The following is a 57,671-nucleotide window of genomic DNA, read 5'->3' as shown; positions in this document are numbered from 1 at the left end:
ACGTCACATGACGAGATTGGGGACGCAAACCCCGCGACCGGCCGGTCACACCAAGTAAAGGTAAAATATTTCGGGGCCGCCGGGTGTGCTGAGTCACACATCCCTCCGGCCCCGTCCCAGAGCACGATCCGGCGCCTACAGGGTCACCGGGAGCCAGCTCCTGCGGTTCTGCTCGAACGCCCCGATCTCCTCCGTGTGACGCAGCGTCAGGGCGATGTCGTCCAGCCCCTCCATCAACCGCCACCGGGTGTAGTCGTCCAGTTCGAAGGACTCCCGGACACCGGGGGCGCGGACCTCGCGGTTGACCAGGTCGACGGTCACCTCGGTGGTGGGATCGGCCTCGACGGTCTCCCACAGCCTCTCGATGACCTCCTGGGGCAGCAGGACGGTCAGCAGCCCGCCCTTGAGCGAGTTGCCCCGGAAGATGTCCGCGAAGCGCGACGACAGCACCGCGCGGAAGCCGTAGTCCTTCAGGGCCCACACGGCGTGCTCACGCGAGGAGCCGGTGCCGAAGTCCGGCCCCGCCACCAGCACGGACGCGCCGGAGTACTCCGGGCGGTTCAGGACGAAGTCCTCGTCCTGGCGCCACTCGGCGAACAGGCCGTCCTCGAAGCCGGTCCGGCTCACGCGCTTGAGGTAGACGGCGGGGATGATCTGGTCGGTGTCGACGTTGCTGGCGCGCAGCGGGACGGCCCGACCGGTGTGGACGTCGATCTTCTCCATGACAGGTCTCTCCTAGCTGGTCGGGGTCCTACAGGGACACCAGGTCGGCGGGCGAGGACAGCGTTCCGCGCACCGCCGTGGCCGCGGCCACCTGGGGCGACACCAGGTGGGTGCGGCCGCCGCGGCCCTGACGGCCCTCGAAGTTGCGGTTGGACGTGGAGGCGCTGCGCTCACCCGGCTTGAGCTGGTCCGGGTTCATGCCCAGGCACATCGAGCACCCGGCCTCGCGCCACTCGGCGCCGGCCTCCTCGAAGACCCTGCCGAGCCCCTCCTCGTTGGCCTGCTCCTTGACCCGCATGGAGCCCGGAACGACCAGCATGCGGACGCCCTCGGCGACCTTGCGGCCGCGCATGATCTCGGCCGCGGCGCGCAGGTCCTCGATGCGGCCGTTGGTGCACGAGCCCAGGAAGACGGTGTCGACGCGCACCTCGCGCATCGGCGTGCCGGGGGCCAGGTCCATGTAGGCCAGGGCCTTCTCGGCGGCGGCGCGCGCGCTGGGGTCCTCGAAGGAGGCGGGGTCGGGCACGGAGGCGTCCAGCGGCACGCCCTGACCGGGGTTGGTGCCCCAGGTGACGAACGGGCTCAGCTCGTCGGCGTCCAGGACCACCTCGGCGTCGAAGACGGCGCCCTCGTCGGTGCGCAGGCTCTTCCAGTGCTCGACGGCCGCGTCGAAGTCCTCGCCCTTCGGGGCGTGGGCCCGGCCCCGGATGTAGTCGAACGTGGTCTGGTCGGGGGCGATCATCCCCGCCCGGGCGCCCGCCTCGATGGACATGTTGCACACCGTCATGCGGGCCTCCATCGACAGCGACTCGATGGCCTCGCCGCGGTACTCGATGACGTAGCCCTGACCGCCGCCGGTGCCGATCTTGGCGATGACCGCGAGGATGATGTCCTTGGCCGACACTCCGGGCTTGAGCTGGCCGTTGACCGTGACGGCCATGGTCTTGAACGGGGCCAGGGGCAGCGTCTGGGTGGCCAGCACGTGCTCGACCTGGCTGGTGCCGATGCCGAAGGCCAGCGCGCCGAACGCGCCGTGGGTGCTGGTGTGGCTGTCACCGCAGACGATGGTCATGCCGGGCTGGGTCAGCCCCAGCTGGGGGCCGACGACGTGCACGACGCCCTGCTCGATGTCGCCCATGGGGTGCAGGCGCACCCCGAAGTCCGAGCAGTTCTTGCGCAGGGTCTCGACCTGCTTGCGGGAGACGGGGTCGGCGATCGGGGCGAGCAGGTTCTGGGTGGGGACGTTGTGGTCCTCGGTCGCGATGGTCAGGTCGGGACGCCGCACGCTACGGCCGGCCAGACGCAGCCCCTCGAAGGCCTGCGGGCTGGTCACCTCGTGGACCAGGTGGAGGTCGATGTAGAGCAGGTCCGGCTCGCCGTCGGCACGTCGGACGACGTGCTCCTCCCAGACCTTCTCGGCCATCGTGCGTGCCATGGGCGATCGCCTCTCTCGTTCTTCGTCTCGGGCCCGTGTCGTGGCGGACCCAGCGCGGACGTGCGGGCTGACTTGCATTCCATATTTCGAGACGGCAATATCAAGTCATGGACAACTCTAGCTCATCCAGCGGCGTCGGTGTGCTGGACAAGACGATGTCCGTCCTCGACGCGTTGGAGTCGGGTCCGGCATCCCTCGCCCAACTGGTACAGATCACCGGTCTGGCGCGACCCACCGCGCACCGCCTGGCCGTCGCCCTGGAGCGGCACCGCATGGTCGCCCGCGACAGCCAGGGGCGGTTCGTGCTGGGCCCGCGCCTGGGCGAGCTCTCCATCGCCACCGGCGAGGACCGGCTCCTGGCCGTGGCCGCGCCCGTGCTCGTCCAGTTGCGCGACCTGACGGGGGAGAGCGCCCAGCTCTACCGTCGCCAGGGCGACCTGCGGGTCTGCGTGGCCGCCTCCGAGCGCACCAGCGGCCTGCGCGACACGGTGCCCGTCGGCAGCGAACTGCCGATGAACGCCGGCTCCGCCGCCCAGGTGCTGCTCGCCTGGGAGGACCCGGACCGTATCCGCCGCTCCCTGGTGGGCGCCCGCTTCACGGCGGCCAGCCTGGCCCAGGTGCGCCGCCGCCGCTGGGCCCAGAGCGTGGCCGAACGCGAGCAGGGCGTCGCCTCGGTGTCGGCCCCGGTGTCCGGACCGGGCGGACGCGTGATCGCCGCCGTCTCGGTATCCGGACCGATAGAACGCCTGACCCGCTCACCCGGACGGATGCACTCCCAGGCGGTGCTGTCGGCCGCCGAGAAGATCAGCGAGTCGCTGCACACCTACGAGGGGCGCTAGAGAACGCTCAAGACCGCTCCGCGGCGCGGCCCTCTCCACAGCCACCACCAGCCACAACCGACACCCGCCGCCCCGTAGTCCCGTAGTCCCCGCGACGCACCAGCCACCACCGACCCACAGCGCACCGAACGACGACCGCGCCCGCCGCACCCCGGCGGGCGCGGTCGTTTCCGTACGCGCGAAGGCCGCCCCGACCGTGGACACTTATTGACATGATGTCTAACATGACAGAATGTCTCACACGAAAGTGACCGGGGACACGCCCCCTCAGGCCGAGCTCGACGCCTTCCGCGAGCTCCAACAGCTCGCCTACCGGGCCGCCAGCGACGTGGCGGCGACCCTCGAACCCGGCGTCACCGAACGCGAGGCGGCCCGCCGCGTCCGCGAGCACCTCGAAGGGCACGGGGTCCAGGACTGGTTCCACACCCCCTTCGCCTGGTTCGGCGACCGCACCGCCTTCCGCGGCTTCAGGGTTCCCCTCCAGTTCTTCCCGTCCCGGCGCAGGCTGGAGGAGGGGATGCCGTTCATCCTCGACTGCGCCCCCGTCCGCGACGGGTACGTCGCCGACATCGGCTACTCCGGCTACCTCGGAGAGAACCCCCTGCACGACCGCCTCATGGACGACCTGCGCGCCCACCGGGACCTCATCGTCGAGCGGGTCCGCGCGGGCGACACCCTCCAGAGCGTCTACCGCGCCGTCGACGCCCTCATCCGCGACCAGGGCTACGACAACCGCCACCAGGTGTATCCGGGCCGCGTCATCGCCCACCAGGTCGGGAAGGTCCGTTCGAGACTGCCCCGGGCGGTCGTCGCGGGCTTCGGCGTCCGCTCCCTCCAGACCCTCGTCGGCGACCTCGTCGTCGAGCGCATGCACCACCGCTCCCCCCTGTGGGCGGACGGCGACATCTCCGCCCACCCCGCCACCCCCGGCATGTGGGCCGTCGAACCCCACATCGGCTTCCGCGACATCGGCGTGAAGTTCGAGGAGATCCTCGTCGTCACCGAGGACGACGCCCACTGGCTCGACGACGACCTGCCGCACGTGCGCCGCTGGGACTCCCGCACCCGCGGCGGAGAGCCTCCGGCTCCGGCTCCCCCCGTCTCGTCGCCCTCCCCCACCACCGAGGTGACCCGATGAACTCCCCGTTGCACCCCCACGGCCACGTCACCGCCTCCGACGGCCAACGCCTGGCCGTCCACACCGCCGGGGACCCCGCGCGCCCCACCCTCCTGCTCGTCCACGGCTACCCCGACAACGCCTCGGTCTGGGCCGCCCTCGCCGCGGACCTCGCCGCCGACCACCACGTCGTCGCCTACGACGTGCGCGGCGCCGGACGCTCCACCGCCCCCGACGACCGCTCCGGCTACCGGATGGACCAGCTCGCCCGGGACGTGGTCACCGTCGCCGACGCGGTCAGCCCCGACGCGCCCGTCCACCTCGTCGGCCACGACTGGGGCGCCATCCAGTCCTGGCACGCGGTCACCGAACCCGCCCACGCGCACCGGTTCGCCTCCTACACCGCGGTCTCCGGACCCAACCTCGACCACGCGGGCCACTGGTTGCGCCGCCGTCCCGACGGCCTGCGCCACGTACTGCGCCAGTCCGTGCGCTCGGGCTACATCGGCTTCTTCCACCTGCCCGGCGTCCCCGAGGCCGCCTGGCTGACCGGTGTCGGCGGCCTCGCCCTGTCCGCGCTCGAACGGATCGGCGGCGGACCGCACACCCCCGCCCGGCGCGCCACCCGCGACTACCTCAACGGACTCGCGCTCTACCGGGCCAACATGCTCCCCCGCCTCACCCGCCCCGCCGAACGCCGCACCGACGTGCCCGTCCAGGTTCTGGCACCCACCCGGGACGCGTTCATGGTCGACCAGGTCCAGTCCAACGCCGCCCGCTGGGTCGAGGACCTGCGCTTCCACCGCTTCCAGGGCGGCCACTGGACCCTGCGCTCACGCCCGGCCGCCGTCGCCAGGCGCGTGCGCTCCCTCGTCGCCGAGATCGAGTCGGGGGCGCCCCGGCCGCGCCGCGTCCGCACCGCGCAGCAGGCCCGGCGCCACGGCGGAGCCTTCACCGGCCAGGTCGCCGTGGTCACCGGAGCGGGCAGCGGCATCGGCCGCTCGCTGTGCTTCGAACTCGCCGAGCGCGGCGCCCGGATCGTCGCCGTCGACGTCAACGGCCCCGCCGCCGAGCGCACCGCCGAACTGTCCGCCCTGCTCACCCCCGGCGCCGGCGCCCAGCGCGTGGACGTCACCGACGCCGCCGCCGTGGCCAAGCTCGCCGAGTGGGTCCGCGACGAGTACGGCGTCCCCGACCTCGTGGTCAACAACGCGGGGATCGGCGTGGCCGGACCGTTCCTGGACACCACCTCCGAGGACTGGGAACGGGTCGTGGACGTCAACCTGTGGGGTGTGATCCACGGCTGCCGCGCCTTCGCCCCGATGATGGTCGGGGCCGGAGGCGGCGGCCGCATCGTCAACACCGCCTCGGCCGCCTCCTACCTGCCCTCCCGCGTCTACGGCGCCTACGCCGCCACCAAGGCCGCCGTCCTCATGCTCAGCCGGAGCCTGCGCGGTGAGCTCGCCGACAGCGGCGTCACCGTCACCGCGGTCTGCCCCGGCCTGATCGACACCGGGATCATCTCCAACGCCCGGCTGTCGGGCATGGGCGAGCGCTCCGCCGCCAAGGACCGCCTCAACCGGCTCTACCGGCTGCGCGGCTACACCCCCGAGAAGGCGGCCCGGCGCATCGCAGACGCCCTCGACCGCGACCCGGAGATCATCCCCGTCACCGGCGAGGCCCACGCGGGCCTGCTGCTGTCCCGGCTCAGCCCCGGGGCGCTGCGCGCCGCCGCCCGCCTCTCCCCGCCGGTCTGAGCCGGTCCTCCCCCATCCCAGCACCGCACCGGAGACACCCATGACCACCGAACCCGTGACCGCCGGAGCCGTCGAGCGCGGCGCCGGACCCGACGTCCGCCAGGACGAACCCGAACACCTGGTCCTGCACGCCCGTGACGTCCAGTTCGACTGGAGCCGCCTGGACCTGCACTGGATCCCCGGCGAACCGTTCGCCACCCACGTCATCAACGTGCTGCACCTGCTGCTGCCCGAGGGCGAACGGTGGTTCGTCGAGGTCTTCAAGCAGGCCGTCCCGTACATCACCGACGACCGGCTCCGCGAGCAGGTCCTCGGGTTCATCGGCCAGGAGGCCGTGCACGCCGAGGCGCACGCGGGCGTCCTCGACCACATGCACGCCCACGGTCTGGACCCGACACCGTACGTGGAACAGATCGCCTGGCTCTTCCGGATCGTGCTCGGCGACCGCGACCTCACCGGACGGCGCGCCGAGTCCTGGCTGCGCACCCGGCTGGGGATCATCGCCGGGATCGAGCACTACACCGCCGTCCTCGGCCAGTGGGTGCTCGACGCCGAGGAGCTCGACCGGGCGGGCGCCGACGAGACCATGCTCGACCTGCTGCGGTGGCACGGCGCGGAGGAGGTCGAGCACCGCTCCGTCGCCTTCGACCTGTACATGCACGTGGACGGGGGCTACCTCCGCCGGGCCCTGACCATGGGCATCTCGGCGACCGCGCTCGCCGCCCTGTGGGTGCGCGGTGTGGCCTTCCTCGTCCGCGCCGACCCCTACCTGCGGGGCCGCGTCGACGGGCGCGTACCGCGCGCCTCCTGGGCGCTGCGCGACGGCAGGCGCGGCCTGATCCCGCACGTGAGCCGCCTGGTCCGCGCCGTGCCCGAGTACCTGCGCCGGAAGTACCACCCCTCCCAGCACGGGTCCACGAGTCAGGCCGTCGCCTACCTGGCCGTCTCCCCCGCCGCCCGCGCGGCCGAGGCCGCCGAGCAGGGGGTGTCCCGGTGACCGGCGCCGACCGCGCGGACCACGGCGCCCCGGGGGTCAGGCACAGCGCGGAGTACTACGCCCGCCCCGGGCCACCGCGGAGCCTGTTCGGGGGCGCGGGCCCCGACCGCTTCCTCCGGCGGCTCGCCTGGCTGGCCGACGTGGTGGAGCCGGTCACCGCGAGGCTGCCGCCGGGGCACCCGCCCCCGGCGCCCACCGGTGACCTGCCGGTCCGGGTGGCGCGGGTGGAGCGCCCGGCACCGGACGTCGCCGCGCTCACCCTCGTCCACGAGAGGCCGGGGACACCGCTGCCCGCCTGGCAGCCCGGGCACCACGTGGACGTGCTCCTGGGCAGCGGCGTCGTCCGCCAGTACTCGCTCAACGGCGACCCCCGCGACCGCTCCTCCTACCGGATCGCCGTCCGCCGGATCCCGGACGGCACCGGATCGGGGCTCGTGCACGCGCTGGAGGAGGGCGACGCCCTGGGGCTGCGCGGTCCGCGCAACGCCTTCCCCTTCGCCCGCGCCGACCGGTACCTGTTCGTCGCGGGTGGGATCGGTGTCACCCCGATCCTGCCGATGGCGCGCGAGGCGCACCGTTCGGGGACCCCGTTCCGGATGGTGTACACCGGCCGGTCGCGGGAGAGCATGCCGTTCACCGACGAACTGCCCGACGGCGCGGAGGTGTTCGTGCGCCCCGACGACGAGTACGGCGCTCCCGACGCCGAGGAGCTCCTGGCCGGGCTCACCCCGGGGACGGCGGTGTACGTGTGCGGCCCGGCGCCGCTGATCAACGCCGTGCGCGCCCGGGTGCCGGCCGGGACCCCGTTCTTCTCCGAACGGTTCGCGCCCGCGCCGGTCGTCGACGGGGAACCGTTCGAGCTGCGGCTCGGCCGCGACGGACCGGTGGTGTCCGTCCCGGCCGACGAGACGGCGCTGGACGTGGTCCGCGGGGTGCGTCCCGAGACGCCGTACTCCTGCCGGCAGGGCTTCTGCGGCACCTGCCGGGTCCCCCTCCTGGCCGGTGTCCCCGACCACCGGGACCGCCCCACCGGCGGCTCACCGCGCGGCGAGGAGTTCGCGCTGTGCGTCTCCCGGGCCCGAAGGGGCGAGCGACTGGTCGTCGACGTCTGAGGTCCCGGCCGCGGACGGCGGACTCCACGGCCGGGAGGTAGGTTCGGGGAAAGGCGTACGACGTTCTCAGGAGGTCACGACGACCGTGGTGTCCCACAGCACCGACCGTCACCAGGCGCGGGTGACCACACGGTCGGAGGCCCCGGCGGCCGCGCCGGGGACCAGGCGGCGGCCCCGCCGCATGGCGCCACAGGAACGCCGGGAGGACCTGATCCGGACGGCGCTGCACGTGTTCGCGCGGCGGCCGCCCGGTGAGGTCACCCCGGAGGAGATCGCGGAGGAGGCGGACGTGTCCCGGGCACTGGTCTACCGCTACTTCCCCAACATGGCCGAGCTGCGCCGGGAGGCGCTGGCGAAGGCGATGGACGAACTCATCACGCGGCTGGTCCCCCCGCCGGACCTGCCGTTGCTGGACCAGCTGCGGTTCGGCCTGCGCTCGTTCATCGCCTTCGCCGACTCCTACGCCCCGGCGTACGCGGCGCTGCTCAACGGCGGGTCGATGGTCGCCACCGAGGAGACCGAGGCCGAGATAGACCGTGTGCGCGACGCGACGGTGCTGCTGGTCCTGGAGCGGGTCGGGGTCACCGCCCCCTCCCCCAGGCTGGTCCTGGCACTGCGGTGCTGGAACTCGGTCGTGGAGACCGCGGTGATGCACTGGCTCAGGGAGCGGGGGATGACCGCCGACGCCCTGGCCGACTGGCTGCTCGACCAGCTCGTCGCGATGATGGCCGCGTCGGGCGGGCCGGAGGAGGAGCTGGCGCGGATGTCCGCCCTGGTCGCCCCCCGTGGGGGCTGAGGGACACCGGACACGGCGGGCCCCGGGCGGGCCGCGTCGGTCCTCGCGCGGGAGCCACCCGACCCGCCACACGGGGTTCCCCCGCACGACTCCCCGTGGCCACCCGGCGACCCTACGGTGCGGAGCGCCCGTCTCCCCACGGGAGACATCCGCTCCTCCCACCGAAGAGAGGCATCATGGCCCATGCGACCCGACGGGGCTTTCTGACCACCGTCACCGGAACGGCCCTGGCCGCGACCGGGACGGCCTTCCTCCCGGCCGCCGAGGCGCTCGCCCGCCCCAGGGGGCGGGTCAGCGCCACCCTGGACGTGATCTCCGACGTCCAGGGTGATCTGCGGGACTTCTCCATGACCCTGAACAGGCTCAACGCCCTGGGCGCCGCCGACGCCCTGGTGGTCAACGGCGACCTGGTCAGCCAGGGACACGCCTTCCAGTACGAGGACTACTACGGGGTGCTCGACTCCCACCCCCACCCCGAGCTGGTGCTGAGCACCCTCGGCAACCACGAGCAGTACACCGACGAGCCGTTCGACACCCAGGTCTCCCGCTTCCTCGACTACACGGGCATGTCCGACGTGTACACCAGAACCGTCGTCGGCGGGGTCCCGCTGCTGACCATCGGTACGACCCGGCCGCGGCGGTCGGGCGGCGACGGGAGCCTGTTCGTGACCCTGGGCCGGGAACAGCTGTCCTGGCTGGACGCGCACCTGTCCCGCTACCGGCGCTCCGGGCGGCCGGTGCTCGTCTTCAGCCACCACGTGCTTCCGGAGAGCGTCTCCGGCTCCGTGGGGGAGGACCGCGCCGACTTCTACGAGCAGGACTTCGTCGACGAGGCCGAACTGCTGGAGATCCTGGGCGACCACCCCAACGTGGTGTTCTTCTCCGGGCACACGCACTGGTCCCTGGAGCGCGACGACTGGGCCGCCCGCAAGGTCGTGGCCGGAGGACACCCCGACGGGTTCACCTGCGTCAACACGGGGTTCGTCCAGACCATGTACGGACCCGACGGCAGGGGCGGTGAGACGCCCGTCGACGGTGCGGCGGCGCAGGGCCTGCGGGTGGAGGTCACCGCCGAGGGTGAGGTGACCGTGCACGCCCGCGACTTCCGGAACGACCGGCTCATCAGGTCGCTGGTGATCCCGTCGGCCACGGCGCACGGCCGGGGTCGCGGGAACTGACCCCCGTACACGGCGAAGGCCCCGCTCTCCCGGAGCGGGGCCTTCGGTGACGTGTACCCCCGAGCGGATTCGAACCGCCGTTACCGCCTTGAGAGGGCGGCGTCCTAGGCCACTAGACGACGGGGGCCGGACGATCCGAGCGCGACCGTGAGGACCACGATACCCGCTCGAACCAGACATCAGCGACACGCGCTGACCAGAAGAAAAGCTCCCACGGTGTGGGAGCCTCTCCCTGTGGTACCCCCGAGCGGATTCGAACCGCCGTTACCGCCTTGAGAGGGCGGCGTCCTAGGCCACTAGACGACGGGGGCGCACGTCGGGTCGACGACCCGTGCGGCTCACGGCGAACCGTGAGACCGGAGCTGGGGTACCAGGACTCGAACCTAGACTAACTGAACCAGAATCAGTCGTGCTGCCGATTACACCATACCCCAGTGCTTTCGGAAGGACCTGGCCGCTTTCGCTTCCCTGTCCCCCTCGGCGACGTCGTTAACTCTAGCGGACATTCGGAGTACTCGCGAACCGGAATCGGGGTGGCCGGGCTGTGGCCCCGACCACCCCCACCCCCTCACACCTGCGCGGCGTCCTTCTCCTGGGACCGGAGCCGCTCCAGCGCGGCGCCGATCCGGGCCAGGACGCGGTCACGGCCGAGCACCTCCAGCGACTCGAACAGCGGCAGGCCGACCGTGCGCCCGGTCACCGCGACGCGCACGGGCGCCTGCGCCTTGCCGAGCTTGAGCCCGAGCGAGGCACCGGCCTCCTCCGTGGCGGTCTTCAGCGCGTCGGCGGTCCATTCCTGGGCCGGGTCGGCGAAACGGGCCTGGGCGGCCTCCAGCATCTCCCGGCCCACGCCCGGCTTCATCGCCTTGTTCCAGCTCTTCTCGTCCTCCACGGGCTCCCTGAGGAACAGGAAGTCCACGTTGGGCACGATCTCGCTGAGCACGGCCACACGGCTCTGCACGAGCGGGGCGACCGCACGGAACACGGCGGGGTCGTAGTCGGCCGGGTCCCAGGGGGCGGCGTCACCGGACAGCCAGGGCTGGCAGCGGTGGATGAAGTCGTCCAGTTCCAGGGCGCGGATGTACTCGCCGTTGAAGGCGCGCAGCTTCTTCTCGTCGAAGAAGGCGCTGGAGCTGTTGACGTCCGCCACGTCGAACAGCGGCCGCATCTCCTCCCACGGCATGATCTCGCGGTCGTCGCCCGGCGCCCAGCCCAGCAGCATGAGGTAGTTGACCATCGCCTCGGCCAGGTAGCCCTCCTCCTGGTAGGACTCCAGGGCGACCTTGTCACGGCGCTTGGACAGCTTCTTGCGCTGCTCGTTGACGATCACGGGCAGGTGCGCCCACACCGGCGGGGTCAGGCCCAGCGCCTCCCACAAAAGCTGCTGCTTGGGGGTGTTGGACAGGTGCTCCTCACCTCGGATGACGTGGGTGATGCGCATCTCGACGTCGTCGACCACGTTGGCCAGGACGAAGAGCGGGGAGCCGTCGGCGCGGGCGATCACGAAGTCCTCGATGGCGGCGTGGTCGAACTCCACCAGCCCGCGGATCTGGTCCTCGACGACCGTCGGCCCGCCGTCGGGGACGCGGAAGCGCAGGGCGCGTCCCGGACCCGGCTCCAGCCCGCGGTCGCGGCAGAAGCCGTCGTAGCCCAGGTTCGGGTTGTCGCGGCGCTCCTGCACCTGCTCGCGGGTGCAGTCGCAGAAGTAGGCGCGGCCCTCCGCGTACAGGCGCTGGGCGGTCTCGCGGTGCTGCTCGGCGTAGGACGACTGGAAGTAGGGTCCCTCGAAGTGCGGGTCGGCGTCGCTGATCCCCAGCCAGGCCAGCGCGCGGATGATGCCGTCGGTCCACTCCGGGCGGTTGCGGGCCGCGTCGGTGTCCTCGATGCGGAGCACCATGCGCCCCTCGGGGCTCTGCTGCGCCAGGGCCCAGTTGAAGAGCGCGGAACGGGCGCCACCCACGTGGAACATGCCCGTGGGGGACGGGGCGAATCGGGTACGAATAGGAGTCTCAGTCACGGCCACCAGGGTATCGGGGGTGGACGTGCGCTTCCGGGACATCGCTGACGGGCGGCGGTCGGGCCGGGACCGCGAAGGGGCGGCCGCCCCGGGTCAGGTCGCGGTGGACAGGGGCCGGGGGTAGGCGGGGCCCATGCCGAACCGGGCCGAGAGGACGTCGGCGAAGGCCGCGGCGATCTTGACCTCACCGTCGGCGTTGGGGTGGGTGCCGTCGTAGGCGTGCACCGTCGGGTCCCAGCCGCCCATTCCGGCCACGTCCACGCTGACCACGGGCGAGGTGTCCGTGGACAGGTCGGCGGCCACCTCGCGGACGATCTGGTTGTAGGCGTACACGCGCAACGCGAAGCCCTCGTCGGTCTGGGTGAGGGCGATGGGAGGCACCTCGGCGACCACCACGCGCAGGTTCGGGTTGCCCCGCCGGGCGGCCTCCACGTAGTCGCGCAGGCGCCGCTCCATCTCCTCGGTCTCCACCGGCCACAGCAGGTCGTTGACGCCGATCATGACGCACAGCACGTCCGGCTGGTGGACCCGGACCTCCTCCTCGATGGAGCCGAGCGCGTCGAGCAGGGTGCGCCCCCACAGGGCGTTGTGGTCCTGGTCGAAGCCGGGGTCACGGTACTCGACGGTGCCGGGGTCCCCGTCGTCACCGGGCCACCCGGTCGCGGACGGGTCGGTCGGCTCTCCCGGGGCGTCCGTCCCGCCGTCCCCCTCGGTCGGCACCGGAAACATCATGTCCCGTGTCGCGGGGTCGGTGTAGGGGCCGACGAAGTCCAGGTCGTCGACGTGCGGGGCGAGGTGGTTCCACAGGCGGTAGCGCCAGGTCCAGTCGCCGTTGGCGCCCTGGGTCATGGAGTCGCCCGCGATCATGACACGGCTGGGTTCGCGCACGGGGGCCTCCTGCGCGGGGTCGCGGTCAACGGGTCCGAACCGGGTGAGGGCCCACAGACCCGCGCCCAGCGCGACGAGCACGAGGGCCAGCGCTCCGGCGATGACGAGCGGCACTGGACGTCGGCGCTTGGGCACGGGGGTCCTCCCATTTCCCGGGGTCGGCGGTACGGCCGAGCGTACCGCCGACCCCGGCCGCGCCGGGGTTCGGGGCGCGCGGTGTGGAACCGCGACCCACCCCTGGTGGCGCGGGGTGGAGCCCCGATCACCCCGGGTCGATTCGGGGCGCGCGAAAGTCAGTCCCGGGCGACCACGCGGTTGCGGATGGTACCGATCCGCTCGACGGTCACCGCGACCTCCTGGCCGACCCGCACCCGACCCACACCCGCCGGGGTGCCCGTGAGGACCACGTCGCCCGGGAGCAGGGTCATGAACGAGGTGACGTACTCGATGACGGCCGGGATGTCGTGGATGAACCGGGACGTGTGCCCGTCCTGGCGGACCTCACCGTCGACCGTCGTGGTCAGGGCCAGGTTCTGGGCCTCCTCGATGGACAGCCCGGTGGTGATCCAGGGCCCCAGGGGGCAGAAGGAGTCGAACCCCTTCGCCCGCGTCCACTGCTTGTCGCGCTTCTGGAGGTCGCGGGCGGTGACGTCGTTGGCCACGGTGTACCCGAAGACGACGTCCTTGGCGCGCTCGCGGGGCACCTCGCGGCACGGCCGGGAGATGACGAGGGCGAGCTCACCCTCGAAGTGGACCTCCTCGGACGCCGCGGGGTGGAAGATCGGGTCCTGGGGACCGGTCACGGCCGTGGAGGGCTTGAGGAAGACCACGGGCTCGTCAGTGGGCTCACCCGTCACCTCGCGCATCTCCTCGACGTGGTCGGCGTAGTTCTTGCCGACGCACACCACCTTGGTGGGCAGGACGGGCGACAGGAGCCGGACGTCGGAGAGCTTGGCACGCTCGCCGGTCGGAGTGATGTCACCGAGCAGGGGGTGCCCGGTGAGCCGGGCGACGAACTCCTCCCCGCTGTCGGTGTCGGCCTCCACCAGGCCGAACCCGACCTCATCCCCGGACGCGAAACGCGCGATACGCACCTGATGCCTCCCAGCACCCCCGTCGACTCACTTGCGGTTGAAGGGTAACCGCGCCCGGAGACGCGAGCACACGCCGCCGTGCCGAACGGCGGACATCCCGCCACCCACCGGGCTTCCTGGGTCACACCTTGGCACGATTTCGGGTCCGGCTCTGGCATGCTGGAACGGACGTCCGTTGTCGAGAGGTTGCTGCCCGTGCCCACGTCCGCTCCGCGCAGGCGATCCCGCGCCCGGCACCGTCGCCGCCGCCGGTACCCGATGGGCCTGGCGCTCGGCCTGTGCCTGGTCTCCGGGGCCTCCGCCGTGCTCATGGTCGCCGTTCCCGAACCCCGGACCAGCATCGGCGCCCCCGCGGAGACCGGGGCCTCCGCCCTGGTGGAGAACGGGGCGGACGCCGGGCGCGGTTCCGTGCCCGAGGGGTCCGTCAACGCCACCGCCACCCTCCCCGCGACCGAGGACGCCGGTCCACGGGAGAGCGCGCCGGAGGAGGCCGAGAAGGAGGTCCCGGTCCTGCTCCGCTCCGTGGAGGAGGAGGTGGACACCGCCGACGGCGAGATGCGCACCGTGGAGGGTGAGAGCGAGGTCATGGGCGAGGGCCCGCTGCTGACCTTCGCCGTCGAGGTGGAGAAGGGTCTGCCCGGCGACGAGGGGGACTTCGCCGCCGCCGTGGAGAAGATCCTCGGCGACCCCCGCAGCTGGGGCAACGACGGCGAACGGTCGGTCCAGCGGGTGGACGGGGACGACGCCGACGTCCGGGTGATCCTGGCCGCCCCGGACAGCGTCGACCGGCTGTGCGCCCCGCTGCGCACCAACGGGTTCGTCTCGTGCGCCAACGGCAACCGCGCCATCATCAACCAGAACCGGTGGGTGTCGGGTGTGGAGCACTTCGACGGCGACCTGGAGACCTACCGGATCTACCTGATCAACCACGAGGTGGGCCACACCCTCGGCCACGGCCACGTGTTCTGCCCGGGCGAGGGCGAGCTTGCACCGGTGATGCAGCAGCAGACCCTGGACCTCCAGGGCTGCGAGCCCAACGGGTGGGTGTACCCGGACAACGGGTGAGCCCGTGGCCTGCGGGCCTCCGCCCGAGCCCTCAACCCTGCGGATAGCCCTGCCTGAGCAGGCCGTAGGTGACGGCCTGCTCGAGCGCCACCCACGACGCGTCGATGACGTTCGGGCCCACGCCGACCGTGGTCCACTCCCCCGCGCCGTCGCCGAAGGTGATGAGGATCCGCGTGATGGCGTTGGTGCCGGAGGTGCCCTCCAGGATCCTGACCTTGTAGTCGGTCAGTTCCAGACCGGCCAGGGCCGTGTACACGCCCTCCAGCGCGCTGCGCAGCGCGCGGTCCAACGCGTTGACCGGGCCGTTGCCCTCGGCCGTGGCGATCACGCGCTCCCCCTTGACCATGAGCTTCACCGTGGCCTCGGTCAGGCTCTCGTACCCGTCGTCCAGGGGGCTGGCGCCGCTGATGGGACGCCGCTCGGTGATGACCCGCCAGGACTCGGTGTCGAAGTAGCGCACCGGTTCGCCGAGCTCCTCGCGCAGGAGCAGCTCCAGGGACGCGTCGGCCGCCTCGAAGCTGTACCCGGACAGTTCCAGGCCCTTGACCCGGTCCACGACGCGGCCGGAGAGCTCGCGGTCACCGCCCAGGTCCAGGCCCAGTTCGCGGGCCTTGAGTTCGATCGACGCCCGACCGGCCATGTCGGACACGAGCATCCGCATGCGGTTGCCGACGAGGGCGGGATCGGTGTGCTGGTACAGGTCGGGGTCGACCTTGATCGCGGAGGCGTGCAGCCCGGCCTTGTGCGCGAACGCCGACACCCCCACGTAGGGCTGGTGGGTGTCCGGGGTGAGGTTGACGATCTCCGCGATGGCGGTCGCCACCCGGGTCATCTCGGCCAGGCAGCCCTCGGGCAGGACGTCGCGCCCCTGCTTGAGGGCGAGCGCGCCGACGACGGAGAACAGGTTGGCGTTGCCGACCCGCTCGCCGTAGCCGTTGGCCGTGCACTGGACGTGCGTGGCCCCGGCCTCGACGGCGGCGAGGGTGTTGGCGACGGCGCAGCCGGTGTCGTCCTGGGCGTGGATGCCCAGGCGCACCCCGGTGGCCTCGCGGACCTCGGCGACCACCCGGGTCACGTCGGAGGGCAGCATGCCGCCGTTGGTGTCACACAGCACGACCACGTCCGCCCCGGCCTCGGCCGCGGTGCGGACGACGTCGAGGGCGTGTGTGGGGTCGTGGTGGTAGCCGTCGAAGAAGTGCTCACAGTCCACGAACACCCGCTGTCCGTGTTCACGCAGGTGGGACACGGTGTCGGCGATCATGGCGAGGTTCTCGGACAGGGTCGTGCGCAGTGCCCGTTCGACGTGCCGGCCGTCACTCTTGGCGACAAGGGTGACGACCGGTGCGCCGCTGTCGCGCAGAGCGGCCACCTGTGGGTCGTCGGCGGCCCGCACCCCGGCCCGGCGGGTCGCGCCGAACGCGGTGAGTTGCGCGTGCTTCAGCGTGAGCTCTCGTGAAGCCCGCTGGAAGAACTCGGTGTCCTTGGGGTTGGCCCCCGGCCACCCTCCCTCGATGAACGCCACCCCGAAGTCGTCGAGCAGCTGCGCGATGGCCAGCTTGTCGGAGACCCGCAGATTGATCCCCTCGCGCTGGGCACCGTCGCGCAGCGTGGTGTCGAAGACGTGGAAACCGTCATCCCTCATGGGTGGTACTCCCGAAGGTGGACGCCGGGGCAGCGGCCCGGCCAACAAAAAAGACCCCTCGTGGACACGAGAGGTCAGCGCGCTGGCAGGGTCCGTGGGACTGTCCCGGCGTGGATGGGCAGTCGGTCAGCCAGCGCGCCTCACGATAATGAGAACCTGAGACGGCATGAGGCCAGTGTGCCACACGGGAGCGGAGTCTTCGGTGTTCACCGGCGGATTGTCTCACTATCCGAGACGTTGATTTCTCTTTTCGGACTTCTCGCCCCGGGTACGCGCACGTCGGACCGGCACGGCGGAGGGCCGCCCGGAGATCCCGGACGGCCCGCCGTGTTCGCTGTGGACCTCCGCTCGGCTTCGGTCCGTGTTCGGACGCCCCGTAACGGCGCCCCTCGGGTGACCGTTGCACGGACGGAACCCGGAGAGAAAGACCCTAGAAGCGGGTGATCCACCCGTACTTGTCGGCGCGCTGCCCGGTCTGGAGGCCCACGAGCTCCTCGCGCAGGCGCATCGTGACGGGGCCCGGGGTCCCGTCACCGATCCGGAACCCGCCGTCGTCGCTCCTGACGAAACCGACGGGGGTGATCACGGCGGCCGTACCGCAGGCGAAGACCTCGGAGATCTCACCGGACTCGGCGGCCTCGCGCCACTCCTCGACGGACAGCGGCTTCTCCTCGGCCTCGTAGCCGAGGTCGGGCGCCATCCGCAGCAGGGACTCGCGGGTGATGCCCGGCAGGAGGGTGCCGGTGAGCGGCGGCGTGCGCAGGCGCGCGTTCTCGCCGGTGCCGAACACGAACCACAGGTTCATGCCGCCCATCTCCTCGACCCACCGGTGCTCCCGGGCGTCGAGCCAGACCACCTGGTCACAGCCCTTCTCGACCGCCTGCGCCTGGGCGAGGAAGCTGGCCGCGTAGTTGCCCGCGAACTTGGCGGCGCCGGTCCCGCCCGGGGCGGCCCGCGTGTAGTCCTTGGACAGCCAGACGGTCACCGGCTTGACGCCGCCGGAGAAGTAGGAGCCGACCGGCGACGCGATGAGGAGGTAGACGTAGCTGCGGGAGGGGTTGTTCACCCCCAGGCCGACGTCCGTGGCGATCATGAAGGGTCGCAGGTACAGGCTGAAGTCGGGCTTGCTCGGGACCCAGTCACCGTCGTGTTCGAGGAGGAGCTGGATCGACCGGAGGAAGAGGTCCTCGGGGAGCTCCGGCATCGCCATGCGGGCGGCGCTCCTGTTGAACCGCGCCGCGTTGGCCTCCGGACGGAAGGAGGCGAGGGAACCGTCCGGGTGGCGGTAGGCCTTGAGGCCCTCGAAGATCTCCTGCGCGTAGTGCAGGGCGGCCGTGGCCGGGTCCAGGCTCAGCGGACCGTACGGCTCGAGCCTGGCGTCGTGCCAGCCCTTGCCCTCGGTGTAGCGAATGGTCACCATGTGGTCGGTGAACACCTGGCCGAACCCGGGATTCTCCAGCAGTTCCTCTCGTTCCCGCGGGGTCTTCCGCTGGTCGGAGAGCTGGATGTCGAACGTCAACCCGCTTGTGGTGGTGTCGTTGTTCATGTCGTCGATGGTCCTCTCGGGTGCAACAGGTCGGCAGCACCGCCGACCTGGGATCTAGTCTGTCGGAAGAGCGCACCCGGTGCCAGACCGCAGGCGGGCGTGCGACGGGCGCGCTCGGTGGTACCGGGCGCGCCCGTCGGCGTGTGTCTGTGGTGTGGCCGTCGGCCGCGCCCGAGGGAGGGGCAGGGCCGACGGCGTGACGTCAGCCCTGCTCGCCTACTCGCGCGGCGAGGTCGTCACCGATCTGGGAGGTGGAGCGCACCGCGCCGCCCTGGGCACGGGTCTTCAGGTCCGCGGCGACCGCGTCCTCGATCCCGCGGGCGGCCTCGGGCACGCCGAGGTGGTCCAGCATGGTGGCGACCGACAGCACCGTGGCGGTGGGGTCGGCCTTGCCCTGGCCCGCGATGTCGGGGGCGGAGCCGTGCACCGGCTCGAACATGCTGGGGAAGGTGTTGTCCGGGTTGACGTTGCCGCTGGCGGCCAGTCCGATGCCACCGGTGACGGCGGCGCCGATGTCGGTGATGATGTCGCCGAACAGGTTGTCGGTGACCACCACGTCGAAGCGGGCGGGCTGGTTGACGAAGAACATGGCGGCCGCGTCGACGTGGCAGTAGTCGACGGTGACCTGGGGGTACTCGGCGCCGACCTCGCGCACGACCCGCTGCCAGAGATCGCCCGCGAAGGTCAGGACGTTGTCCTTGTGGACCAGGGTGAGCTTCCTGCGCGGCCGGGCGGCGGCCTTGGCGAAGGCGTAGCGGACGACGCGCTCGACTCCGAAGCGGGTGTTGACGCTGTCCTGGGTGGCGATCTCGTGCGGGGTGCCCTTGCGCAGCACGCCCCCGGCGCCCGCGTAGGGGCCCTCGGTGCCCTCGCGCACGACCAGCATGTCGATGTCCTCGGGGGACACGCCCGCCAGGGGGCTGTCGACGCCGGGGAAGAGGCGCACGGGACGCAGGTTGACGTAGTGGTCGAAGTCGAAGCGCAGGCGCAGCAGCAGGCCGCGCTCCAGGACGCCGCTGGGAACGCTCGGATCGCCGACGGCGCCCAGGAGGATCGCCTCGTGCTCGCGGAGTTCGGCCTCGACGGAGTCGGGCAGGGTCTCGCCGGTCCGGTGCCAGAGCTTGGCGCCCAGCTCGTACTCGGTGGTCTCGATGGCGAGGTCGTGCCGGGGGGCGACGGCCTCCAGGACCTTGAGCCCCTCACCGACCACCTCGGGCCCGATCCCGTCACCCGGGATGACGGCCAGTTTCACCGTGCGCGCTGCCATACGGACTGCCTCTAACTCGAACGCGACCCAACCACGCGTGTCTCACATGGCGAGATCAGAATGAACAGTGGATGAGACAAGACTAGGGCATGTCCAGCGGGCTCCCGCCGTCCCTGCGCTCCAGGGCGCCCTGGAGCGCGCGGCGGACCTCGTCCTCGGAGTCGGGCGTGGACGGGTACTCGACCATGTCGTACATGTGATCCTCCGAATGCGACGCGTGACGCCCGCCGGAAAGGCGGCGTCGGCTGCGGATGCGTGCGCTGGGGCCACGCGGAACGGGGCGCGGCGGCCAGGAGTTCCGGGCGCGGAGCGCCTCGGACGTGGGCGGCGATGGCCACGGAAGAAGGAGCGGATCGCCCCGGCGGGATCGACTGCCGGATGTCGCCGCCGCGGGCCCGGTTCGGGCGGGCGGGGCGATGGGCGGCGGCGCCGGGCGGTCGGGCCCGGACCACTGACTCCTAGGACGACAGAATATCGGATGTCCAAGTATTTGACCAGGACGTCTCAACATACGAGACGATCGCGTGTCGACGCTGGTCAGAGGGGTCGCACTCTGACCTCAACACGGCGCGGGGCCGTGCCACGGTCATGGCACGGCCCCGCGCGGGCCGGAAGGTCGGGCACACAGCCCACTCCCGACCTTCCCCTCCGGCAAACCCCGGGCCCGGGGAGGATCACACCTGTGGACGCCCCGGCCCGGAGGGGTCCTCAGTCCTCCAGGTCGATCTGGCGGGTGATGTCCGCCTCGATCTCCGAGGAGATCGAGGCCAGGACCTCGTCCGGCACCGCGGAGTCCACGGTCAGGGCGATGAGCGCCTTGCCGCCCTCCTGGTCCCGGATGACCTGCATGCCCGCGATGTTGACCTGGGCGTCGCCCAGCAGCGCGCCGACCTTGCCCACGATGCCCGGGCGGTCCTCGTAGGAGAGGAACACCATGTGGTCGCTGAGGCTGATCTCCATGCCGTAGTTGTTGATCTCCACCAGCTTCTCGACCTGGCGGGGACCGGTCAGGGTGCCCGAGACCGACACCCGCTGACCGTCGGCCAGCACACCGCGCACGGAGATGAGGTTGCGCCAGTCGCTGTGGTCGTCGCTGGTCACGAGGTTGACCTCGACACCGCGCTCCTTGGCCAGCAGCGGGGCGTTGACGAAGGTCACCGTGTCCTCGACCACGTCGGCGAACACACCCTTGAGCGCGGCGAGCTCCAGCACCTTCACGTCGTGGGCGGCGATCTCCCCGCGCACCTCGACGTCGATCCGGCTGGCGATCGTGCCCGCCAGGGAGGTGAACACCCGGCCCAGCTTCTCCGTGAGCGGCAGCCCCGGCTTGATCTCCTCGGCCACCCCGGTGCCCTGCACGTTCACCGCGTCCGGCACGAACTCGCCGGACAGGGCGAGCTTGACCGAACGGGCGACCTGCGTGCCCGCCTTCTCCTGGGCCTCGGTGGTGCTGGCGCCCAGGTGCGGCGCCACGACGACGTTCTCGAACTCGAACAGCGGGCTGTCGGTGCACGGCTCCTTGGCGAACACGTCGATCCCGGCACCGGCCACCCGGCCGTCCTTGAGCGCGCGGTACAGCGCGTCCTCGTCCAGGATCCCGCCGCGCGCGGCGTTGATGATCCGCACGTTCGGCTTGACCTTGCTCAGCGCCTCGTCACCGATCAGCCCCAGCGTGTCCTTGTTCTTGGGCAGGTGGATGGTGATGAAGTCGCTGCGCTGGAGCAGGTCGTCCAGCGTGGTCATCTCCACACCGATCTGCGCCGCCCGCGCGGGCTGCACGAACGGGTCGTAGGCGATGACCTTGGTGCCGAAGGCCGACAGCCGCTGCGCGACCAGGGCGCCGATCCGGCCCAGGCCGACCACGCCGACGACCTTCTCGTACAGCTCCACACCGGTGTACTTCGAGCGCTTCCACTCCCCGTTGACGAGCGCGTTGTGCGCCGGAGCGGTGTTGCGCGCGCTGGCCAGGAGCAGGTTGATCGCCTGCTCGGCCGCGCTGATGATGTTGGAGGTCGGGGCGTTGACCACCAGGACGCCCGCCTTGGTGGCGGCGTCCACGTCCACGTTGTCCAGACCGACACCGGCTCGGGCCACCACCTGGAGGCGGGAGGCCGCGGCCAGGGCCTCGGCGTCGATCTGCGTCGCGCTGCGCACGATGACGGCGTCCACGTCCGCGAGGGCGGGGAGCAGCTGGGAGCGGTCGGCCCCGTCGACGTGGCGCACCTCGAAGTCCTCTTCGAGCAGCGCGATTCCGGCGGGCGAGAGTTTTTCCGCGACGAGTACGGCGGGTTTGGGCACAGCGATTCCTTTTCGGGTGGTGCTACCGAACGGGTGGAGGGAGCAGCCCGCATCGGGTGTGACGGCCGGTCCAAAGTCTACTGCCGAGGTAGGGAAGCCCGCTGGCCGGTCGGGACCACGGGGCGCGTCCGCTCACCGACCGGGCGTCCCCACCCTCGCGTACGTCTCCGGGGCGGGTGTGCGCACCCGCCCCGGAGACGTCGGACCGGTCAGGCCTTGAGCCAGCTCATGAGCGGGCGCAGCTGGGCGCCCACCTTCTCGATCGGCTCGTTCTGCTCGGCCTCCCGGCGCTTGGTGAAGGTCGGCTGGCCCGCGTCGAACTCGTCCATGAGCTCCTTGGCGTAGCTGCCGTCCTGGATCTCGCGCAGGATCTTGCGCATCTCCTCGCGGGTCTGCTCGGTGATGACGCGCGGGCCGCGGGTGTAGCCGCCGTACTCGGCGTTGTCCGACACCGACCAGTTCATCTTGGAGATGCCGCCCTCGTACATGAGGTCGACGATCAGCTTGAGCTCGTGCAGGCACTCGAAGTAGGCGATCTCCGGCTGGTAGCCCGCCTCGACCAGGGTGGCGAAACCGGCCTTGACCAGCTCCTCGGTGCCGCCGCACAGCACGGCCTGCTCACCGAACAGGTCGGTCTCGGTCTCCTCGGTGAACGTCGTCTTGATGACGCCCGCCTTGGTGCCGCCGATGCCCTTGGCCCAGGACAGCGCCAGGTCCCATGCCTGCCCGCTGGCGTCCTTCTCGACCGCGACCAGGCAGGGCACGCCGCGCCCGGCCTCGTACTGGCGGCGGACCAGGTGGCCCGGGCCCTTGGGGGCGACCATGGCCACGTCGACGCCCTCGGGCGGGGTGATGAGGCCGTAGCGGATGCTGAAGCCGTGGCCGAAGAAGAGCGCGTTGCCCGCCTCCAGGTTGGGCGCGATCTCCTTGGCGTACAGGTCCCGGTGGATGTGGTCGGGGACCAGGATCATGATGACGTCGGCCTCACGGGCGGCCTCGGCGGGGGTGAGGACGCGCAGGCCCTCCTCCTCGGCCTTGGCGCGGCTCTTGGAGCCCTCGGCCAGACCGATCCGCACGTCGACGCCCGAGTCCCGCAGCGACAGCGCGTGCGCGTGCCCCTGGCTGCCGTAGCCGATCACGGCGACCTTCTTGCTCTGGATGAGCGCCAGGTCCGCGGCGTCGTCGTAGTACATCTGTGCTGCCACTTGGGGTTTCTCCTTGATTCTTAACGTTCGTGTCTCGGGCTCGGCACGAGCGTCCGGATGCCCGCGCGGACTCTCAGGCGCTGCGGTCGACCGCGCGCAGGGAGCGATCGGTGATCGACCGGGGCCCACGGCCCAAGGCGACCAGGCCGGACTTGACGAGCTCCCTGATACCGAACGGCTCCAGGTTCTTGACCAGGGCATCGAGCTTCTCGGGATCACCGGTGGCCTCGATGACGACGACGTCCGGGCTGACGTCCACGACGTGCGCGCGGAACAGCTCGGCCGTCTGAAGCACATGGGTGCGGCTGGACGCGTCGGCCTTGACCTTGACGAGCAGGAGCTCGCGCTGGACCGACGCGGTGGTGTCCATCTCCACGATCTTGACGACGTTCACCAGCTTGTTGAGCTGTTTGGTCACCTGCTCCAAGGGGTGGAGGTCGCAGTTGACCACGATCGTCATCCGGGACAGGCCCGCGTACTCGGTGGTGCTGACACTGAGCGAGTCGATGTTGAACCCGCGGCGGGAGAAGAGAGAGGAGGCACGTGCGAGGATACCCGGGGTGTCCTCCACCAGAACGGAAAGCGTGTGACTGCTCATGGTGGTTCGGGCCTCTCCTAGTCCTCGTGTTCCCAGTTCGGCGCCATGTCGCGCGCGTACTGGATGTTGTCGTTGCTGACACCGGGGCCGACCATCGGCCAGACCATGGCGTCGTGGTTGACCGTGAAGTCCACGACGACCGGGGCGTCGTCGATCGACATGGCCTTCTCGATGGTGGCGTCGATGTCCTCGGGGCGCTCGCAACGCAGGCCGACACAACCGTACGCCTCCGCCAGGCGGACGAAGTCGGGGATCCGCACCTTCTCGTCCTTGGGGGCGGTCTGGAGGTTGGTGTTGGAGTAGCGCCCCTCGTAGAACAGGGTCTGCCACTGGCGGACCATGCCCAGGTTGCCGTTGTTGACGACGGCGACCTTGATCGGGATACCCTCGACCGCGCAGGTCGCCAGCTCCTGGTTGGTCATCTGGAAGCAGCCGTCCCCGTCGACCGACCACACCACGCGGTCCGGGTCGCCGACCTTGGCGCCGAGCGCGGCCGGAACGGAGAAGCCCATGGTGCCGAGCCCGCCGGAGTTGACGAAGGCGCCGGGGCGCTCGTAGTCGATGAACTGGGCGGCCCACATCTGGTGCTGGCCGACACCGGCGACGTAGGTGGCCTCCGGACCGGCGATCTTGCCCAGGCGCTGGATGACGGCCTGCGGGGACAGGCTGCCGTCGGTGGCCTCCTCGAACCCCTTCGGGTACGTGGTGCGCAGCCGGTTGAGCTGGTTCCACCAGGCGGCGTAGTCGCCCTCCCGGCCCTTCTCCTGGTCGGCGCGGACCGCGACCACCAGATCGGCGAGCACCTCGCGGCAGTCGCCGACGATGGGCACGTCCGCGTGGCGGTTCTTGGAGATCTCCGCGGGGTCGATGTCGGCGTGGACGATCTTGGCGTCCGGGGCGAAGCTGTCCAGACGGCCGGTGACGCGGTCGTCGAAGCGTGCGCCCAGGGCGACGATGAGGTCGGCCTTCTGGAGGGCGCCGACCGCGGCGACGTCGCCGTGCATGCCGGGCATGCCCACGAACAGGGGGTGGCTGTCGGGGAAGACGCCCCGGGCCATCAGGGTGGTCACGACGGGAACGCCGGTGAGCTCGGCCAGGATCCGCAGCTCGGCCGAGGCCCCGGCCCGCAGGACTCCGCCGCCCACGTACAGGACGGGGCGCCTGGCCTCGCTGATCATCCGGGCGGCCTCACGGACCTGCTTGCCGTGCGGCTTGGTGACCGGACGGTAGCCGGGCAGGTCGAGGCGTTCGGGCCAGGCGAAGTCCGTCGACGCCTGCAGGGCGTCCTTGGCGATGTCGACCAGAACCGGGCCGGGTCGGCCGGTCGAGGCGATGTGGAAGGCCTCCGCGACCGTGCGCGGGATGTCGCGGACGTCGTTGACCAGGAAGTTGTGCTTGGTGATGGGCATCGTGATGCCACAGATGTCGGCTTCCTGGAAGGCGTCGGTGCCGATCATCGGGGAGGCCACCTGGCCGGTGATCGCGACCAGGGGAACCGAGTCCATGTGCGCGTCGGCGAGGGGGGTCACCAGGTTGGTGGCTCCGGGGCCGCTGGTCGCCATGCACACCCCGGGTCGGCCCGTGGCGTAGGCGTATCCCTCAGCCGCGTGGCCCGCTCCCTGCTCGTGGCGCATCAGGATGTGGCGCACCTTGGCCGAGTCGTAGAGGGGGTCGTAGGCGGGGAGGATGGCGCCACCGGGAATCCCGAAGACAGTGTCAACGCCGGCGTGCTCCAGCGACCTGATCAGCGATTGGGCGCCGGTCATCTGCTCGGTCATCTCAAGATCCTTCAGCGAGGGTCCAGAGCGGTACAGCGGCTCTGGCTTGGTGGGTCTGACTCAAGGCCTGGTCAGGCAATAAAAAAACCCCCACCGCGGTGCGGTTGAGGGGTGGCGCGCAGCAGAACCAGGTCAGCTGGCTGCGGCGCGCCGACCAAGTACGAGAATCAGGGAGTTGCTCTGCACGGTCACAACAGTGGCCGAAGGAATGGCCGCGCGTCAACAAGATCGACGTATTGTCTCACTATGCGAGACACCTATGTCAGCATCCGACCATGCGGCGTGACACGCTGCGGCGTTGAACAGGGCAAACCCGACCAAGCGCCCACGCGGATGTAACGCAGAACACGCCGGAGGCGTGCCCGGCCGGGCAGGGCCCGTCCGACCCGTGGACGGAGCCCCGTCGCGGTCGGCGGACGCGGGTTGGAGGCAGGAGGCAGGGGGACGCTCACCCACCACGACGTCGTCCGAGTCGTCGAATGGGGGAACGCCGGGATCGGCGCTTCGGTCGCGTCGCAGCGCGCGTCCGCGCGTGCCCGGACGGCGGCCTCCCGGAGCAGCTTCACCGCGAAGCCCGAGTCGTTCCGCAACAGATCGAGGGGACCCGCGTCGGAATGAGGGCGTGTCGGCAGCGTGGTCAGCACGTCGGCATCCGCGCGGGCGAACGCCGTAACGTCCGGCCATGTCACTGGCTCACGGACACGCGGACACGGACCGACACCCCCACCCCGCTGGCAGGAATAAGCACGATCAGGCGCACATCACGCCCGACCAGGCGGAGGACGAACGCCTGGGACACCGAGATCCGGGGGACTCCCCTTCTCCGACACACCCGATCCGGTCGAACCTGTGGGGTTCCCGGGGGTCGGGGGACAGCGGACCGGACCCCGGTGAGCACCACTCAACTCACTCGGCGCCCCGCCCATCGGCCTCCTCCTGAAGCTTTTCGCGGAGCCAGTCGGGGATGTGCTCCTCGTCCCGCGGGAAGTACTTCAGGTCAACGGTGTACCCCATAGGGGTGGGGAAGGTGAGCCCGGGGTCCTCGTCGTAGTTGAAGTCGACGTTGAACTTTCCGGGCGGAGTGATCACGTACTTCATGGAGAACCACGTGCCCTTGCCCTCCTGATACATCCCCGCCCGAAGGTCGTCGAGCATGAGGCCGAGTCCCACCGGGGACTCCCTGGAGGTTGAACCGTCTTCGTACTCCACCTCCAGGAGAGCGGTGGAATGCTCGATAACCGACTCTCGGAAGTAGGTGATACGGCTCCATCCATCCGGTACGCGATCCAGAACCTTAACCCCGAATTGGGTGAGGATCTCCTGCTGCTGCACCGAGTCGAGATGACCCCGCTTGAAATAATGAGTCGTCATTTTCTTCCCTCTTTCACAGATCACACAAGAGGAGGCAGGTTACTGTATTCCTGAACTCTCATGCGCACTCCATTGAGCCACCATTCAACTTCGACCTTGCTCGGCGGCGCAGGGATCATGATCCTACCATCCTCATCCACGAAGTGCGGAGCCTTGAGGTCATAATCAGCCGGAGCTACAACCGGCTTCAGGTTGGGATCGTAGCTGTTGGTGATCTTTACATCAATTCGCGGGTTTTCAGGATTGCGCGCCAGGGCGTCTTCCCATGTCCCGTCATTGAACTTGGAATTTTCGAAGCCATGCCACTCCCCCTTGTCCCGCATGATTCCACGCCAGGACCGTTCGACATTCCGATAGCTTCCGTCGATGCCGCCACGGGCCTCCTCGGGGATGTCGGAGAGTGCGGTGTCGGTGCGGTTCTGGTTGACGTCGAACCGCATGGGAACCTGGTTCAGGCGCTCACCGATGCCGAAGAATTCGGCGTACCCGATCAGATGGCCGCCGTTCCACTGTATGTCCTGGTACTCCGGAACCTCTCCGGGCTCGGGCGGACGCTGCTCAGTCTCCTCGAACTCCTTCCGGAGCTGTTCGTTCAGCTGTTGGAAGTATGTCCTTCCCTGGGCGTTGACCACGCCCTGCTCTTCCCCGTTCCGGACATTGTGCCCCTTGACGAGCGTACCTTCGACTGATTCGGTCCTGCCGAGGGAGTCGGTGCGATACGTGTAGCGGTCATCGACCACGTACGTCATGTCCGGGCGGGGGCTCTTGAACTCGGGGTGGTTGGCGTTCCAACCATCGGAGTTGGCTCGGATCTCCCGGATCTTCCCGTCACCATCGGTGATGTACTCGGTGCGCCGGACACCGTCGGCCTCGATGACCTCGTAGCGACTGTTCGGGGCGAGATCGAGGCCATCCCCGAACCTCTGTCCCCTACCCGGGATGAATTCCCGGTTCTCGGAGTCGCCGAGGTCGATGGGACGATGCGTGAGGGGCGTCCCCGTGCCGTCGCCTCCACCGCCGCCGCCAGGGGAAAGGCTGCCGCCGATGCTCCTCGAACCGCTTCCACCAGCCGGGGCTGCGTTCGTCGGGGTGTCGCTCGCCTCGTTGACGCGTGTGTCGTTGGGCGAGTCCCCCTTGGTCGGGGCGTCGTTGTCCACGCTGTTGGCGACGTCCGGGGTGCGGTCGCGCAGGTTGGCGCTGCGGCTGTCGCGCACGTCCCCATCCCTGTCGGGCGTGTGGTCGCCGTCATGCCCGCGGTCGCCGATGCCGGTGACGTTCAGGCGGTCCGGTGTCCGGCCGGGGGTGCCCCTGGCCGCGTCCAGAGTGTCGCCGCCTTCCGCGCCCGTCCTCGTCAGGACCTTGGCGTTGTCGGGCTCGGGCCCGTCACCGTGACCGGTGTGTGAGACCTCCCAACCACCCGGGGAATCGGTCTCGCGCAGTCCGAAGTGGGGTTCGTACCGCTCCCCGATACCCCTGGCCTCGGGAAACATCTCGTGCAGGGTCTCGACCGTGCTCGCGTCCCACAGATCCTGCGCGGTGGGGTCCTCGTCCGCAGCACTGCGACGACTGTCGCGGGCACTGGTCGTCTCCGCGCCGTCATCCGCCACGTTCCGCGGGGTCGACGGTGAACCACCGGGGGCCTCCGTGCCCCCGGTCCCGTCCCCACCGCCGCCGAACCGGGCCACCAGCCGTTCCACCGCGCCCTTGACATCCGCCAGGCGTTGCGGGCTCACCCCACCCAGGTCGAGACCGGACAGGTCGATCCGCAGCAGCTCCCGCGACCCCCCGGCGAACCGGGGCAGGTTCACGTTGACGCCGATCCCGGGAGCCTCCACGTCGGGCACGTCCACGTCCGGTATCCGACCGCCGCCCATGTTGCTGACGATGGACGCGCCACGCCAGGCCATCAGCGGCACACCCACCGCCGCGCCCACACCCGTGGCCGACAGCACCGCGCCCACCGCCGTCACACCGATGTTGAGCACCGCCGTGCCGATCACGTAACCGGGCCGCTCGTCCCACTCGGTCCAGGGCACCACCGCGTGCGCCGCGTCCTTCCAGGCCGACCCCACGGTGCCCCACCCGGCCCAGCCCCAGTCGTCGGACTCGGCGTCGTACATCCCCACCAGCGAGGCCACCGACTGGGCGCTGCTCTCCCACTGTTCGACCATCGCGTCGTCCCAGGACATGGCGAACCAACCCTCGGAACTGTGCGCGCCGACCATCGCTCCCAGGTCCTCGACCGCGCCGACGACGTAGTCGCCCACCGCGGCGCCCACGTCCACCCACCAGTGCTCGTCGGTGGTGGCCCCGCCCATCCCCCACTCGGTGGCCAGCTCCGACAGGTCCTGCTCGTAGCCGTGGTAGAACACGTCGGAGCCGAGCTCGCCGTTCTCGGGCACGGCGGCGAACCTGGTGCGGCCGGGAACGTCGGCGTTGATCCGGTTGGCGCAGTCGCGCTCGGCCTCGGCGTACCTCTCGATCAGCGCGGTACCGCGGTCGACGTAGCCCTGGTTCTCCTCGACGTCGGGGCTCTGGCCGATACCGAAGAACCCCTTGATCCCCTCGGCCTCGCGCCACTCGTCGCCCTTGGCGTCGATCCGATCCCGGAACGCGACGGCCTCGGCGCGCAGCGCCGCCCAGTCCGACTTGATCTCGCGCAGTTCCTCGGCGAAGTCCTCCAGGGCGCTGGCGGCTGTGTCCAGGCCGTCTGAGACGGTGTCGCCGTCGGTGGCGACCGGGCGCAGGACGGAGTAGAGCTCCTCGGCTTCGGGTGCGTGGTAGCAACCGGTCAGGTCGCCCCACGAGGTATTGATGTCGTGGCCGGTGTCACTGATGGCTCCACCACGGGTGCGCAGCCGGGAGGCGAGGGTCTCGATGTGGTCGGGCGAGGGGGTGGGGACGGGGAAGCTGTAGGGGCTGATCTTGCCGTCGGCGTCGGTGAGCATGCCGGTCTGCTCCTCGATGGTCAGCGGAGCACCGGCGGCGGGACTGTCGGCAGGGGGCACTGAGGGGTCCTTCGGGGAGGGATGGGGGAGTCCGGGTGTCAGACCAGTCGCATGTTGTCCGCCGGCGGGGTGGGCGGTTCCGGCTCGGGGACCTCTCCGGCGTTGCGCTGGGCCTCCAGCGCCATCTCGGTGTTGCCCTCGACGTAGGCGGTGGTGGCCTCGCTGGTGGCCTCCAGGGCGCTGGCGGTCAGGCTGAGCATGTCGCCCATGAGGCCGAAGTAGTGCTCGGCGAACTCACCGAGGGCGAGGGAGATGGGGGAGCTGTTGATGTGGGCGCTGGCCTGGGTGATGTCGGTCTCCAGCCGGTCCATCTCGCCGAGCAGACCGTCGGAGCCGCCCTCCTGACCGAGGTGGGCGGCGGTCGCGGACAGGACGGATCCGACCTCCTGGGGGGAGATGTTCCAACCTGACACGTGCGCTCCTCCTTCACCTGGCCGGTGGTCGGGGTGTCCGTGCTCCCTTCGGGTGGGTCCGGGCGCTCCCCGCCACACGGCGGCATCTCGTGTCGCTATGGGGCCGATACGTAGGGGATGCCCCGATTTTGTCAGGTTTCAGGAACGTCCGCCGCCCGCGACAGAGCCCGCGCGGGGGCTGGGAGAGGGTGTACCGCTCATCCCGCACGAGGTCAGCGACGGTGCGGGGCGAGGAGGAACACGGCGTGACCGGTTCCGGACACGTGCCTAGAGGTTGGCGCCCGCCTCGCCGCCGACGAGCGCCTCGACCCCGCTGGCGGGCATCGGCCGGGCCACCAGGAAGCCCTGCCCGTGGTCGCAGCCCATCCCGCGCAGCTGTTCGAGCTGCTCGGCGCGCTCGATGCCCTCGGCCACGACCTGCACGCCCAGGTCGCGCCCGAGCTGGATGATCGTGTGGGTGAGCAGCGTGACCGTGTCGTCGCGGCCCAGGTCGGCGATGAACGACGGGTCGATCTTGATCGCGTCCACGCTCAGCTCGCGCAGGTGTGCCAACGACGCGTACCCCATGCCGTAGTCGTCGATGGCGAGCCGGACGCCCAGCGCGCGCAGCTCACCGAGGCGCTCGACGGCTTCGGCGCTGTCGCCCAGCAGGACGTCCTCGTCCACCTCGAGGGTGAGCACCTCGGCGGGCAGGCCCGTCTCGGCGAGGATCTCCTCGACCGTCCGCACGAAGCGCGGTGACAGCACCTGCTTGGCGGACAGGTTCACCGACAGCCCGATCTCCCAGTCCGACACCCGCCACACGGCGACCTTCGCGCAGGCCTCCCGCAGGATCCACTCCCCCAGGGGGACGATCATCCCCGACTCCTCGGCCGCCCCGAGGAAGGCGTCCGGGCCGACCACCTCACCGTCGCGGTCCCAGCGCACGAGCGCCTCCACCGCCGTCACCTGGGAGGAGCCCAGGTCCACGATCGGCTGGTACTCCAGGAAGAACTCGCCACCCGCGAGCGCCTCGCGCAGCCGGATCTGAAGCTCCAGGCGGGAGACGACCGTGTCGTGCATGTGCGCCGCGTACACCTCCACGTGGCCGCTGCCGCTCTCCTTGGCGCGCGTCATCGCCACGTCGGCGTTGCGCAGCAGTTCCCCGCTGTCGATCGTGGGCTCGGCGAAGGCGACGCCGATGCTCGCCGTCAGGACGATGTCCCGGTCGGCGACCTGGAACGGTTCGGAGGCGATCGCCCTGCCCAGGCGCTCGGCCAGGTCCACCACCTGTTGGGCGCGCGGCATCCCCTCGACCAGGACCGCGAACTCGTCCCCGCCCCAGCGCGCGAGCGTCGCGGAGGACTCCAGTTCGCCGCGGAGCCTGCGGGCCGCCTGCCCCAGCAGGTGGTCGCCGCGCACGTGCCCGGCGGAGTCGTTGACGGCCGTGAAGCCGTCCAGGTCCAGGAAGATCACCGCGACGTCCTCGGCGGGTTCCTCACTGATCGCCCGGTGTGCCAGCACGTCGCTGGCCCGCTCCTCCAGGTAGGCGCGGTTGGGCAGCCCGGTGACGCCGTCGTGGAAGGTCAGGTGCTCCACCTCGTCCTGGAGCGCCACCTGCGCGCTGATGTCGCGGGTGGTCACCAGGAGCCGCGCGGGCTCGCCCGGCTGCTCGTACAGCGAGACCGTCGACTCGGTGTGCCGCCACGTCCCGTCCGCGGCGCGCACGCGCAGCCGCAGGTGGACGCCCTGGCCCCCGCGACCGGTGAACAGGTCGGTGACCGCCTGGGTGCGCGACAGGTCCTCGGGGTGGATGAGCGCGGTGACCGGGGCGGCGAGCATGTCCTCCAGCCGGTAGCCGAACGCCTCCGCCGTGCCCGGGCTGGCGTGGTGGACGGCGCCGTCGCGGTCCACGATGAGGATGACGTCGCCGCTGTTGCGCGCCAGCTCGTGGAAGTGCCCCTCGCGGTTGCGCACCATGCGCGTGAGCGTGGAGTTCTCCTCCAGCATGCCGACGACGCGGACGAGCAGCACGACCACCGCGGTTCCGGCGGCCAGCGGCAGGACGGCGGCGACCCCGGGCAGCCCGAGCGCGGCCACGGTCAGGACGACGGTGGCCACGAACAGGGCGCCGATGGCGGCGAGCTCGGGGGCGAACCGGTACAGGCCCCGGCCGGTGATGCGGCGCGGGGTCGCGGCCTGGCGGTGCTCGACCAGCCACGGCAGCGCGCCCAGGACGGCGAAACCGAGGAGTTTGACCGGGTACTCGATCCCCCCGGCCACGGGCGGCCCGGTCAGCCGGGTGATCGCGCCGATCAGGTCCGCCCCGGCGATGAGGACCAGCGAGCCGATCGCCCACAGGACCGCGCGCCGGGTGCTGTGCGGCGACATGAACACCAGGGGCACCAGCAGGCACAGGACGACGATGTCGGCGACCGGATAGACCAGGGCGAAGCCGAGGAACCCGGAGCCCTCCCCCAGCTCCTGGTAGAGCGGGGCGAAGATCAGCACCCACACGACGGAGAACACGGCTGCGGCGCACACGTAGCTGTCGGTGATGTGCCGCAGAGCGGTCCGGAATCCGCCCGGCCACGGCGCGAACCGGGTGAATCCGACTACGAAGAGTGGCAGGGCGGTGAGAGCGAAGAGATCACCCAACGTGAGCGAGAACACCGATCCCGAGCTGAGCAGACCCGTGATTCCGTGGGTGAGACCGCCCAGGCACCAGGCGAACGCGGCGAAGGCCAGGTTGCGGAGTGCGGCAACGCCGTCGGCCCCGTCCGCCTGCGCGCCCCGGTCCGCGCCGTTGGTCGCCCAGCGGTGTGAGGCGGACAGCAGGGACACGCCGGCCGCGCCCGCCGCGAGCGTCGTCGGCCACTCCCCCAGGTCCGCGGCCAGTGTCCCGTCCGGTGTGGGCACGAGCGTCAGTGCGGCATGGAGCAGGAACAGCGCCCCCACACCCACCAACCACGGCTGGGCCGCCCTACCGCCCATCACCGGCCTCCCGGTGTGCGGGGCGCGGGGTACGCGGCGTCCGGCCGCCGTCGCGCTCTCTCCTCGGACATGGGACACCAACCTCGCGTCGATCGACTCCGGGAACGGCACGGCGCCCGAACCTCGGTCCGCCGTCCGCGCCTCGTGGGAGCGCGGCGAACCGGTGCCCGACGGCCCGGGAGAGCGCGCACACCCCCGTGTCCGGCCACCCTACGCAACCAAGGTCACACAGCGATTGAGGACCGACAGAGAGTTGACGTCGGAGTCGTGACACTCAGTAACGATCGGGCGTGCGCCGGAGACTCGGACGCACGCCCGGTCCGGCTCACTTCGCGCCGAGCCTCTCCAGGATGAGCTCACGTGCCCGGCCGGCGTCGGCCTGGCCCCGGGTCGCCTTCATGACGGCGCCGACGAGGGCGCCGGCCGCGGCGACCTTGCCGCCGCGCACCTTCTCCGCGACGTCGGGGTTGGCGGTGATCGCCTCGTCGACGGCGGCGCCGAGCGCGCCGTCGTCGCTGACCACCTTCAGGCCCCGGGCCTCCACGACCGCGTCGGGCTCACCCTCACCGGCCAGGACGCCCTCGACGACCTGGCGGGCCAGCTTGTTGGTGAGCGTGCCCTCGGCGACGAGCGCGATGATCCGGGCCACCTGACCGGGTGTGATCGGCAGGGAGGCCAGCTCGACCTCCTGCTCCGTGGCGCGGCGGGACAGCTCGTTCAGCCACAGTTTACGGGCCTCGGCCGACGGCGCCCCGGCCGCGACGGTCGCCTCGACCAGGTCGATGGCGTCGGCGTTGACCAGGTCGCGCAGTTCGGTGTCGGTGAGGTTCCACTCGGCCCGGACCCGGGCCCGCTTGGCGGCGGGCAGCTCGGGCAGGGTGGCCCGCAGCTCCTCGATCCACTCCTCGGAGGGGGCGACGGGGACCAGGTCGGGGTCCGGGAAGTACCGGTAGTCCTGGGCCTCCTCCTTGGAGCGGCCGGAGATGCTGCGGCCGGTGTTCTCCTGGAAGTGCCGCGTCTCCTGGACGACCTTCTGGCCGTCCTCCAGCACACCGGCCTGGCGCTCGATCTCGGAGCGGACGGCACGCTCGACGGAACGCAGGGAGTTGACGTTCTTGGTCTCGCTGCGGGTGCCCCACTCGTCGGCGCCGCGCTCGTTGATGGACACGTTCACGTCGCAGCGCATGGAACCCTCCTCCATGCGCACGTCGGAGATGCCCAGGGAGCGGACCAGGTCGCGCAGCTCGGCGGCGTAGGCACGGGCGACCAGCGGGGCGAGTTCGCCGGTGCCGGTGATGGGCTTGGTGACGATCTCCAGCAGCGGGATGCCCGCGCGGTTGTAGTCGACGATCGAGTAGTCGGCGCCGTGGATCCGACCGGTGGCGCCGCCCACGTGGGAGGTCTTGCCGGTGTCCTCCTCCATGTGGACGCGCTCGATGTCCACGCGGAAGACGCGGGGCCCCTCGGGGGTGTCGACGGTCACGTCGAGGTGGCCGTCGACGCAGATCGGCTCGTCGTACTGGGAGATCTGGTAGTTCTTCGGCATGTCCGGATAGAAGTAGTTCTTCCGGGCGAACCGGCCCCAGGGTGCGATGGAGCAGTTGAGCGCCAGACCCAGCCGGATCGCGCCCTCGACGGCCTTCCTGTTGACGACCGGAAGCGAACCGGGGAGCGCGAGGCAGACCGGGCACACCTGGGTGTTGGGCTCCGCTCCGAACGCGGTGGGGCAGGAGCAGAACATCTTGGAGGCGGTACCCAGCTCGATGTGGGTCTCCAAGCCGAGTACGGGCTCGTACTTGGCCAGCGCCTGCTCGTAGGCCACCGGGGTGGGGCCGCTGTTCGGGGCAGTGCTGGGAGTTACCGCGTGGGCCATCGCCGCAAACCCGTTTCCGTAGAGGACATACCTTCCAGGTCAGCCTACCGAGAGTACGGGGGTGACCGTCCCTCCCGTCGCCCTCCATCAGCCGCGGGGTCTCCTCCGGTGCGGTGTCCCCACGTCGGCGCGGCATCCCCACTCCGTCTTCTTCCACCACCCGCGACCGGTGCCTCCGCCCCGACGCCCCTCCCGCGTGGCGCGGATGTCACGGCCAGCACACGATTGCGCCGCTGTCCGACCCTCACCCCGTCACGCAGGGTGCCGGGCCGTTAGTCTGGGTGGTCCAAGATCGTGGTTTCGTCGGCTGGGCTCCGGGTCCGCCGTCCTTTTCCGGGGAGCATGTGAGCGTGTGGAGCATTCTGCGTCGGTGCGCCGCCGTACTGACGTCGGCGGCTCTCATCGGCGGCCTGAGCGGCGCCCCCGCGGCTCTCGCCGAGGACTTCTCCCGAGTGGACCGCGATCCGCTCCAGGGCAACGAGATCGTCCTCGCTGACGGGACCGAGGTCCCCACCGCCCTGTTCAGTCTCCGTGTGGCCGACAGCGCCTCCGTGAGCGCCTACACGGCCGAGGCGGAGGGCGAGGTGCGCCCGCGCGCCGCCTACGTCGAGTCAGCGTGGAACGACGATCCGCAGTGGACCGAAATCGAGGCGGTGACGGACCCCGTGGACCGGGCGACCTGGGTGGTCGCCAACTCCTACCCCCAGGTGACACTCACGGATCTAGCGCTGGCCTCGGGGACGGTCTTCCTCGACGAACGCCAGGCGATCGCGGGCACCCAGGCCGCCCTGTGGCACGTCCTGGACGGGGTGGAACTCGATCCCGACGCCAACGACGCCGCCGTGACCGCGCTGTACGAGTACCTCGTCGCGGGCAGCGAGGAGGCGCCCGACGACTCCGGCGCGCCGTCCATGCGGATCAGCCCGACCCAGTTGGAGACCGTGGCGCCCGAGGAGCCCCTCGGTCCGCTGACCGTGACCAGCTCCGGCACCGACCCGGTCCGGGTCTCGGTGCGGGGCGCCCCGGCGTCCTGGCTGGTCGACGCGGACGGCGAACAGGTGCGCCGGGTGCGTGACGGGGAGTCGGTCTACCTCGACGTGGACCCGTCGGTCCCGGCCGGGGTGGTGACCCTGCACGCACGCGGAGACGACGTGCCGCTGCCCGAGGGCCGTCTGTTCACCGGTCGGGACGGGGTGCGCACGCAACCGCTGATCACCGCGGAGCCCGGAACCGCGACGCGTACGGTGACGGCCACCCTCACCTGGCACTCCGAGGAACCGGAGGAGATCGCGAGCCCCGAACCCCCAACCCCCGTGCCCTCGGCCCCCGAGCCCGAGTCCGCCGCCGGGACGGGCGACTCCGCGGCCGGGGTGCCCAACGCCACACCCTCCGGCCCGGCCTCCGCCGAGCCGGAGGGGCGAAGCGCGGACGACGACCTCGCGGGGACGGGGACCTGGGTGTCGGGACTGCTGATCATCGCCGGTGCGCTGGTCGTCTCCGGCCTGATCATCCTCGTTCTGGGCCGCCAGCGCCGGAGCTGAACCGGCACGCACGCGTGCGTGTTCCCACCCCGCTGGCGTCGTGATCGGGACACGGTTCGACGATTTTTGTCCATGTCCGATTCACGGACAAAATCGGCGGAGTGGGTTGGAAGAGGCGGAGCCGGTCGCTAGTATCGACCCGCGGCAGACATTCCACGACGAACGCGGCCCGCTCCCGCGTTGGCGCCCACACCGATGACGCGTCCACCCCACGGACGCGGTGCCACGCTTTTTGGACCGTCCGGTGACCGCCCCAGGCGGCTGTGACGACCCCCGAAGACTCGTCCCGCCCGCCGTGCGTGTGCGTGGAGGCCGTGCCCGTTCCACCCCCGTTTCCACCCGTGCGGGCCCACCGGTAACCCCTAGACACACCGGGACACAACATTGACTGACCTGACTCTCCCCCGTTCCGCCGCCCGGGTCGGCCTCTCGGCCGCCGCCGCGGGTCTGCTCGCCTTCGGCCTGGCCGCCCCCGCCGCCGCCGAGCCGGAGCCCTACGAGGGTTCCGTCCGGGGCCAGTACGTCGACAACGCCGAGAGCGGCGAGCCCGTCTGGATGAACGGCGAGCGCACCCGGGTGAGCCTCTTCAACCTCGAGTTGGAGAACGGCACCACGCTCACCACCTACTGCATCGACCTCGAGACCAGCATCGTCGGCCGCGCCTGGTACCGCGAGGACGCCTGGGCCAACTACCCGGGCAAGGGCGACTTCGCCGAGCCCGCCAAGGTCCACTGGGTCCTCCAGAACGGCTACCCGGCGGCGAGCGCCGCCGAGCTGGCCGAGGCCGCCGACGCCCCCGGCCGCGCCAGCGACTCGCACGCGCTCTCCGCCACCCAGGCCGCCATCTGGCACTTCAGCAACGGCGCCGAGCTGACCCGGGCCGACCCCGCCACCACGGCGATCTACGAGTACCTCATCGGCAACGCCGAGGAGCTCGACCAGACCGCCGAGCCCGACGCCACGCTGAGCATCACGCCGAGCGAGGCCACCGGCCAGGCGGGCGAGACCGTCGGCGAGTTCCTCATCGAGACCAGCTTCGAGGGCGACATCCCGGTCGAACTCGGGACCGACGTCCCCGAGGGCGTCGACCTGGTCGACCTGGAGACGGGCGAGGAGGTGACCGCCGTGGGCAACGGCGACACCGTCGGCTTCTCCGTCCCCGAGGACGCCGAGGACGGTTCCGCCTCCTTCAGCCTGTCCGCCTCCGCCACGGTGCAGACCGGCCGCCTGTTCAAGGGCGAGGAGGTCGAGACCCAGACGCTCATCACGGCCGAGGAGGGCGAGGTCGAGGTGACCGCGTCCGCGTCCGTCGACTGGACCGCCGCTCCGGAGCCGAGCCCGTCGCCGAGCCCGAGCCCGAGCCCGTCGCCCACGCCGACCCCGGAGCCGACCCCCACCCCGGAGCCGAGCCCGACCCCGACGCCGACCCCGGAGCCGACCCCGGACGACAACAACACGCCGTCCCTGCCGGTCACCGGTGGCGCGCTGGCCGGTCTGGTCGCCGCCGGCGTCGCGGCCCTGGGCGCCGGTGCCGGTGCGATCTACCTGAGCCGCAAGCGCAAGGCCGACAACACCGACTCCCTGGAGGGCTAGTCCCCCGGGACCGCCGGTGAGCGGTCGCGCACACGAGGGCCCGTCCGCGTGAGTGATCACGCGGACGGGCCCTCGTCCGTGCGGGAGGCGCCGCGGCAGCGGCCGTGACGCGGTCCTCGGCGGCGGGGCCGACACGGACCTCGCTCCCCCTCACGGCCCCTGCCCCGGACACGCGTGTGCCCGCCGTGTCGGACACGGCGGGCACACGCGGACTCCGACGCCCGGTCCCGCCGGGACCGGGCCGGAGGGAGGCTACACCGCGTAGGGGCTGCGGGCGATCAGGGCGCCGTCGCGCTCGGACAGGGCGCGCTCGACGGCCGCCGCCACCCGGTAGGTGCGGTCGTCGGCCAGGGCCGGAGCCATGATCTGGAAGCCCACCGGCAGGCCGTCCTCGGGCGCCAGGCCGCACGGCACCGACAGCGACGCGTTCCCGGCCAGGTTGGACGGGATCGTGCACAGGTCGGCCAGGTACATCGCCATCGGGTCGTCCGAGCGCTCGCCGATCGGGAACGCGGTGGTCGGCGTGGTCGGGGAGACCAGCACGTCCACGTTCTCGAAGGCGGCGTCGAAGTCGCGCTTGATGAGCGTGCGCACCTGCTGCGCGCTGCCGTAGTAGGCGTCGTAGTACCCGCTGGACAGCGCGTAGGTGCCCAGCATGATGCGCCGCTTGACCTCGGCCCCGAAGCCCTGGGCTCGGGTCAGCGACATGACCTCCTCGGCGCTGCGCGTGCCGTCGTCGCCCACACGCAGGCCGTAGCGCATGGCGTCGAAACGGGCCAGGTTCGAGGAGCACTCGCTGGGGGCGATGAGGTAGTACGCCGACAGCGCCGCGTCGAAGCTCGGGCAGGACAGCTCCACGACCTTCGCGCCCAGGGACTCCAGGAGTTCGATGGTCTCGTGGAAGCGCTGACGCACGCCCGGCTGGAAGCCGTCGCTGTCCAGCTCCTTGACCACGCCGACCCGCAGACCGTCGATGTCGCCCACGCGGGCGGCGTCCACGACCGGCGGCACCGGCGCGTCGACGGAGGTGGAGTCGTGCGGGTCGTGGCCGGAGAACGCCTCGTGGAGCAGGGCCGCGTCGAGCACGTTGCGCGCGAACGGGCCGGGGGTGTCCAGGGAGGAGGCGAAGGCGATCAACCCGTACCGGGAGGAGCCGCCGTAGGTGGGCTTGGCGCCGACCAGTCCGCACACGGCTGCGGGCTGGCGGATGGAGCCGCCGGTGTCGGTGCCGGTGGCCAGGGGCGCCTCGAAGGCGGCCACGGCCGCGGAGGAGCCGCCGGAGGAGCCGCCGGGGATGCGGCCGGTGTCCCACGGGTTGCGGGTGACCTGGTAGGCGGAGTTCTCCGTGGACGAGCCCATGGCGAACTCGTCCATGTTGGTCTTGCCCAGGATGACGAGCCCGGCCTCGCGCAGGCGCGCGGTCACCGTGGCGTCGTAGGGCGGCTGCCAGCCCTCCAGGATCCTGGAGGCGGCGGTGGTGGGCATGTCCTTGGTGGTGAACACGTCCTTGTGCGCGACCGGGACCCCGGCGAGCGGGCCCAGTTCCTCACCGGCGGCACGGCGGGCGTCCACGGCACGGGCCTGGGCGAGCGCGGACTCGCGGCCCACGTGCAGGAAGGCGCCGATCTCCTCGTCGACGGACGCGATCCGGTCCAGGTAGGCGGTGGTGGCCTCCTCCGAGGACACCTCACCCGAACGGATGGCCGCGCCGAGTTCGGCGGCGGTCAGGCTGACGACCTCGCTCATCTACTCCTCCTCCCCGAGGATCCGCGGTACCCGGAAGCGCTGGTCCTCCACCGCGGGGGCCCCGGACAGGGCCTGCTCGGGTGTGAGGCCGGGCCGGGCCTCGTCGGGACGGTAGACGTTGGTCAGCGGCAGCGCGTGCGAGCTGGGCGGGATGTCGCCCTTGGCGACCTCCTGCACCTTGGCCACGGCGGTGAGGATGTCACCGAGCTGGACGGCGAGTGTGTCGAGCTCGCCCTCGTCGAGCGCCAGCCGCGACAACCGGGCGAGGTGCGCGACCTCATCGCGGGTGATGGCGGTCATCAGAACCATTTCTTCGGCGGACTTGGTGTACCGCCCCAATCCTATGGCTCCGTGACCGGTCCCGGTGCCGACCGGGGAAGGAACCGCCGGCGTGCGGAGTGGCGGCGCGCGGACGTCCCGGAGGGGACTCCGCGGCCCCGTCCCCCGAGCCACCCGGTGACGTCACGGGCGGCGAGCGCGGGGGCGAAGTAGTGTCCCTGGGCGGCGTGGCAGCCGGTATCGCGGGCGGCCCGGGCGAGTTCGCGGGTCTGGACGCCCTCGGCCGTGGCGCGCATGCCCAGGGCGCGGACCAGGGCAATGGCGGCGCGCACGACGGTGTGGCCGTTGTCGGTGTCGTCGGTGAGCCGCGTGGTGAAGGACTCGTGGATCTTGACCTCGTCCAGGGGGAGCCCGGCGAGCTGGGCGAGGGTGAAGTGGCCGGTGCCGAAGTCGTCGAGGGCCAGCCCGACGCCCAGGCGGCGGAGCGCGCGCACGGCGGCGGTGGCGGCCTCGGTGTCGGTGATGAGCGCCTGCTCCCCGATCTCCAGGACGAGCTGCTCGGGCGGGACGCCGTGGTCGCGCAGCGCGGCGGCCACGGCGCCCGGCAGCGCGGGGTCGAGGAGTTCGCGCATGCTCAGGTTCACGGAGACGGGCAGGTCGATCCCGCCCTCCCGCCAGTCCGCGACCCGGGCGAGGGTGGTGTCGAGGACCTGCCCGGTGAAGGCGCGGAACAGGTTGGACTGCTGCACGACCGGCATGAACTCCTCCGGGGCGAGCAGGCCGCGGGAGGGGTGGCGCCAGCGGGCCAGGGCCTCCAGGCCGACGGGGCGCCCGTCGTCCAGGCAGACCTTGGGCTGGTAGTACATCTCCAGGGCCCCGTCGGTGAGGCCGCGCCGGAGTTCGCTGAAGAGGCTGAGCCGCGCGGTGGAGTTGCGGTCCTTGCCCGGATCGTAGGACTCGACGCCGGTCCGGCCGCTCTTGGCCACGTACATGGCGACGTCGGCGCGCTGCATGAGGAGCTCGAAGTCGGGGGCGTCGTCGGGGAAGAGCGCGATGCCGATGCTGGCCTCCAGGTCGAAGTCCATGCCGTCGAGCCGGACGGGCTCGGCGAGGGCGTCGCGCAGGCGGACGGCCACCTCCCGCGCGGAGGCGGTGTCGCGGACCTTGGGCAGCAGGACGGCGAACTCGTCGCCGCCGAGCCGGGCGACGAGGTCGCCGGGGCGCACGCTGTGGGTGAGCCGCTGTGCGACGGTCTGGAGGAGGCGGTCGCCGGTCGGGTGGCCGAGGGTGTCGTTGACCTCCTTGAACCGGTCGAGGTCGAGCAGGAGCAGGCCCACCCTGCGGCCGCGCTGCTGGGCCTGGCCGATCTCCTGGCGGGCGTGCACGGTGAGCCGGCTGCGGTTGGCCAGGCCGGTGAGTTCGTCGTGGTTGGCCTGGTGGTCGCGTTTCACCGACAGTTGGGCGCTGGTGTAGAGGGCGCCGAGGGGAACGGCGAACAGCGGCACGTACAGCAGGGAGTGGGTCATGGCGGTGACGACGAGCGGGGCGAGGCTGAGCAGGACGCCGTTGACGTAGACCTGCTGGCCGAGCCCCTTGTACATGACCTGGGCGAGGGGTGAGCGTTCGTGCATGGCCACCGCGCACATGACCAGGACGCGGTTGACCGCGAAGTAGGCGGCCCCGGCGGCGGCGACGGCCAGGAGTTCGCCTCCGTCGGGCATCCAGGGCACGTCCAGGACGGCGGGCAGGAGCAGGCGGAGGACCGCGTCGGCGACGCCCAGGGACAGGGTGTACTGGGCGGCGTTGAACGCGGTCCGGTGGGCCGCGTGACCCCGGACGAACCCGCCGACCCCGGTGGCGACGGCCTGGAGGAGGGCGGCGACGGGGAGCCCGAAGAAGAGGACGACGGCGAAGGAGAAGGGCAGGGAGGTGGGGGTGCCGCTGTTGGGCGGCTGGCCGGGCATGGAGATGGGTCTGAGCTCGCCGAGGACGATCATGCACAGCAGGACCCACAGGAGCGGTTCGGACATGAGCGCCTGGAGCTGGGCGAGGCCGAGTTCGAGGCTGGCGAAGACGAGCAGGCCCAGTCCGGCGAGCATGGTGCTCGCCATGTACAGCCAGAGTGGCGTCCCGACGCGGGGGCCGATGTCCCTGGTGCTGATGGGGTCCTTCATCCGTGGTCCTCGTGAGGGGGACGCGGAGGACGGCGGCACGCCTGGCGCCGTCGCTCCTGAGTGTCGAGGTTCCCACGAGACGGCCACCCCTCATAGCCGAATCCGGGATTTGGATGTGTCCACATCCGGGCGTTTAATGTCCAGCTTACGCGGTTTCATCACCAACTGTCGCATGCTCGGAACTATCCGTGAAACACGGTGCGTAATGGGGGTGGGTCGGCGGGGAGACACCCCGGACGCGGGTTCCGGGCCTGCCACGCGCGCTGCCGGGTGGGGCGCGGCGTGTTGCCGGCGGGGTTGCGGAGGGCACGGTCGCGGGGTCGTGGGGAGCGACGGTCCCGGCCGCCGCGCCCCGCGGCCGAGGCTAGGCGGGCTCCGTGTCCGCGTCGGCGGGCGGGTTGATCCGCGCCTCGGCGGCCGCGTCCGGGCCCGATTCGAGCAGGATCCGGAAGCCCTGCTCGTCGAGGATCGGCACGCCGAGCTTGACCGCCTTGTCGTACTTGGAGCCGGGGCTCTCCCCCGCCACCACGAAGCTGGTCTTCTTCGACACCGACGACGTCGCGCGCCCCCCGCGCTCGGCGATCGCCTCCTTGGCGCTGTCGCGGGTGAACCCCTCCAGTCCGCCGGTGACCACGACGGTGACGTCCTTGAGCGCGTCCGTCTCGTACTCGTCGGACCTCTCGTCCTCCATGCGGACACCGGCGGCGCGCCACTTGCGGATGATCTCGGCGTGCCAGTCGACCTCGAACCACTCGCGGACGGACCTGGCGATGGTGGGGCCGATACCGTCCACGGAGGCCAACTCCTCCTCGCTGGCCTCGCGGATGGCGTCGATCGAGCGGAAGTGGCGGGCCAGGTCCTCGGCGGCGCGGGGGCCCACGTGCCGGATCGAGAGGGCCACCAGGACCCGCCAGAGCGGCCTCCGCTTGGCCTCCTCCAGCTGCTCGAAGAGCTTCTCGACGGTCTTCTTCGGCTCCCCCTCCTTGTTGGCGAAGAAGGACACCACCTTGGGTTCGCCGGTCTTGGGATCGGTCTTGGGCTCGGAGGTGTCGGGGTCCAGGACGTAGGTGCGGATGGGCAGCAGTTGGTCGACGGTGAGGTCGAACAGGTCGCCCTCGTCACGCAGCGGAGCCTCGGCGGGTTCGAGCGGCTGGGTGAGCGCGGTGGCGGCGACGTAGCCGAGCGCCTCGATGTCCAGGGCCTTGCGTCCGGCGATGAAGGCGACCCGCTCGCGCAGCTGCCCCGGGCAGGAGCGGGCGTTGGGGCAGCGCAGGTCGACGTCGCCCTCCTTCTGCTGACCGAGCCTGGTGCCGCACTCGGGGCAGTTCTCCGGCATGACGAACGCACGCTCGCTGCCGTCCCGCAGGTCGGTGACCGGGCCGACGATCTCGGGGATGACGTCGCCCGCCTTGCGCAGGACCACGGTGTCGCCGATCAGCACGCCCTTGCGGGCGACCTCCTGGGCGTTGTGCAGGGTGGCGAACTCGACCTCCGATCCGGCCACGACCACCGGCTCCATCACACCGTAGGGGGTGACGCGACCGGTGCGGCCCACGCCGACCTTGATGTCGACGAGCTTGGTGGTCACCTCCTCGGGCGGGTACTTGTACGCGATCGCCCAACGGGGGGCGCGGCTGGTGGAGCCCAGGCGGCGCTGGAGGGAGAAGTCGTCGACCTTGACGACGATGCCGTCGATCTCGTAGGCGGGCACGTGGCGGTCGCGCTCGTAGCGGGCGACGTACTCGCGGACCGCGTCCATGGAGTCGACCACCTCGTAGCGGTCGCTGAGCGGTAGCCCCCACTCACCGAGGATCGTGTAGGCCTGGGACTGGCTGGTGAGCGCGACCCCCTCGGAGGAGCCCTCGCCGCCCGCCGGGGTGTAGGCGCCCACGCCGTGCACGATCATCGACAGCGGGCGCGTGGCCGTGACACGCGGATCCTTCTGCCGCAGCGACCCGGCGGCGGCGTTGCGGGGGTTGGCGAAGGGGTGCTCGCCCGCGTCGGTCATGCGCTTGTTGAGCTTCTCGAAGTCCTCGACCGGCAGGAAGACCTCGCCGCGCACCTCCAGGAGTTCGGGGGCCGGGCGGACGGACTCGTCGAGACGCTCGGGGACGACGTCGATGGTGCGGATGTTGAGGGTGATGTCCTCGCCGACGCGGCCGTCGCCGCGGGTGGCCGCGCGTACGAGGCGGCCCCTCTCGTAGACGAGGTCCACGGCCAGGCCGTCGATCTTCAGCTCGCACAGGTAGGAGCCCACGGGGACCTCGGCGCTGGCCCGGTCGGCCCAGGCGTTGAGCTCGTCGACGTCGAAGGCGTTGCCCAGGCTCTCCATCCGGACGAGGTGTTCGACCTCGGCGAAGTCGACGCTGATGGGGGCGCCGACCTTCTGGGTGGGCGAGTCCTGGTTGACGAGGATGGGGAAGCGCTGCTCGATGTCGCGCAGCTCGGCCATGAGGGTGTCGTACTCGGCGTCGGAGATGATCGGTTTGCCGAGGTAGTAGCGGTAGCTGTAGTCGTCCAGCTCCTGACACAGCTCCTCGTGGCGGGCGCGGACCTCGTCGGGGATGTGGGTGGTGTCGTCGTGCGCGCTCACGTCCTGCCTTTCTGCTGCTCTCGTGCTCGCCTGCTGCGTTCGCGGCCCCGGGGCGGGTCTACCCGCGGGGCTCGTCCCGCAGGACCCGGGCCCCCGCGCGTGCCGCGGTGAGGGCGGCGCGCGCGTACCCTGGCGAGGCACCCGCGAGACCGCACGTGGGGGTGGTGACCACCGCGCGGGAGAGCAGGTCAGGGGTGATTCCCAACCGGTTCCAAAGCTCGCGTACGGGATCGACGGTAGCGGCCGGGTCGGACAGTCGGGGGGACCTCGCCGACGACGTCCGTCGAGGGTGCCCCGCTCCTTCGCGGTGCCGCCCCCGGGCGGTGGCGGGCGACGGGCGGGCCGCCTCCTCGGGCGTGCCGTCGAGCGAGGGCACGACGCCGAGCAGCAGACCGACACCGGCCTCGACGGCGGTGCCGAGCATCTCGTCGTGGTCGCGGTCGAGCAGCAGGGCGTTGAGGCTGAGAACCCGGGCGCCGCTGCGACGCATCAGGTCGATGGGGACCCCGGCGGCGCAGCAGTGGGCGGCGGGGACGGCCCCGGCGTCGTCGAGGGCGGCGAAGAGGACGCGCAGGGCGGCCTCGACGTGGAGGCGGTCGACGGCGGGCAGGCGGCCGTACCCGCTGGCGGTGGGGAGGGAGCCGAGGAGGACTGCGGGCAGGGAGGGTTCGTCGACCTGGACGAGCAGGCGCGCACCGGGCACGCGCCTGCGGACCTCGGCGACATGGGCGAGGACGCCCTCGAGGTGCGACTCGGCCAGGTCGCGGCGGGCGCCGGGGTCGGAGACCAGGCGTTGGCCGGAGCGGAGTTCGATCGAGGCGGCGAGGGTCCAGGGTCCGGCGACCTGGATCTTGAGCGTGCCCGCGAAGCCGTGCGCGTGTTCGGTGAGGGCGTCCAGGTCGTAGGACATGAGGCTGGTGGCGCGGGCGAGGTCGCGGCCCGGGCTGTCGGCGACCCGCCATCCGCTGGGCTGGACCTCGAGGGGGAAGTCGACGAGGAGCCCGCCGGTGCGGCCGATCATGTCGGCGCCGACGCCGCGCGCGGGAAGTTCGGGCAGGTGGGGGAGGTCGGGGAGTTCGCCGAGGATGGTGCGTACGGCCTCGTCGGGGTCCTCCCCCGGCCAGGACCCGACACCGGTCGCGGAGGCGTCGGGCCAGGGGTAGGGGTACTGTTCGCTCACGTTGCCCAAGGTTAGGGCAACGGAGGGCGGGCGGCGCGTGATGACGGGCGGTCCGTGTCCCCGACCCTCGCCCGGACCGGACGGACCGGGCGGCGCGGCCCGCGCTGCTGGCCGCGCGGAGGTGACGCTGGTGCGCGAGCAGTACCGGCTTTGACACGCCGCTGGCCGCGCGCGGGGGCGACCTGAGGCCCGGCGGGTCAGGGCGGCGCGTGATGGCGGATGCCGCTCGTGTCCACAGGCGGGGGATGGCCCTGGCCGGACCGGAACACTGCGGGGGATACTCGTTCGGGGGTTTCAGGTGCCCTGACCGGGGGTTCGCGGCGCCCCCGCCATCGAGCGTAGGCGCTGATCCCTACTCGGCGCCAGCAACCCGTGACGGCCTGTGGACAACCGTCCGGTCGGCGTCCTCCGGCCCCAGGGGAGGTTCGGCCGAGGGCTCCTCCGGGGGAGGTTCGGCCGCGGGGTCGGATGCGGCGGTGCCGGCCCGATCACGTGTCCCGGCCCGCATCCGATCACGGCGCCGCGCCCGCAGCACGAGCGCCCCGACGATCACGGCCGCCAGCGCCGTCACCCCGACCGCCACCCACGGCGAGTTCAGGAACAGCGCCCACCAGGCCCCGACGACGCCGGAGAACACCACCGACCACAGGCCCGCCCAGATCAGCGATCCGAGGACCATCGCGAGGAGGTAGCGTCCGAACCGCATCCGCATCGCGCCCGCCGTCAGGTTGACGGCGGTCTGCACCCCCACGGTGAGGAAGCTCAGGGTCACGACGGGGGCGCCGTAGCGGTCGATGCGCTCACGTGCGGCCTCCAGGCGCGGGCCGAGCCGCCTGCCCGTCCGGCTCCGCGACACGCCCTCGCCCAGTCCCCGGCCGATCCAGTAGGTGGCCTGGACCCGGAGCAGGATCACACCGAGCAGCGTGAAGTAGACGAGCCAGAAGGGCTGCCCCTCCAGGAAACCGAACGCATGCATGGACCAGGCCCCCCTCATCTCGCCGCAACTATGCTATGCCTTACCTAACCTCGGCAAGGGGTGTGCGGGCGCTGTCGAGGGTGTTCCTTCCGACAGTCCAGGTCACGGCAGGGGCGACGGGCGGGCCGAAGCGGCCCGGGAACCCCGGGGACACCGGCTATCCGGCCGCTCCCGCGACCCCGGACCCGGCCTCCTCCGCCCTCGCGGTCGCCGCGATCGTCGCCGACCCGAGCACGGTGTCGCCGTCGTAGACCACCACCGCCTGCCCCGGCGCCACACCCGTGGCGGGCTCGGCCAGCCGCACCTGTAGTTCGGGCCCGTCCGCGCCGTCGCGCTGCACGACGCTGGCCGGGTACACCTCCCCGTGGGCACGCAGCTGCACCCGGCAGTCGGTCGGCTCGGTCAGCGGCGCGCACCCGCTCCACACCGGCCGTACCCCGGTGATCCGGTCCACCCTGAGGGAGGCGCGCGGCCCCACGGTGACCGTGTTGTTCACCGGCTCGATCGACAGCACGTAGCGCGGATGCGCGGCCCCGCCGAGCCCCAGCCCCTTGCGCTGGCCCACGGTGAAGGTGTGCGACCCGTCGTGGGTGCCGACCACGTTGCCGTCCTCGTCCTGGATCGGCCCCGGCCTGGCGCCGATCCTCCGGTTGAGGAACCCGGCCGTGTCTCCGTCGGCGATGAAGCAGATGTCGTGGCTGTCGGGCTTGTCCGCCACCGACAGGCCCCGGCGTTCGGCCTCGGCGCGCACCTCGTCCTTGGTGCAGTCGCCCAGCGGGAACATGGCGTGGTCGATCTGTTCGGCGGTGAGCACGCCCAGGACGTAGGACTGGTCCTTGCGCCCGTCGACACTGCGCACCAGGCGCCCGTCGATCTTGCGCACGTGGTGCCCGGTGGCCACGGCGTCGAAGCCCAGGGCGACCGCCCGGTCCAGCACGGCCTCGAACTTGATCTTCTCGTTGCACCGCAGGCACGGGTTGGGCGTGTTGCCCGACTCGTACTCCGCGACGAAGTCCTGGACGACCTCGCGGTCGAACTCCTCGGACATGTCCCACACGTAGAAGGGGATGCCGATGACGTCGGCGGCGCGCCGGGCGTCGTGGGAGTCCTCCACCGTGCAGCAGCCCCGCGCCCCCGTGCGGTAGGACTGCGGGTTCTTGGAGAGCGCCAGGTGAACGCCGGTGACGTCGTGGCCCGCCTCGGCCACCCGGGCCGCGGCGACCGCGGAGTCGACCCCGCCGGACATGGCTGCCAGTACACGCAAAGTCATAGTGCCGTCCAGCGTATGCGGCGCACGGGGGTCCCGGCCACGCGAACACCTCACCCCCGGCCGCGTCCGCACGGCTCCGGCGGCACCCGCCCGGTCCCGGCCGGGACCGCCCCGCGTCGGGCCCTCCCCCTCGCGGTGCCCGGCGAGGGTGGTCGCGGGCTTCTGCGAAAATCGTTGTATGGCTCTGTTCCGTCGTCGCCGCTCCGCCGACTCCACCACCGCCGTCACCGCCTTCTGGGACGCCTGGCCCGGGATCCGTGAGGTCCTGGCCAACGCCGTGGAGTCCGCCCAACCGGTCCCGGACGAGGTCTCCGACCGCGTCACCTCCCTGGTCAAGGGCATCCACCCCGACCTCGACTGGGAGGTGGGGCGCCCGCCGGAGCAGAAGGGCGGTGACATCGAGGACCTGGACCTCTCCCCGGACGTCGACCCGAGCGCGCTCCTGGAGCAGCTCGCCGCGCTGGACGACCCGTCCAGACTGACCGGCGGCCCCACCTACGCCATGACGCTGCGCCCCGGCCCCTCCGACGACGCCCGCGTCATGTCCGAGCGCTGGGCCCGGTCGGCCCCCGACGACGAGCAGTGGGCCTTCCAGCCGGTCCGCCCGGCCGACCACGAACGCCTGTCGTCGGTGCTGACCCTGGACGACCACGAACTCGACCTGTCGCACGTGTCGGTGTCCCTGCGTGTGAACCAGGCCACCGGAAAGATCGAGGTCGGCGTCTACCACCCCGACAACATGTTCCTGCCCGAGGAGGTGCGCGAGGGGGTGGCCGAACACGTCACCCTCCTGGCGCTGGGCGAGGACGACGTGGTGCGGTGGATCGGCAGGATCGACTCCCTGGACGAGCCGCCGCTCGACCCGCTGCCGCCCACGTCGATGCCCTCCGTGGCGCGGCAGATGGCCGACCTGCTGGGCGGCGCCGACGGCTGGGTGACCCTGGAGGGCACACACCCGCTGTTCGGCGCGGTGCGCATCCTGATCCGCCACCCGCTCACCCGCCGCGACTTCCCCGCGTTCTCCCTCTACGTGCAGGTGGTCGTTCCGTTCGCCACCATGGACGCCGAGAAGCGCCCGATCGAGGCGTCCGAGGCCGCCCTCGGCGACCTGGAGGCGCGTCTGGAGGGCGTGCTCCGGGAGAACGGGGCCCTGTTCGCCCAGAAGACCGAGCGCGGGGAGCGCCACTACCACTACTACCTGGACCCGGAGTCGGGGGTCCTGCCCGAGTTCGAGGCCCAGCTGGTCGACTGGCCGGAGGGCAAGGTCAAGCTCCGCAGCGAACTGGACCCGGACTGGGCGTGGTTCAACGCCTTCCGCCGCCAGTACCGGCGTGAGCTGGGGTCCTAGGAGGCGTCCGACCGCCCTCGTCACGGGGGAGGGTCTCCGGCGGGGAGGGGCCCCGGCGGAAGGGTCAGGAGGGGAACAGTTCGCCCCTCCTGACGCGCGGGGAAAAAATTCCGGTGGACTCCCCCTCAACACCGGCCGTTGACCGGATCCCGACCCTGGGGGCGGAACGTCAAGCCCGGATCCGGCGCTGCACATCTGGCGCCCAAGCCTGAACAGGCGTAACGTGTCCTCCCCGCCAGAAGGGTGATCCGGGTTGTGATGGACGATGTGCTGACACGATCGCCCACACGCCGACCGAGAGGGTCCGCGGTCGGCGCGTTCCTCACCCTGTGCCTGATCGGATCCCCGCTGATGGCGCTGTTCCCGATCGGCGTCTGGAAGGCCGCCCGGGCGCTGACGCTGAGCGGCGCGATCCCGTGGGTCCTCCTGCTCGCCCCGGTGATCGTCGGGGCCATCCTGCTGATGCTGTGGCTGTCGGCGCGCTGGCTGGAGGGGACGGGTATCGACCACCCCACCTCGATCGCCGCTCTCGTGACCGGTACCGCCATGGCCACACCGGTGGTGGTGGCGTACCTGGCCCCGGCGGCCACCCCGTTACCCGGCGGCCTCACCGTCAACATCGTGTTCCTGACCGGGATGATCAGCACCGCCGCCGTGGGCGCGTGTCTGCTGGTCGAACGGCTCCCGTCACCGCGGCCGCCCGGCCCGCTGGCCGCCGTGGCGGTGGTCGCGTCGGCCCTGGTGGCGCTCCCCCTGGTGTCGGACCTGGTGCGTGTGTGGGCGGGTGTCGAGCGCGCACGGGAGCAGATCTCCGGGTTCGACCACACGATCGGTGTCCTCGACCATCCCGACTGGGCGCCGGCACGCGTCCACGAGATCAACGACGGGCTGCGGATCACCTACCGGAACGAGGAGGGCGCGACGGTCCACGTGCTGTCGTGGGGCGGCTCGGAGGTGCTCGACCCTCACGGCGAGGGCGTTCGCGCCGGCTGCGACTTCCCGGGGGTACGGTGCCGGAAGACCGACGGGACGGTCCTCGTGGACCGGGGGCCGGGCACCCCGAACGAGCTGCGCGTCCGGTTCGACGAAGGCGCCGTCGTCAGTGTGATCTCGGAGCCGGACGGCGCCCCCGCCGACCTCGTCGACCTGGCCCCGGCCGTGCGCCCGGAGGAGGCCGGTGAGCGTGATCGCCTCGCCGAGTCCGTCACCGACCGGGCCCTTCCCCGGCCGGTGTCCCGCCCGCTCTCCTGACCGGCGTCCTGACCGGTTTTCCGCGTTCTCCCGCGCGCGTGGTCACTCTGTGCGACGATCACCACCATGGGTGAGAAGACACGCCGCGTCGCGCTCCTGCGCCACTCCACGGCCAGTTGGTCCCGCGACTCCGACCACGAACGTCCGCTGTCCGAACGCGGGCGCGAACAGGCCCCCGCGGCGGGCCGCTGGCTGGCCCGGAACGGTCTCGGCTTCGACCTGGTCCTGAGCTCGACCGCGACCCGCTGCCGGGAGACCTGGGGGCTCGCCGAACGGGAACTGTCCGCGCCCTCCAGAACCGTCTTCGACGAACGGCTCTACGAGGCCGCCCCGGGCGACCTGGTCGCCCTGCTCCACGAGACCGACGACGAGGTGGACGACCTCCTGATCGTCGGCCACAACCCCGGCCTGCACTGGCTCGCCGACGCCCTGACCGGTGAGGCCGACGGCGATCTGCTCCCCCGCCTGAACCTCTCGGGCTTCCCCGCCAGCTCGGTCGCGCTCCTCACCTTCCAGGGCCCCTGGCACGAGGTGGAGCACGATGTCGGCCGACTCGTCGCCTACTGGACCCCGTCCGGCTGACCGAAGCGCCGAGCGGCGCGCGTGGCGTCCCGCGCCCGGGCCGGGACCCCCGGTCCGGCGTACGGACCGGACGGCGCCGGGGACGGTGAGGCGTCGGGGTGTGGGGAGAACCCGGATCCCGGGCCTCCCCACCTGGCCCGCCGGGCGAGGCCGAGGGTCAGCGGTTGTCACCGAAGAAGTGGTCCGTGGCCGCGTCCGTGGCCGCGCCGCCCGGATCCTCGACGATCCCTCCGACGGTGCCGGCCTGCTCCTGGAAGCCCTGCGCGGTCTCGGCCGCTCCGCCGAGGGCCTCCTCACCGTAGCCCTGGGCGGTCTCGGTGGCGGTGCCCATCGCGTCCTCTCCGAAGGACTGCGCCGTCTCCTGTGCGGCGCCCAGACCGCTGCCAGCCTCGGCCACGGTGTCGGAAACCCCCTGGGCGACCTCCTCGGTGGCTCCTCCGAAGAGGTCCTTGAACCAATCGATCACGTCGTCGAACATCGCTCACTCACTCCATAGGGTTGGCCTCTTCCTACCCCCTCGATATAAGCGCACCGTAAGGGGTCGGATCAGCGATGTGATCACGTGGCGGAGCGGTACTCACCGGTCACGTGTGCCTGAGCGCGTCAGGCCCCGTTCGGACGGCCCGGGTCCGACCACCGGTCGGTCACCACGAAACGGGCGGGCCACCGTGCTTCCGTGTGCGCCGGCTTCCCTCCGGCACGGGGTGTGCGGGAGTGGGAGCAGGGGACTCGGCGCCCAGGTCATCCCAGGCCCCTGTCGGGTACCGGGGTACACGGCCGACATCTTCCGGGGCGCTCGGCACACGGAACCGTCGGAGATCGAACGGCGAGCCGAAGGTCGCATGGCCCGACGCGGCATCCCGGTTCGCCCGAACCCCGGACGCCTCCACGCGGTCATCGACGAGGCCCTGTTCCCACGCCCGGTCGGCGGACGGAAGGTGGTGGTCGACCAGTCGAAACACTCGCCACACAGCTCGGCTTCCGAACAGCGGCTCCAGAGGCTCCCTCCCCACCGGACGGGCGGGCGGCCCTGCTTCTCCAGGACCCGCTCAGCTCCGATCGCCGCCTGAACCCACCACACGCACGACGCCCGGACGCCGCCTCCCTCGGGCCCTCCGGGTGTCCGGCTGTCCCCCACCGCTAGTTCTCACTCACGGGCGGGCTCATCGGCTGCCCGTCGCGCTCGCGCACCAACCGCTCAAGCCGCTCGACCTGCCGGCTCAGCTCGGCGAGCCGGTCCATCACCACCCTGTGCTGGACCTCCTCCAACTCCTGGTCCTCGGCCCACATGGCCTTGTCGACCTCCTGCTCCATCGACGTGACGATCACCCCGATCACGAGGTTGAGGATGATGAAGGTCGTGATCACGATGTAGACGACGAAGAACATCCAGCCCATGGGGTGGTGGGCGAGGACGGCGTCGGCGACGTCCGGCCAGTTCTCCGTGGTCATCACCAGGAACAGGGTGTACAGGGTCGTCCCCAGGTCCCCGAAGTACTCCGGCACGTTCTGACCGAACAGCTGGTGCCCAAGCACGGCCGCGGAGTAGATGATCACCAGGAGCAGACCGATGACGGTTCCCATCCCGGGCGCCGAGCGGAACAGGGCCGTGATGATCATCCGCATCTGGGGGACCACGCTGATGATCCGCAGAATCCGCAGGACGCGCAGCACCCGGAGCACGGAGAAGGGGCCGGTCGCGGGGATCACGGAGACCACCACGACGAGGAAGTCGAACCAGTTCCACGCGCTGCGGAAGTACCGGCCCCGCCAGGCGTGGATCTTGAGCGCCAACTCGATGACGAAGACCCCGATGAAAACGCGCTCCACCACGAGAAGATACGGAAGGACGGAACCTCCGTAAGTGGCCCATCCCAAAACGGCGGCGTTGGCGAGAATCACCAGAAGCATCAGCGTGGAGAACCACCGGCCCTCCACCATGCGTGTGACCTGGTCACGCCGCAACGTCACGCCCCCTCGGTAAATTGCACCCCCATTCGGGCGACCAGCGACCAAATATATCGAAGGAGTCGGCCTACCTTTCAGACCACTTCCCGCCCAACCGAAAGCGGACGTGGTCCACGGGCGTGGTCACCCCAGAGCGGCGTCGGGGGCCTCCTGCCCGGGTGCGACGTCCCACACCCCGGTTTCGGACGAAGGTCGCTCCCCAGCGCCGAAGACCGGAAGTGACACGGCCGCACGCCACCCCCGGATACGGACCGGCGAAACCCCGGGGACGCCACGGGGACCGGGAGGAGAAGGACGATTCCCGCAGGGCGGGGAGCCGCTGGTATCTTCGCACCTGGCCACGGCGAGGGAGCCCGAGCCGCCGGACAGCGCCCGCGACCGAGGAAGATGCATGCCGGAGCTGAAGTACTTCACCGGGTCGATGAACTCGGGTAAGAGCACGATGGCTCTCCAGGAGCACCACTCACGCGGCGGCGAGGGCGTGCTGTACACGAAGCAGGACCGCGCCGGGTCGGGCATCATCTCCTCGCGCCTGGGCCTGACGTCGCCCGCCGTCGAGGTGGGTGACGACCTGGACCTGTACGACGACATCGCCGAACGCAAGGCCCCGTACGTGATCTGCGACGAGGCGCAGTTCCTGTCGTTCAAGCAGGTAGGCCAGCTCGCCGGAGTGGTCGACGGGATGCGCATCGACGTGTACTGCTACGGGATCCTCACCGACTTCCAGGGGCAGCTGTTCCCGGGGTCGAAACGCCTGGTGGAGCTGGCTGACAGGATAGAGGTACTTCCCGTGTACGCGCGCTGCTGGTGCGGTGCGCGCGCGACGCACAACGCGCGGGTCGTGGACGGCGTGATGGTCTACGAGGGAGAACAGGTGCACATCGGAGGCAACGAGTCGTACACGACGCTGTGCCGCCACCACTTCATGGCCGGTGTCGCCTGAGCCAGGTCAGGGCTGACTCACTCCGGGATAACTCTGAAAAATCTTTCGTGGAGACGACCGATCAAGGCATCTGCTTGACGCTGGAAATCGAATTCTGGAACAATACCCTGTTCCACACTTCCCGGGTCCCCTGCGAAAATCACAGTATATACCGCACTTCGCGTTCGGGATACTACAATGTATTTGGACACACCACTGGCGCTCTCCCCATAAATGGAGTGAGAACCATCAGACCATTCATGATCAGCTCGGGACTTGACCGACACCAGCTCACTCTCCACCTCGTCAAGTCGCTGCGCCAGCATGTCTTTGGCCACGCGGTCGCGGTTTTGGGCCGGATCATAGATTATGGCGTTAAAGTTAAAATCAAAAACCCACTGACTGGTGGATCCGTACTGCGGAGTTACATCGAAACTACACTGCCCCGAGACCACCCTGAGGTCCTCACTGCCATAGCCAGGATCCTGAGCATCATCTGAATGCTCTACACTCAGAGTATTCCGAATATCGATATCAGATATATTAACCAGATAATCTGAGCAGAGATCCAATGCCCCCGGCTCCAACTCCTCACGTGGCTGCGCTGACTGTACTACCACTGGAACGCCTTCGTCATTAGAGGAGATTCCAGATACCGCTGTGGTGAGCAGCAAGTTCAGAACCCCGACAATTGCACCGAAGACACCGAAGGCGGCTAGAGTCCCACAACCGAAAACAGCGACCGCAGCCCGCCAACCGTGCAGGCCCTTCTTCCGAACCGGCTCCTTCGTGTCAGCCACGGTTATCAGCTGCCTCCAACTGAGCGAGCACGTCAGGGTGTTGCGACGGACGTGTGAAGCCCAGGATGTCCGAGCGGTTGGGGTCATCGTACTCGCGGACCGCGATCGGGCCGCAGTTGGTGCACCAGGCCTCCACCATCAGGCCGTCACCGATCACCATTCCCACGTGCCCGGGACTCGGCTGATCGTGTGTTGTTACATCGAAGAAGACCAGGTCACCCGGCTGTTCCTCTCCCGCCGGAATCCTGGGGCCGAAACTCCACTGCTCCTGTGAGACCCGGGGGATGGTGAGTCCGACACTCTCATAGGCCTTCATCATCAGACCCGAGCAGTCGTAACCCGTCGGTCCCGTGCCGCCCCAGATATAGGGCTTGCCCCGCTGGGCCAGGGCCCAGTCGACCACCGCCTGTGTGATCTCGTCCGGCGCCCGCCCGATCGGCAGCCCCTCGGTGTCCAACTCACAGAGCACCGCCGTGCGGATGGAGTTCGACGTGTTGAAGTCGCCATCGGCGTAACGCTCGGCCCACTCCATCACGTCGTCCACGTACCACCAGGCGTGGTTGTAGCCGAAGATCGCCTGTCGGACGTCGTCCTGCAGTCCGTGTGCGATCAGGTAGTCCGCAGCGGCAGGGATCGCGTCCGCCGGATCGTAGACGTTGACGATGCCGTCGCCGTTGCCGTCGAGACCGTAACCTTCGTCCGGCCGATCGTCGACCGCCTGGATCGGCTCGCCACCCCAGCTGTTACCGGCGGCGGAACCGTCCAGGGCGCCGAACTGCATGGGCCCCGCCGCGCCCCAGTCGTTGTGCCCCTCGGTGATCCCCGGGCCGTCCCACCGGCCGTGATGGGATTCGACCTGGCCGACCCCGGCGAGGATGTTCCAGGGAATCCCCCGATCCTCTCCCGCCTCCATGTACAGCTCCAGGTAGTTCTCCGGGATGGAGTCCATGGCGTAACCGCTGGCGCCGGGCTGTTCGGCGTCGGCGTTGGGTCCGCAGGCGAGCCCATTCGCCAGGTAGCTACCGATCTGCTGCGTCGAGTTGGTGATCACCGGAACCATGAACATGGTCAGCAAGATCATCAGGGCCACCACGGTCGCGGCCGTCACTCCGACCCACGCGCCCGTAGCGCCTGAGTCGGAGGGGGGCGTGGGGGTGGGGGTGAAACGGGGGAACAAGGGTTACTCCTCCCCGAACTGTCCTACGTCGGCGGGTTGGAAGTCGAACACCCGCCAGGTGCCGCCCTCTCGGACGACGGTCACCGCGAACTCACCGAGGTTCTCGTCGAACTGGGCGTCTCCGGTCTCGGTGATGGACTGTGCCGTCACCACGAAGGTGATGGAGTCCTCGCCGAAGGTACGGATCCGATCCACCTCAGCGCGGCCTTCGGCCACGGCCTCGGCCTCCGACATCTCCTCCCAGAACGCGCCGACGCGGCTGCTGTCTGACAGGATCTCGGCGTACTGGTCGGTGGCCAGTTCCTCCATGACACCGAAGTACGCCTCCGGGGACTGGGAGTAGTCGATGGTTCCGTATGCCTCGGAGAACTCCCTCGCCGTGGCACCGGCCGCACGGAGTTCGTCCTCCTCGAACGGGAACCACGTGAGGACATCGACGTCGTCCTCGTCCGTGGTGGTGATCGGACTCGGCTCGACCGTGGACAGGCCGTCGAGCGACGAACCGCCGCCTGCCCCGTTCCCGGCCGACCGCGCCTCCTCGGGAGCGGTGGAGGGTTCCTCAGGGTCATCACCGCCCCCACCGAGACCGCCGAGGGTGAAATAGAGGCCGAACGCGACCAGGCCCACGATCAGGCCGATGAAGACCAGCCGCTGGGCGCGTTCGGACAGAGAGTTGGGCATCGTTCGGGGCCTTCGTACGTCAGTCGTCGTTCAGCCAGAAGGGAACGTCGCGCTTGCGGTCCCTGGTCCGGGAGGAGCTGCTCTCCCCCCAGAACGGAGTGATGGGTGCGTCATTCTTGCGTTGGCCGGATCCGGTCAGCCATCCGCCGTCCCCGTCACCTCGGCCTCCGCCGCTCGAAGGGGCCGGACGGGCTGGCCGCTGCGGCGCGGGGCGTTGCCGACGCTCCCTCGGCGTCCCCCAGCGGGAACCCCGACTACCGAAGCTGCCCTTCGCCGGAGTCTCCTCCCGGCCGTTGAAGATGCCTCGTCCCGTGCCGGGTTCCGGCCGCTCGGCGCTCGCGGCACGCCCGCTGGAAGAGGAGGCGCCTCCGCCGAACAGGGACCCACTGCTCCCGCCTCCACCGTTGTCCCGACGGTCAGCAGGCCCCCGACCACCGGAGTCCGTACCGAACACGGAGGACCAACCACTGTCCCCGGTACCGGTGTAACCGCCGGTCGGCCGGGGCGGGATCGAGGCACCACCGCTCAGGCTCGGTGCCTGTTCACTGCTCCGCCCGGTGTTCTCCGAACGTTGGCTCCCACCGGAAGAGGTGGAGCCGG

Annotated in this window: 45 protein-coding genes and 3 tRNA genes (1 of these 48 only partly in view); 15 read left to right on the top strand and 33 right to left on the bottom strand. The window is 70.8% G+C overall.

Annotation, left to right across the window (positions count from 1 at the left end; all coding sequences use genetic code 11):
* Nucleotides 1-135 precede the first annotated feature (135 nt).
* Entirely contained in the window at nt 136-723 is a 588-nt protein-coding gene (gene leuD / locus DVR05_RS00450; RefSeq protein ID WP_116243768.1) for a 3-isopropylmalate dehydratase small subunit, read from the bottom strand.
* Nucleotides 724-751: 28 nt separating this feature from the next.
* A complete protein-coding gene (gene leuC / locus DVR05_RS00445) occupies nt 752-2,158 on the bottom strand; it encodes a 3-isopropylmalate dehydratase large subunit (RefSeq protein WP_116243767.1) in 1,407 nt (468 codons plus the stop codon).
* A 155-nt stretch (nt 2,159-2,313) separates the two neighbouring features.
* On the opposite strand from leuC, the gene DVR05_RS00440 reads away from it, so the two are divergent.
* From DVR05_RS00440 to DVR05_RS00410, 7 genes are all read left to right on the top strand, one after another.
* Nucleotides 2,314-2,997 (top strand): IclR family transcriptional regulator, encoded by a 684-nt coding sequence (locus DVR05_RS00440; protein ID WP_026127527.1) that lies wholly within the window; start codon nt 2,314-2,316, stop codon nt 2,995-2,997.
* Nucleotides 2,998-3,229: 232 nt separating this feature from the next.
* A complete protein-coding gene (locus tag DVR05_RS00435; protein ID WP_232831901.1) occupies nt 3,230-4,135 on the top strand; it encodes a M24 family metallopeptidase in 906 nt (301 codons plus the stop codon).
* Nucleotides 4,132-5,871, top strand: a complete 1,740-nt coding sequence (locus DVR05_RS00430; RefSeq protein ID WP_116243766.1) for an SDR family oxidoreductase — start codon at nt 4,132-4,134, stop codon at nt 5,869-5,871. The genes DVR05_RS00435 and DVR05_RS00430 overlap by 4 nt, the downstream gene beginning before the upstream one ends.
* A gap of 40 nt (nt 5,872-5,911) precedes the next feature.
* Nucleotides 5,912-6,868, top strand: coding sequence for a metal-dependent hydrolase (locus DVR05_RS00425; protein ID WP_232831900.1), 957 nt, complete (start codon nt 5,912-5,914; stop codon nt 6,866-6,868).
* Nucleotides 6,865-7,980: a PDR/VanB family oxidoreductase gene (locus DVR05_RS00420; protein WP_198658975.1), complete on the top strand. Its 1,116-nt coding sequence runs from the start codon at nt 6,865-6,867 to the stop codon at nt 7,978-7,980. The genes DVR05_RS00425 and DVR05_RS00420 overlap by 4 nt, the downstream gene beginning before the upstream one ends.
* A 181-nt stretch (nt 7,981-8,161) precedes the next feature.
* Nucleotides 8,162-8,776 carry a TetR/AcrR family transcriptional regulator gene (locus tag DVR05_RS00415; protein ID WP_116243953.1) on the top strand — a complete coding sequence of 205 codons (615 nt, stop codon included), beginning with the start codon at nt 8,162-8,164 and terminating at the stop codon, nt 8,774-8,776.
* Nucleotides 8,777-8,952: 176 nt separating this feature from the next.
* Nucleotides 8,953-9,954 (top strand): DUF4073 domain-containing protein, encoded by a 1,002-nt coding sequence (locus DVR05_RS00410; protein WP_116243765.1) that lies wholly within the window; start codon nt 8,953-8,955, stop codon nt 9,952-9,954.
* Nucleotides 9,955-10,008: 54 nt separating this feature from the next.
* Here the strand turns inward: DVR05_RS00410 and DVR05_RS00405 are convergent.
* The 6 genes from DVR05_RS00405 to DVR05_RS00380 form a co-directional block, all read right to left on the bottom strand.
* Nucleotides 10,009-10,081 (bottom strand) — tRNA-Glu (locus DVR05_RS00405).
* A gap of 108 nt (nt 10,082-10,189) precedes the next feature.
* Nucleotides 10,190-10,265: transfer RNA gene (locus tag DVR05_RS00400), tRNA-Glu, on the bottom strand.
* A 51-nt stretch (nt 10,266-10,316) separates the two neighbouring features.
* Nucleotides 10,317-10,388, bottom strand: a tRNA-Gln gene (locus DVR05_RS00395).
* A 134-nt stretch (nt 10,389-10,522) separates the two neighbouring features.
* Nucleotides 10,523-11,971, bottom strand: a complete 1,449-nt coding sequence (gene gltX, locus DVR05_RS00390) for a glutamate--tRNA ligase (protein ID WP_116243952.1) — start codon at nt 11,969-11,971, stop codon at nt 10,523-10,525.
* A 93-nt stretch (nt 11,972-12,064) separates the two neighbouring features.
* A complete protein-coding gene (locus DVR05_RS00385) occupies nt 12,065-12,994 on the bottom strand; it encodes a GDSL-type esterase/lipase family protein (protein WP_116243764.1) in 930 nt (309 codons plus the stop codon).
* A 158-nt stretch (nt 12,995-13,152) separates the two neighbouring features.
* Nucleotides 13,153-13,953, bottom strand: coding sequence for a fumarylacetoacetate hydrolase family protein (locus tag DVR05_RS00380; RefSeq protein WP_116243763.1), 801 nt, complete (start codon nt 13,951-13,953; stop codon nt 13,153-13,155).
* A 258-nt stretch (nt 13,954-14,211) separates the two neighbouring features.
* Between DVR05_RS00380 and DVR05_RS00375 the strand changes: the two genes are divergently transcribed.
* Nucleotides 14,212-15,018, top strand: coding sequence for a DUF3152 domain-containing protein (locus DVR05_RS00375; RefSeq protein WP_116243762.1), 807 nt, complete (start codon nt 14,212-14,214; stop codon nt 15,016-15,018).
* 31 nt (nt 15,019-15,049) lie between these two features.
* On the opposite strand, the gene cimA is transcribed toward DVR05_RS00375, so the two are convergent.
* The 12 genes from cimA to gatB form a co-directional block, all read right to left on the bottom strand.
* Entirely contained in the window at nt 15,050-16,660 is a 1,611-nt protein-coding gene (gene cimA / locus DVR05_RS00370; RefSeq protein ID WP_116243761.1) for a citramalate synthase, read from the bottom strand.
* 430 nt (nt 16,661-17,090) lie between these two features.
* A complete protein-coding gene (locus DVR05_RS00365; RefSeq protein WP_116243760.1) occupies nt 17,091-18,206 on the bottom strand; it encodes a branched-chain amino acid aminotransferase in 1,116 nt (371 codons plus the stop codon).
* A gap of 202 nt (nt 18,207-18,408) precedes the next feature.
* A complete protein-coding gene (locus tag DVR05_RS00360) occupies nt 18,409-19,473 on the bottom strand; it encodes a 3-isopropylmalate dehydrogenase (protein WP_116243759.1) in 1,065 nt (354 codons plus the stop codon).
* A gap of 708 nt (nt 19,474-20,181) precedes the next feature.
* Complete coding sequence (gene serA, locus DVR05_RS00355; protein ID WP_116243758.1) at nt 20,182-21,771, bottom strand: phosphoglycerate dehydrogenase; 1,590 nt, start codon at nt 21,769-21,771, stop codon at nt 20,182-20,184.
* A gap of 209 nt (nt 21,772-21,980) precedes the next feature.
* Nucleotides 21,981-22,976 (bottom strand): ketol-acid reductoisomerase, encoded by a 996-nt coding sequence (gene ilvC, locus DVR05_RS00350; RefSeq protein WP_198658974.1) that lies wholly within the window; start codon nt 22,974-22,976, stop codon nt 21,981-21,983.
* A 73-nt stretch (nt 22,977-23,049) separates the two neighbouring features.
* Nucleotides 23,050-23,574, bottom strand: coding sequence for an acetolactate synthase small subunit (gene ilvN, locus DVR05_RS00345; RefSeq protein WP_026127525.1), 525 nt, complete (start codon nt 23,572-23,574; stop codon nt 23,050-23,052).
* Between the two features lie 17 nt (nt 23,575-23,591).
* Nucleotides 23,592-25,352, bottom strand: a complete 1,761-nt coding sequence (locus DVR05_RS00340; RefSeq protein WP_116243756.1) for an acetolactate synthase large subunit — start codon at nt 25,350-25,352, stop codon at nt 23,592-23,594.
* Nucleotides 25,353-26,258: 906 nt separating this feature from the next.
* Entirely contained in the window at nt 26,259-26,684 is a 426-nt protein-coding gene (locus tag DVR05_RS00335; RefSeq protein WP_232831899.1) for an antitoxin YezG family protein, read from the bottom strand.
* 59 nt (nt 26,685-26,743) lie between these two features.
* Nucleotides 26,744-29,731 (bottom strand): DNA/RNA non-specific endonuclease, encoded by a 2,988-nt coding sequence (locus DVR05_RS00330; protein ID WP_232831898.1) that lies wholly within the window; start codon nt 29,729-29,731, stop codon nt 26,744-26,746.
* Nucleotides 29,732-29,769: 38 nt separating this feature from the next.
* A complete protein-coding gene (locus DVR05_RS00325) occupies nt 29,770-30,144 on the bottom strand; it encodes a DUF6507 family protein (RefSeq protein ID WP_116243754.1) in 375 nt (124 codons plus the stop codon).
* A 267-nt stretch (nt 30,145-30,411) separates the two neighbouring features.
* On the bottom strand, nt 30,412-33,117 hold the full coding sequence (locus DVR05_RS00320) for a bifunctional diguanylate cyclase/phosphodiesterase (protein ID WP_116243753.1): 2,706 nt from the start codon (nt 33,115-33,117) through the stop codon (nt 30,412-30,414).
* 325 nt (nt 33,118-33,442) lie between these two features.
* A complete protein-coding gene (gatB, locus tag DVR05_RS00315) occupies nt 33,443-34,939 on the bottom strand; it encodes an Asp-tRNA(Asn)/Glu-tRNA(Gln) amidotransferase subunit GatB (protein WP_116243752.1) in 1,497 nt (498 codons plus the stop codon).
* Nucleotides 34,940-35,340: 401 nt separating this feature from the next.
* Here gatB and DVR05_RS00310 point away from each other — a divergent pair, with 401 nt between their 5' ends.
* Both DVR05_RS00310 and DVR05_RS00305 read left to right on the top strand, forming a co-directional pair.
* Nucleotides 35,341-36,531 (top strand): Cys-Gln thioester bond-forming surface protein, encoded by a 1,191-nt coding sequence (locus DVR05_RS00310; RefSeq protein ID WP_116243751.1) that lies wholly within the window; start codon nt 35,341-35,343, stop codon nt 36,529-36,531.
* Between the two features lie 384 nt (nt 36,532-36,915).
* Nucleotides 36,916-38,124 (top strand): thioester domain-containing protein, encoded by a 1,209-nt coding sequence (locus DVR05_RS00305; protein WP_116243750.1) that lies wholly within the window; start codon nt 36,916-36,918, stop codon nt 38,122-38,124.
* A 252-nt stretch (nt 38,125-38,376) separates the two neighbouring features.
* Here DVR05_RS00305 and gatA read toward each other — a convergent pair whose 3' ends face one another.
* The 7 genes from gatA to mnmA form a co-directional block, all read right to left on the bottom strand.
* Nucleotides 38,377-39,870 carry an Asp-tRNA(Asn)/Glu-tRNA(Gln) amidotransferase subunit GatA gene (gene gatA / locus DVR05_RS00300; protein ID WP_116243749.1) on the bottom strand — a complete coding sequence of 498 codons (1,494 nt, stop codon included), beginning with the start codon at nt 39,868-39,870 and terminating at the stop codon, nt 38,377-38,379.
* Nucleotides 39,871-40,170 (bottom strand): Asp-tRNA(Asn)/Glu-tRNA(Gln) amidotransferase subunit GatC, encoded by a 300-nt coding sequence (gene gatC, locus DVR05_RS00295; RefSeq protein WP_116243950.1) that lies wholly within the window; start codon nt 40,168-40,170, stop codon nt 39,871-39,873. It abuts the gene before it with no gap.
* 41 nt (nt 40,171-40,211) lie between these two features.
* Nucleotides 40,212-42,323: a bifunctional diguanylate cyclase/phosphodiesterase gene (locus DVR05_RS00290; RefSeq protein WP_116243748.1), complete on the bottom strand. Its 2,112-nt coding sequence runs from the start codon at nt 42,321-42,323 to the stop codon at nt 40,212-40,214.
* A gap of 364 nt (nt 42,324-42,687) precedes the next feature.
* Nucleotides 42,688-44,916 (bottom strand): NAD-dependent DNA ligase LigA, encoded by a 2,229-nt coding sequence (ligA, locus tag DVR05_RS00285; protein ID WP_116243747.1) that lies wholly within the window; start codon nt 44,914-44,916, stop codon nt 42,688-42,690.
* Between the two features lie 58 nt (nt 44,917-44,974).
* On the bottom strand, nt 44,975-46,096 hold the full coding sequence (locus DVR05_RS00280) for a methionine synthase (protein ID WP_116243949.1): 1,122 nt from the start codon (nt 46,094-46,096) through the stop codon (nt 44,975-44,977).
* Between the two features lie 352 nt (nt 46,097-46,448).
* Nucleotides 46,449-47,072 (bottom strand): DedA family protein, encoded by a 624-nt coding sequence (locus tag DVR05_RS00275; protein WP_116243746.1) that lies wholly within the window; start codon nt 47,070-47,072, stop codon nt 46,449-46,451.
* A gap of 157 nt (nt 47,073-47,229) precedes the next feature.
* Nucleotides 47,230-48,342, bottom strand: a complete 1,113-nt coding sequence (gene mnmA, locus DVR05_RS00270; RefSeq protein ID WP_232831897.1) for a tRNA 2-thiouridine(34) synthase MnmA — start codon at nt 48,340-48,342, stop codon at nt 47,230-47,232.
* Between the two features lie 178 nt (nt 48,343-48,520).
* Between mnmA and DVR05_RS00265 the strand changes: the two genes are divergently transcribed.
* From DVR05_RS00265 to DVR05_RS00255, 3 genes are all read left to right on the top strand, one after another.
* Nucleotides 48,521-49,690, top strand: a complete 1,170-nt coding sequence (locus DVR05_RS00265) for a DUF695 domain-containing protein (RefSeq protein ID WP_116243744.1) — start codon at nt 48,521-48,523, stop codon at nt 49,688-49,690.
* Nucleotides 49,691-50,041: 351 nt separating this feature from the next.
* Nucleotides 50,042-50,941 carry a hypothetical protein gene (locus tag DVR05_RS00260; protein WP_116243948.1) on the top strand — a complete coding sequence of 300 codons (900 nt, stop codon included), beginning with the start codon at nt 50,042-50,044 and terminating at the stop codon, nt 50,939-50,941.
* Between the two features lie 66 nt (nt 50,942-51,007).
* Nucleotides 51,008-51,523: a histidine phosphatase family protein gene (locus DVR05_RS00255; RefSeq protein WP_116243743.1), complete on the top strand. Its 516-nt coding sequence runs from the start codon at nt 51,008-51,010 to the stop codon at nt 51,521-51,523.
* Nucleotides 51,524-51,680: 157 nt separating this feature from the next.
* On the opposite strand, the gene DVR05_RS00250 is transcribed toward DVR05_RS00255, so the two are convergent.
* Nucleotides 51,681-52,001, bottom strand: coding sequence for a hypothetical protein (locus tag DVR05_RS00250; RefSeq protein WP_116243742.1), 321 nt, complete (start codon nt 51,999-52,001; stop codon nt 51,681-51,683).
* Here DVR05_RS00250 and DVR05_RS27860 point away from each other — a divergent pair.
* Complete coding sequence (locus tag DVR05_RS27860) at nt 51,922-52,593, top strand: Scr1 family TA system antitoxin-like transcriptional regulator (protein ID WP_369974478.1); 672 nt, start codon at nt 51,922-51,924, stop codon at nt 52,591-52,593. The two genes, DVR05_RS00250 and DVR05_RS27860, sit on opposite strands and share 80 nt — an antisense overlap.
* Nucleotides 52,594-52,663: 70 nt before the next feature.
* On the opposite strand, the gene DVR05_RS00245 is transcribed toward DVR05_RS27860, so the two are convergent.
* Complete coding sequence (locus DVR05_RS00245) at nt 52,664-53,464, bottom strand: ion transporter (protein ID WP_116243947.1); 801 nt, start codon at nt 53,462-53,464, stop codon at nt 52,664-52,666.
* Between the two features lie 418 nt (nt 53,465-53,882).
* On the opposite strand from DVR05_RS00245, the gene DVR05_RS00240 reads away from it, so the two are divergent.
* Nucleotides 53,883-54,434: a thymidine kinase gene (locus DVR05_RS00240; RefSeq protein ID WP_116243741.1), complete on the top strand. Its 552-nt coding sequence runs from the start codon at nt 53,883-53,885 to the stop codon at nt 54,432-54,434.
* 17 nt (nt 54,435-54,451) lie between these two features.
* On the opposite strand, the gene DVR05_RS26460 is transcribed toward DVR05_RS00240, so the two are convergent.
* From DVR05_RS26460 to DVR05_RS00225, 4 genes are all read right to left on the bottom strand, one after another.
* Nucleotides 54,452-55,213 carry a hypothetical protein gene (locus DVR05_RS26460; protein WP_157982367.1) on the bottom strand — a complete coding sequence of 254 codons (762 nt, stop codon included), beginning with the start codon at nt 55,211-55,213 and terminating at the stop codon, nt 54,452-54,454.
* Nucleotides 55,206-56,273: an NlpC/P60 family protein gene (locus tag DVR05_RS00235; protein ID WP_369974481.1), complete on the bottom strand. Its 1,068-nt coding sequence runs from the start codon at nt 56,271-56,273 to the stop codon at nt 55,206-55,208. Before DVR05_RS00235 ends, DVR05_RS26460 begins: the two co-directional genes overlap by 8 nt.
* Nucleotides 56,274-56,393: 120 nt before the next feature.
* Nucleotides 56,394-57,071: a hypothetical protein gene (locus DVR05_RS00230; protein ID WP_198658973.1), complete on the bottom strand. Its 678-nt coding sequence runs from the start codon at nt 57,069-57,071 to the stop codon at nt 56,394-56,396.
* A gap of 19 nt (nt 57,072-57,090) precedes the next feature.
* A protein-coding gene (locus DVR05_RS00225; RefSeq protein WP_116243739.1) for a type IV secretion system protein crosses the window boundary here: on the bottom strand, nt 57,091-57,671 show its 3' portion. Its footprint extends 1,768 nt past the window's final position; 581 of the gene's 2,349 nt are visible here — the last part of the coding sequence; its start codon lies beyond the right edge, outside the window — the gene reads right to left on this strand; its stop codon occupies nt 57,091-57,093.

The sequence above is a fragment of the Nocardiopsis sp. FIRDI 009 genome (assembly GCF_003386285.1).
GTDB lineage: Bacteria > Actinomycetota > Actinomycetes > Streptosporangiales > Streptosporangiaceae > Nocardiopsis.
This window is presented reverse-complemented; position numbering and strand designations above follow the sequence as displayed.

Bases quoted from the DNA above. Each gene is read 5' to 3' on its own strand.
- DVR05_RS00240 (WP_116243741.1), top strand. From the start codon at position 53,883: ATGCCGGAGCTGAAGTACTTCACCGGGTCGATGAACTCGGGTAAGAGC.
- gatA (WP_116243749.1), bottom strand. From the start codon at position 39,870: ATGAGCGAGGTCGTCAGCCTGACCGCCGCCGAACTCGGCGCGGCCATC.
- gatC (WP_116243950.1), bottom strand. From the start codon at position 40,170: ATGACCGCCATCACCCGCGATGAGGTCGCGCACCTCGCCCGGTTGTCG.
- DVR05_RS00290 (WP_116243748.1), bottom strand. From the start codon at position 42,323: ATGAAGGACCCCATCAGCACCAGGGACATCGGCCCCCGCGTCGGGACG.
- DVR05_RS00440 (WP_026127527.1), top strand. From the start codon at position 2,314: ATGTCCGTCCTCGACGCGTTGGAGTCGGGTCCGGCATCCCTCGCCCAA.
- DVR05_RS00360 (WP_116243759.1), bottom strand. From the start codon at position 19,473: ATGGCAGCGCGCACGGTGAAACTGGCCGTCATCCCGGGTGACGGGATC.
- DVR05_RS00375 (WP_116243762.1), top strand. From the start codon at position 14,212: ATGGGCCTGGCGCTCGGCCTGTGCCTGGTCTCCGGGGCCTCCGCCGTG.
- DVR05_RS00235 (WP_369974481.1), bottom strand. From the start codon at position 56,273: ATGGTTCCGGTGATCACCAACTCGACGCAGCAGATCGGTAGCTACCTG.
- mnmA (WP_232831897.1), bottom strand. From the start codon at position 48,342: ATGACTTTGCGTGTACTGGCAGCCATGTCCGGCGGGGTCGACTCCGCG.
- leuC (WP_116243767.1), bottom strand. From the start codon at position 2,158: ATGGCACGCACGATGGCCGAGAAGGTCTGGGAGGAGCACGTCGTCCGA.
- DVR05_RS00265 (WP_116243744.1), top strand. From the start codon at position 48,521: ATGGCTCTGTTCCGTCGTCGCCGCTCCGCCGACTCCACCACCGCCGTC.
- DVR05_RS00425 (WP_232831900.1), top strand. From the start codon at position 5,912: ATGACCACCGAACCCGTGACCGCCGGAGCCGTCGAGCGCGGCGCCGGA.
- DVR05_RS00250 (WP_116243742.1), bottom strand. From the start codon at position 52,001: ATGTTCGACGACGTGATCGATTGGTTCAAGGACCTCTTCGGAGGAGCC.
- DVR05_RS00435 (WP_232831901.1), top strand. From the start codon at position 3,230: ATGTCTCACACGAAAGTGACCGGGGACACGCCCCCTCAGGCCGAGCTC.
- DVR05_RS00430 (WP_116243766.1), top strand. From the start codon at position 4,132: ATGAACTCCCCGTTGCACCCCCACGGCCACGTCACCGCCTCCGACGGC.
- DVR05_RS00340 (WP_116243756.1), bottom strand. From the start codon at position 25,352: ATGACCGAGCAGATGACCGGCGCCCAATCGCTGATCAGGTCGCTGGAG.
- DVR05_RS00260 (WP_116243948.1), top strand. From the start codon at position 50,042: ATGGCGCTGTTCCCGATCGGCGTCTGGAAGGCCGCCCGGGCGCTGACG.
- leuD (WP_116243768.1), bottom strand. From the start codon at position 723: ATGGAGAAGATCGACGTCCACACCGGTCGGGCCGTCCCGCTGCGCGCC.
- cimA (WP_116243761.1), bottom strand. From the start codon at position 16,660: ATGAGGGATGACGGTTTCCACGTCTTCGACACCACGCTGCGCGACGGT.
- DVR05_RS00255 (WP_116243743.1), top strand. From the start codon at position 51,008: ATGGGTGAGAAGACACGCCGCGTCGCGCTCCTGCGCCACTCCACGGCC.
- DVR05_RS00415 (WP_116243953.1), top strand. From the start codon at position 8,162: ATGGCGCCACAGGAACGCCGGGAGGACCTGATCCGGACGGCGCTGCAC.
- ilvN (WP_026127525.1), bottom strand. From the start codon at position 23,574: ATGAGCAGTCACACGCTTTCCGTTCTGGTGGAGGACACCCCGGGTATC.
- DVR05_RS00320 (WP_116243753.1), bottom strand. From the start codon at position 33,117: ATGGGCGGTAGGGCGGCCCAGCCGTGGTTGGTGGGTGTGGGGGCGCTG.
- DVR05_RS00365 (WP_116243760.1), bottom strand. From the start codon at position 18,206: ATGAACAACGACACCACCACAAGCGGGTTGACGTTCGACATCCAGCTC.
- DVR05_RS00245 (WP_116243947.1), bottom strand. From the start codon at position 53,464: ATGGTGGAGGGCCGGTGGTTCTCCACGCTGATGCTTCTGGTGATTCTC.
- DVR05_RS00230 (WP_198658973.1), bottom strand. From the start codon at position 57,071: ATGCCCAACTCTCTGTCCGAACGCGCCCAGCGGCTGGTCTTCATCGGC.
- DVR05_RS00410 (WP_116243765.1), top strand. From the start codon at position 8,953: ATGGCCCATGCGACCCGACGGGGCTTTCTGACCACCGTCACCGGAACG.
- DVR05_RS00275 (WP_116243746.1), bottom strand. From the start codon at position 47,072: ATGCATGCGTTCGGTTTCCTGGAGGGGCAGCCCTTCTGGCTCGTCTAC.